Origin of the sequence: Streptomyces sp. NPDC021749, from assembly GCF_040640655.1 — a bacterium.
Lineage (GTDB): Bacteria > Actinomycetota > Actinomycetes > Streptomycetales > Streptomycetaceae > Streptomyces.
Window position 1 is genome coordinate 1 of the sequence record NZ_JBFACE010000035.1, and the last position, 55,866, is coordinate 55,866.

General features: G+C 69.1%; 49 protein-coding genes and 5 pseudogenes (1 of these 54 only partly in view). 31 read left to right on the top strand and 23 right to left on the bottom strand.

The genetic code is table 11. The annotated features are described in order from the left end of the window. Nucleotides 1-186 precede the first annotated feature (186 nt). Together AB0G35_RS28135 and AB0G35_RS28140 are read left to right on the top strand one after the other, a co-directional pair. The gene (locus AB0G35_RS28135; RefSeq protein ID WP_360955327.1) at nt 187-693 is read left to right on the top strand and encodes a hypothetical protein; all 507 of its coding nucleotides are present in this window, start codon (nt 187-189) and stop codon (nt 691-693) included. A 50-nt stretch (nt 694-743) separates the two neighbouring features. Then, nucleotides 744-897: pseudogene (locus tag AB0G35_RS28140) on the top strand (IS630 family transposase); the annotation flags it as partial. A 185-nt stretch (nt 898-1,082) separates the two neighbouring features. Here the strand turns inward: AB0G35_RS28140 and AB0G35_RS28145 are convergent. Further along, nucleotides 1,083-1,898 (bottom strand): class I SAM-dependent methyltransferase, encoded by an 816-nt coding sequence (locus AB0G35_RS28145; protein ID WP_360955462.1) that lies wholly within the window; start codon nt 1,896-1,898, stop codon nt 1,083-1,085. 140 nt (nt 1,899-2,038) lie between these two features. Between AB0G35_RS28145 and AB0G35_RS28150 the strand changes: the two are divergent. After that, nucleotides 2,039-2,137 (top strand): annotated as a pseudogene (locus tag AB0G35_RS28150) (AAA family ATPase); the annotation flags it as partial. A 143-nt stretch (nt 2,138-2,280) separates the two neighbouring features. Here AB0G35_RS28150 and AB0G35_RS28155 read toward each other — a convergent pair. Further along, nucleotides 2,281-2,871: an NAD(P)H-dependent oxidoreductase gene (locus tag AB0G35_RS28155; protein ID WP_360955330.1), complete on the bottom strand. Its 591-nt coding sequence runs from the start codon at nt 2,869-2,871 to the stop codon at nt 2,281-2,283. A gap of 879 nt (nt 2,872-3,750) precedes the next feature. Between AB0G35_RS28155 and AB0G35_RS28160 the strand changes: the two genes are divergently transcribed. Together AB0G35_RS28160 and AB0G35_RS28165 are read left to right on the top strand one after the other, a co-directional pair. Continuing rightward, nucleotides 3,751-4,221, top strand: coding sequence for a hypothetical protein (locus AB0G35_RS28160; RefSeq protein WP_360955333.1), 471 nt, complete (start codon nt 3,751-3,753; stop codon nt 4,219-4,221). A 303-nt stretch (nt 4,222-4,524) separates the two neighbouring features. Further along, the gene (locus AB0G35_RS28165; protein ID WP_360955335.1) at nt 4,525-5,265 is read left to right on the top strand and encodes an alpha/beta hydrolase; all 741 of its coding nucleotides are present in this window, start codon (nt 4,525-4,527) and stop codon (nt 5,263-5,265) included. A 349-nt stretch (nt 5,266-5,614) separates the two neighbouring features. On the opposite strand, the gene AB0G35_RS28170 is transcribed toward AB0G35_RS28165, so the two are convergent. From AB0G35_RS28170 to AB0G35_RS28190, 5 genes are all read right to left on the bottom strand, one after another. Next, on the bottom strand, nt 5,615-6,043 hold the full coding sequence (locus AB0G35_RS28170) for a DUF6086 family protein (protein WP_360955337.1): 429 nt from the start codon (nt 6,041-6,043) through the stop codon (nt 5,615-5,617). 626 nt (nt 6,044-6,669) lie between these two features. Further along, nucleotides 6,670-8,568 (bottom strand): glycosyltransferase family 39 protein, encoded by a 1,899-nt coding sequence (locus AB0G35_RS28175; protein WP_360955339.1) that lies wholly within the window; start codon nt 8,566-8,568, stop codon nt 6,670-6,672. A gap of 163 nt (nt 8,569-8,731) precedes the next feature. Continuing rightward, entirely contained in the window at nt 8,732-9,214 is a 483-nt protein-coding gene (locus AB0G35_RS28180; protein ID WP_360955341.1) for a poly-gamma-glutamate biosynthesis protein PgsC/CapC, read from the bottom strand. Beyond that, nucleotides 9,211-10,548 (bottom strand): poly-gamma-glutamate synthase PgsB, encoded by a 1,338-nt coding sequence (gene pgsB, locus AB0G35_RS28185; protein ID WP_360955343.1) that lies wholly within the window; start codon nt 10,546-10,548, stop codon nt 9,211-9,213. The genes AB0G35_RS28180 and pgsB overlap by 4 nt, the downstream gene beginning before the upstream one ends. A 13-nt stretch (nt 10,549-10,561) precedes the next feature. Further along, nucleotides 10,562-12,895, bottom strand: coding sequence for a cache and HAMP domain-containing protein (locus AB0G35_RS28190; RefSeq protein WP_360955345.1), 2,334 nt, complete (start codon nt 12,893-12,895; stop codon nt 10,562-10,564). Nucleotides 12,896-13,878: 983 nt separating this feature from the next. On the opposite strand from AB0G35_RS28190, the gene AB0G35_RS28195 reads away from it, so the two are divergent. Beyond that, the gene (locus tag AB0G35_RS28195; RefSeq protein ID WP_360955346.1) at nt 13,879-15,168 is read left to right on the top strand and encodes a hydrolase; all 1,290 of its coding nucleotides are present in this window, start codon (nt 13,879-13,881) and stop codon (nt 15,166-15,168) included. Nucleotides 15,169-15,285: 117 nt separating this feature from the next. On the opposite strand, the gene AB0G35_RS28200 is transcribed toward AB0G35_RS28195, so the two are convergent. After that, complete coding sequence (locus tag AB0G35_RS28200; RefSeq protein WP_360955348.1) at nt 15,286-15,915, bottom strand: HD domain-containing protein; 630 nt, start codon at nt 15,913-15,915, stop codon at nt 15,286-15,288. Nucleotides 15,916-16,160: 245 nt separating this feature from the next. Here AB0G35_RS28200 and AB0G35_RS28205 point away from each other — a divergent pair, with 245 nt between their 5' ends. The 3 genes from AB0G35_RS28205 to sufU are packed head-to-tail and all read left to right on the top strand — an operon-like array spanning nt 16,161 to nt 18,756. Then, the gene (locus AB0G35_RS28205) at nt 16,161-17,009 is read left to right on the top strand and encodes a hypothetical protein (RefSeq protein ID WP_360955350.1); all 849 of its coding nucleotides are present in this window, start codon (nt 16,161-16,163) and stop codon (nt 17,007-17,009) included. Further along, nucleotides 17,006-18,322, top strand: a complete 1,317-nt coding sequence (locus AB0G35_RS28210) for a cysteine desulfurase (RefSeq protein ID WP_360955352.1) — start codon at nt 17,006-17,008, stop codon at nt 18,320-18,322. The genes AB0G35_RS28205 and AB0G35_RS28210 overlap by 4 nt, the downstream gene beginning before the upstream one ends. Next, nucleotides 18,313-18,756, top strand: a complete 444-nt coding sequence (sufU, locus tag AB0G35_RS28215) for a Fe-S cluster assembly sulfur transfer protein SufU (RefSeq protein ID WP_360955354.1) — start codon at nt 18,313-18,315, stop codon at nt 18,754-18,756. The genes AB0G35_RS28210 and sufU overlap by 10 nt, the downstream gene beginning before the upstream one ends. Nucleotides 18,757-19,017: 261 nt before the next feature. Here sufU and AB0G35_RS28220 read toward each other — a convergent pair whose 3' ends face one another. Together AB0G35_RS28220 and AB0G35_RS28225 are read right to left on the bottom strand one after the other, a co-directional pair. Next, complete coding sequence (locus tag AB0G35_RS28220; protein ID WP_360955356.1) at nt 19,018-21,417, bottom strand: Orn/Lys/Arg decarboxylase N-terminal domain-containing protein; 2,400 nt, start codon at nt 21,415-21,417, stop codon at nt 19,018-19,020. Between the two features lie 81 nt (nt 21,418-21,498). Beyond that, nucleotides 21,499-22,029 carry a helix-turn-helix domain-containing protein gene (locus AB0G35_RS28225; protein WP_360955464.1) on the bottom strand — a complete coding sequence of 177 codons (531 nt, stop codon included), beginning with the start codon at nt 22,027-22,029 and terminating at the stop codon, nt 21,499-21,501. Between AB0G35_RS28225 and AB0G35_RS28230 the strand changes: the two genes are divergently transcribed. Together AB0G35_RS28230 and AB0G35_RS28235 are read left to right on the top strand one after the other, a co-directional pair. Beyond that, complete coding sequence (locus AB0G35_RS28230; protein ID WP_360955358.1) at nt 22,013-23,257, top strand: SpoIIE family protein phosphatase; 1,245 nt, start codon at nt 22,013-22,015, stop codon at nt 23,255-23,257. The two genes, AB0G35_RS28225 and AB0G35_RS28230, sit on opposite strands and share 17 nt — an antisense overlap. A gap of 373 nt (nt 23,258-23,630) precedes the next feature. Then, on the top strand, nt 23,631-24,905 hold the full coding sequence (locus AB0G35_RS28235) for a phophatidylserine decarboxylase associated domain-containing protein (protein WP_360955360.1): 1,275 nt from the start codon (nt 23,631-23,633) through the stop codon (nt 24,903-24,905). Between the two features lie 232 nt (nt 24,906-25,137). On the opposite strand, the gene AB0G35_RS28240 is transcribed toward AB0G35_RS28235, so the two are convergent. Next, on the bottom strand, nt 25,138-26,931 hold the full coding sequence (locus AB0G35_RS28240; RefSeq protein ID WP_360955362.1) for a coagulation factor 5/8 type domain-containing protein: 1,794 nt from the start codon (nt 26,929-26,931) through the stop codon (nt 25,138-25,140). Between the two features lie 177 nt (nt 26,932-27,108). After that, nucleotides 27,109-28,116: an SDR family NAD(P)-dependent oxidoreductase gene (locus tag AB0G35_RS28245; protein WP_360955364.1), complete on the bottom strand. Its 1,008-nt coding sequence runs from the start codon at nt 28,114-28,116 to the stop codon at nt 27,109-27,111. A 480-nt stretch (nt 28,117-28,596) separates the two neighbouring features. Here AB0G35_RS28245 and AB0G35_RS28250 point away from each other — a divergent pair, with 480 nt between their 5' ends. The 3 genes from AB0G35_RS28250 to AB0G35_RS28260 all read left to right on the top strand — a co-directional run bounded on the left by AB0G35_RS28250 (nt 28,597) and on the right by AB0G35_RS28260 (nt 33,300). After that, on the top strand, nt 28,597-30,501 hold the full coding sequence (locus tag AB0G35_RS28250) for a cellulase family glycosylhydrolase (RefSeq protein ID WP_360955366.1): 1,905 nt from the start codon (nt 28,597-28,599) through the stop codon (nt 30,499-30,501). 204 nt (nt 30,502-30,705) lie between these two features. Next, entirely contained in the window at nt 30,706-31,668 is a 963-nt protein-coding gene (locus AB0G35_RS28255) for a phosphotransferase (protein ID WP_360955368.1), read from the top strand. 420 nt (nt 31,669-32,088) lie between these two features. Next, a complete protein-coding gene (locus AB0G35_RS28260; RefSeq protein ID WP_360955370.1) occupies nt 32,089-33,300 on the top strand; it encodes an FAD-dependent monooxygenase in 1,212 nt (403 codons plus the stop codon). Nucleotides 33,301-33,491: 191 nt separating this feature from the next. Here the strand turns inward: AB0G35_RS28260 and AB0G35_RS28265 are convergent. Beyond that, nucleotides 33,492-33,608 (bottom strand): annotated as a pseudogene (locus tag AB0G35_RS28265) (4-hydroxy-2-oxovalerate aldolase); the annotation flags it as partial. A 17-nt stretch (nt 33,609-33,625) separates the two neighbouring features. Next, a complete protein-coding gene (locus tag AB0G35_RS28270; protein ID WP_360955372.1) occupies nt 33,626-34,171 on the bottom strand; it encodes an alpha/beta hydrolase in 546 nt (181 codons plus the stop codon). Nucleotides 34,172-34,294: 123 nt separating this feature from the next. Between AB0G35_RS28270 and AB0G35_RS28275 the strand changes: the two genes are divergently transcribed. Next, nucleotides 34,295-34,750: an Lrp/AsnC family transcriptional regulator gene (locus tag AB0G35_RS28275; RefSeq protein WP_360955374.1), complete on the top strand. Its 456-nt coding sequence runs from the start codon at nt 34,295-34,297 to the stop codon at nt 34,748-34,750. 10 nt (nt 34,751-34,760) lie between these two features. On the opposite strand, the gene AB0G35_RS28280 is transcribed toward AB0G35_RS28275, so the two are convergent. Further along, complete coding sequence (locus AB0G35_RS28280; protein ID WP_360955376.1) at nt 34,761-35,135, bottom strand: DoxX family protein; 375 nt, start codon at nt 35,133-35,135, stop codon at nt 34,761-34,763. A gap of 127 nt (nt 35,136-35,262) precedes the next feature. Between AB0G35_RS28280 and AB0G35_RS28285 the strand changes: the two genes are divergently transcribed. After that, nucleotides 35,263-35,775, top strand: a complete 513-nt coding sequence (locus AB0G35_RS28285) for a MarR family winged helix-turn-helix transcriptional regulator (RefSeq protein WP_360955378.1) — start codon at nt 35,263-35,265, stop codon at nt 35,773-35,775. Nucleotides 35,776-35,792: 17 nt separating this feature from the next. Here the strand turns inward: AB0G35_RS28285 and AB0G35_RS28290 are convergent, their stop codons facing one another. After that, nucleotides 35,793-36,389, bottom strand: coding sequence for a PadR family transcriptional regulator (locus tag AB0G35_RS28290; RefSeq protein WP_360955380.1), 597 nt, complete (start codon nt 36,387-36,389; stop codon nt 35,793-35,795). 99 nt (nt 36,390-36,488) lie between these two features. Here AB0G35_RS28290 and AB0G35_RS28295 point away from each other — a divergent pair, with 99 nt between their 5' ends. Further along, nucleotides 36,489-37,859: a carotenoid oxygenase family protein gene (locus AB0G35_RS28295; protein WP_360955382.1), complete on the top strand. Its 1,371-nt coding sequence runs from the start codon at nt 36,489-36,491 to the stop codon at nt 37,857-37,859. A gap of 259 nt (nt 37,860-38,118) precedes the next feature. Here AB0G35_RS28295 and AB0G35_RS28300 read toward each other — a convergent pair whose 3' ends face one another. Next, complete coding sequence (locus AB0G35_RS28300) at nt 38,119-38,772, bottom strand: hypothetical protein (protein ID WP_360955384.1); 654 nt, start codon at nt 38,770-38,772, stop codon at nt 38,119-38,121. Between the two features lie 89 nt (nt 38,773-38,861). Here AB0G35_RS28300 and AB0G35_RS28305 point away from each other — a divergent pair. The 4 genes and pseudogenes from AB0G35_RS28305 to AB0G35_RS28320 all read left to right on the top strand — a co-directional run. Then, nucleotides 38,862-39,494 (top strand): annotated as a pseudogene (locus AB0G35_RS28305) (serine protease); the annotation flags it as partial. Between the two features lie 196 nt (nt 39,495-39,690). Further along, nucleotides 39,691-39,870, top strand: a complete 180-nt coding sequence (locus tag AB0G35_RS28310; protein WP_360955386.1) for a CopG family transcriptional regulator — start codon at nt 39,691-39,693, stop codon at nt 39,868-39,870. Between the two features lies 1 nt (nt 39,871). After that, nucleotides 39,872-40,216, top strand: a complete 345-nt coding sequence (locus tag AB0G35_RS28315; protein WP_360955388.1) for a VOC family protein — start codon at nt 39,872-39,874, stop codon at nt 40,214-40,216. Nucleotides 40,217-40,258: 42 nt separating this feature from the next. Beyond that, a complete protein-coding gene (locus AB0G35_RS28320; protein WP_360955390.1) occupies nt 40,259-41,116 on the top strand; it encodes a class I SAM-dependent methyltransferase in 858 nt (285 codons plus the stop codon). Nucleotides 41,117-41,401: 285 nt separating this feature from the next. Here the strand turns inward: AB0G35_RS28320 and AB0G35_RS28325 are convergent, their stop codons facing one another. Next, nucleotides 41,402-41,815, bottom strand: coding sequence for a hypothetical protein (locus AB0G35_RS28325; protein ID WP_360955392.1), 414 nt, complete (start codon nt 41,813-41,815; stop codon nt 41,402-41,404). Between AB0G35_RS28325 and AB0G35_RS28330 the strand changes: the two genes are divergently transcribed. From AB0G35_RS28330 to AB0G35_RS28355, 6 genes are all read left to right on the top strand, one after another. Next, nucleotides 41,796-42,353: a hypothetical protein gene (locus tag AB0G35_RS28330; protein WP_360955394.1), complete on the top strand. Its 558-nt coding sequence runs from the start codon at nt 41,796-41,798 to the stop codon at nt 42,351-42,353. The genes AB0G35_RS28325 and AB0G35_RS28330 overlap by 20 nt on opposite strands. 50 nt (nt 42,354-42,403) lie before the next feature. Further along, nucleotides 42,404-43,459, top strand: a complete 1,056-nt coding sequence (locus AB0G35_RS28335) for a hypothetical protein (RefSeq protein WP_360955396.1) — start codon at nt 42,404-42,406, stop codon at nt 43,457-43,459. 180 nt (nt 43,460-43,639) lie between these two features. Next, on the top strand, nt 43,640-44,458 hold the full coding sequence (locus tag AB0G35_RS28340) for an aminoglycoside phosphotransferase family protein (RefSeq protein ID WP_360955398.1): 819 nt from the start codon (nt 43,640-43,642) through the stop codon (nt 44,456-44,458). A 366-nt stretch (nt 44,459-44,824) separates the two neighbouring features. Continuing rightward, nucleotides 44,825-45,001, top strand: a complete 177-nt coding sequence (locus AB0G35_RS28345) for a hypothetical protein (RefSeq protein ID WP_360955400.1) — start codon at nt 44,825-44,827, stop codon at nt 44,999-45,001. After that, nucleotides 45,001-45,312: a transcriptional regulator gene (locus AB0G35_RS28350; RefSeq protein ID WP_360955402.1), complete on the top strand. Its 312-nt coding sequence runs from the start codon at nt 45,001-45,003 to the stop codon at nt 45,310-45,312. Before AB0G35_RS28345 ends, AB0G35_RS28350 begins: the two co-directional genes overlap by 1 nt. 130 nt (nt 45,313-45,442) lie before the next feature. After that, nucleotides 45,443-46,963 (top strand): hypothetical protein, encoded by a 1,521-nt coding sequence (locus AB0G35_RS28355; protein WP_360955404.1) that lies wholly within the window; start codon nt 45,443-45,445, stop codon nt 46,961-46,963. 169 nt (nt 46,964-47,132) lie between these two features. Here the strand turns inward: AB0G35_RS28355 and AB0G35_RS28360 are convergent. Together AB0G35_RS28360 and AB0G35_RS28365 are read right to left on the bottom strand one after the other, a co-directional pair. Then, nucleotides 47,133-47,383, bottom strand: a pseudogene (locus AB0G35_RS28360) (hypothetical protein); the annotation flags it as partial. Nucleotides 47,384-47,505: 122 nt separating this feature from the next. Then, nucleotides 47,506-48,726, bottom strand: a complete 1,221-nt coding sequence (locus tag AB0G35_RS28365; RefSeq protein ID WP_360955406.1) for an MFS transporter — start codon at nt 48,724-48,726, stop codon at nt 47,506-47,508. 68 nt (nt 48,727-48,794) lie between these two features. Here AB0G35_RS28365 and AB0G35_RS28370 point away from each other — a divergent pair, with 68 nt between their 5' ends. Next, the gene (locus tag AB0G35_RS28370) at nt 48,795-49,784 is read left to right on the top strand and encodes a helix-turn-helix domain-containing protein (protein WP_360955408.1); all 990 of its coding nucleotides are present in this window, start codon (nt 48,795-48,797) and stop codon (nt 49,782-49,784) included. A 324-nt stretch (nt 49,785-50,108) separates the two neighbouring features. Here AB0G35_RS28370 and AB0G35_RS28375 read toward each other — a convergent pair whose 3' ends face one another. Then, on the bottom strand, nt 50,109-50,618 hold the full coding sequence (locus AB0G35_RS28375) for an SUKH-3 domain-containing protein (protein ID WP_360955410.1): 510 nt from the start codon (nt 50,616-50,618) through the stop codon (nt 50,109-50,111). A 563-nt stretch (nt 50,619-51,181) separates the two neighbouring features. Between AB0G35_RS28375 and AB0G35_RS28380 the strand changes: the two genes are divergently transcribed. Together AB0G35_RS28380 and AB0G35_RS28385 are read left to right on the top strand one after the other, a co-directional pair. After that, on the top strand, nt 51,182-52,183 hold the full coding sequence (locus AB0G35_RS28380; protein WP_360955412.1) for a helix-turn-helix domain-containing protein: 1,002 nt from the start codon (nt 51,182-51,184) through the stop codon (nt 52,181-52,183). Between the two features lie 161 nt (nt 52,184-52,344). Beyond that, entirely contained in the window at nt 52,345-52,617 is a 273-nt protein-coding gene (locus AB0G35_RS28385) for a hypothetical protein (protein ID WP_360955414.1), read from the top strand. 255 nt (nt 52,618-52,872) lie between these two features. Here AB0G35_RS28385 and AB0G35_RS28390 read toward each other — a convergent pair whose 3' ends face one another. Beyond that, the gene (locus AB0G35_RS28390) at nt 52,873-53,655 is read right to left on the bottom strand and encodes a LuxR C-terminal-related transcriptional regulator (RefSeq protein WP_360955416.1); all 783 of its coding nucleotides are present in this window, start codon (nt 53,653-53,655) and stop codon (nt 52,873-52,875) included. Nucleotides 53,656-53,686: 31 nt separating this feature from the next. Next, the gene (locus AB0G35_RS28395; protein ID WP_360955418.1) at nt 53,687-55,399 is read right to left on the bottom strand and encodes an amidohydrolase; all 1,713 of its coding nucleotides are present in this window, start codon (nt 55,397-55,399) and stop codon (nt 53,687-53,689) included. A 172-nt stretch (nt 55,400-55,571) separates the two neighbouring features. Between AB0G35_RS28395 and AB0G35_RS28400 the strand changes: the two genes are divergently transcribed. Beyond that, on the top strand, nt 55,572-55,866 hold the 5' portion of the coding sequence (locus AB0G35_RS28400; protein WP_360955420.1) for a GNAT family N-acetyltransferase. 242 nt of this gene lie beyond the right edge of the window; only the first 295 of its 537 coding nucleotides appear in the window; it begins with the start codon at nt 55,572-55,574; its stop codon lies off the right edge, out of view.

Sequence of the window (55,866 nt, forward strand, 5' to 3'; positions counted from 1 at the left end):
CAGTTGTACTCGCGTCACATACGACGGTCTACCGGACCAGGCCGTGCCACGAAGGCACATCACACAGATTGATCACGACTCGATACGCGCCCTAGTGCCGCGTCAGGCAACGTTCGCCCTGTCAGTGGGGATGGTTATCCTCGGACCGATCAACTGTGGCGCACAGGCGGGAGGTTGCAGGCCCTGATGACCGTGTCGTTTCGTGACTCGATGCTGGAGCTGTTGTCGGCGCCAGGTCCGGATCCGGACCACGCGGAGGCGATGATGCTCTACGGCAGGCTGGTCGGAACGTGGAAGATCAGCAACCGGTACCGGTTTGGTGACGGTTCGTGGCGCACAGCAGTGGGCGAGTGGCGCTTCGGCTGGGCCCTGGGTGGGAGGGTGGTGCAGGATGTGCTCTTCTGCCCGGAGTTCCACGACCGGTACCCCGGCACCACCATCCGCATGTACGACGTCACGACCGGGCTGTGGCAGATTACGTGGATCTCACCGAAGCTTCCTTCGCACTTCTCCCAGGTCGGTCGGCCTGACGGCGCCGGTGGGATGATCCAGGAGGGCACCGACTCCCAGGGCAGGCGGTCGCGGTGGACGTTCACGGAGGTCACGCCGACCTCATTCCGCTGGCAAGGGTTCAGCGCCGCCCCTGATGGCGAGTTCGAGTTGTTTCAGGAGATGCACGCGACACGCCCATAGTGCGGCATCCGCCGCGCAGGTGGCGCGGTCTCGGCAGGCGGCAGGCTGCCCTGGCGGCACAACGAGCACGCGTCCGTGAGATCGATGACGACGAGGGGCAGCGCCTGCTGCGGATCGTCCGCAGCAGGCACCGGGACAGTGGTGACCTGGCGGCGAGCCCGGATGGTGCTGCTGTCCGCGCAGGGCATGCCCGTGGCAAAGATCCCGCCGGGGTGACGTTCACCAGTGCGGACCGCTCAACCTGCAGCCCCACCCCGGCCGGCACAAGGACCCCGACCGCGAGCCCAAGCCCCCAGGCCCCGACGGTGGGCGACCTACACCCGCCCGCGCGGCGTCCGGCAGCCAGGGCGAACGGTGCCTGACGCGGCACTAGGGAACCGGGAGGCGCTCTACCGGCGGACCGCCGAGATCAGCCCGCCGGGCCGCTCCTCGCGCTGCGGCGGGGTGCTGATCGGACGGCCGTAGGCGGCAGCGCGCTCGCGCAGGGTGTGGCTGTCGGCCTCCCAACCGTGCCCGGCCAGCCAGCCCACCGGGTCGTCGGGCATCTCCGAGACCCACATGGACGCCGCCGATCCCTGCGCGGCGTCCGCGCCGAAGCGCTCGATCACGCCGCGCGAGCCCAACGTCAGCCCCATCCGACTGCCTGCTGCCGACTGCGCGCTGATCCGGGACAGCAGGAGCTCCACCGCGTCCTCGGGCAGATAGATCAGCAGTCCTTCGGCGATCCACACGGTCGGCACCGCCGGGTCGTGCCCTGCGGCGGCCAGCGCGGCTGGCCAGTCGTCACGCAGATCCACGGCGACGGTGATCCGCTCGCAGCGTGCGACGGCCCGCTCCTGGCGCAGCACCGAAGCCTTGAAGTCCAGTGGCGCGGCGGTGTCGACCTCGAACAGCCGGGTGCCCTCGGGCCAGTCGATCCGGAAGGCCCGGCTGTCCATGCCGGCGCCGAGCAGCACGACCTGCCGGACTCCGGACGCGGAGGCCTGCTGCAACAGGTCGTCGAGGAACTTCGTCCTGATGACGATGGAGTACGACACGGCCAGCCGGCGGCGTCGCGCGGCCTCGTCATCGGGCAGCGGCGGCGAGGAGGGCCACAGGCCGCCGGCGGTGGCGAAGGCCCGTGCCAGTGGGTCGCGGAACAGCGCGTTCTCCCGCTCGGTCTCCAGCGCCCGCACCCTGGCCACCCCCACCGCCGTGGCCCACACTCCCGACGGCTGCACCCGCTCCTGCTCACCAGTCACTGCGCCAGCGTAGAGGATCGACCCCAAGGGCCTGATGAAGGCAGCCAGTTCATGTGCGGCCAGCCGGTCATGCGCGCACTGACCGCCTACGACCACGAAACCCACGAAGCTCGAAGAGGCGGATCAAGGCAGCCGGCCCCCGGGAGAAGTCGCTGCGGACCTTCGACTGCGACGCCAACCCCGACATCGACCCGGCCACCATGACCGGCGGTTGGCCGCGGTGGCCGGGGCGGGGTTCGGCTGCGCATGCTTGTGCTGTGAGCAGATGGCCGGTGGGACCGTTGGCTCTGCGGGCTGTGATGCGCATGCGCATGCCGAGTGTTCTTCCTGGGGCGTTTCCTCGTTGCTACGCGCTGTGGTGGGCGACCTGGGGAGTGGTGCGGAGCGGGGCGAGTGCCTGTGCCCAGGCCAGCAGCTCGTCGATGAGCTGGTGTACTTGGGTTGTGTGCAGTTCCCGGGGGCGGAAGTCGGTGACATTGACGAAGTCCTCGCGCAGCGACAGCGCTATCTGGGGCCCGATGTCGGCCATGCGCAGCACGCCTGCCTGTGCGCGTAGCTTCTGCACCGCCATGACCGCGCCGAAGATGCCGTAACCGACGTAGGCGACCGGCTTGCCGCCCCACTCCTTGTGGAGGTAGTCGATGGCGTTGGTCAGGGCGGCGGGCGGGGCGGTGTTGTACTCGGGGGTGACGATGATGAAGGCGTCGTAGGAGCCGATGCGCTCGGCCCATCGCCGGGTGTGCGGATGGCGGCCCGGTGCCTTGGCCGCCGGGGTGGCTTCATCGAGCAGCGGCAGGGCGTAGTCGGACAGGTCGACGAGTTCGAAGCCCGCGGTGCTGCCTGCGTGGTCGGCTGCCAGGTTCCGTACCCAGTGGGCCACCTGGTCGCCGTTGCGGCCGGGGCGGGTGCTGCCGATGATGATGCCGATCCTGATCATGTCCGATCCTTTTTTGGTTCTGGTTCTGGTTGTGGTGTGGAGGGGCGGCGTGTGCGAGGTCGGGACGCCTTTGAGTCACGGCGAGCGAAGTGGTCCCCCCCCCGTCACCCGTGGTTGCGTTCGGTGGTGTGCCTTCGAGCCGTCGAGACGTCGAGCCGTCGAGCGTTGGCAATCGCATCCGGCTGGGACTGGCGGCCGCCGCCGCCTCACCGACACCGCATCCAAGGCGCCTTCCACCAGGCTGTCGCCGCCACCCGCGCCAGCCGGTCCGGCTCGGCCGTACTCGTGGCCGTGACCGCTCGGCCGTACTCGTGGCCGTCACCAGGTGGCCACGGCCGCGAGCTGAGACACCAGCCGCCGCCCCTGAACCCGGCTCCCCCTGCCACGCACCCGGCATGACCATCACCCCCAGACGTGAGCGTCTCTTCCTCACTACCTCAGACAAGACAGCCCGGCCACCTGTGACATGGGAAGCCGCGTCGGCATCGCACGGTGGCGTCCCAGTCGCCGGAAGGCACGTCGACGCGGCGTGGCACCCGGCCGCACGTCGAGTCGAACTAACCTCATTTGCACACCAGTTGACCGAGGTGAAGGGGCGTGTCGGCAGTGGACAGCATGAGGCGGCCGAACCGGGCCTTCTCCCTGTGCATTACGCCCGGCATCGCCGGACCGGGCCGTTGCCGACTGATGTGGTCGCGGCCCGCCTTCCTCGGCAGAGCCGCCGCGCTCCTGAAGCTACGCCGACCCACCGAACAACACGAGGCACCCACGGAAAACGAGCGCCGCAGGCGCAACCCCGCCGTCGATGGCCGCCGCACGTCCCTCGCTGTCCGCCGACCTCACCACCGAAACCGACTACCCCAGAGGATCCACCACCTGATGTCCATATGGCCTTCGATCGTTGCCGTACTCGGTACCCTCGCCGGTGCGCTGACCGCCGGACTCCTCCAGCACCGTTCGGCGCGTACCGCACGCGCCGAGGAGCGCGCCGACAGCCACCGCCGGGACCAGCTCGGCGCCGTCACCGACTTCGCGGCCGCCCTGGACGCGCACCGCTCGGCGATGTTCCATCGGGAGCGTCTGGCCCTGACCGAGGCGGGCACCGAGCACCAGCTTGAGGCCCAGACGAGGTCCCACGACACCCGGGCGGCAATCACCGCGCCCCACATCCGCCTTCAGGTCCTGGTCCCCGAGCTGGCCGGCCCCGCCCAGCAGGCCGCGGATGCCACGTACGCGCTGCGCAAGGCCATCGACCGGACCGAGCTGGATGCCCGGCGACATGCGGCCAAGGAAGCGTCCGTCGCCTTCATCGCCGCGGCCGCCACGCTGCTGAGTCCCAACAACCGCTGACTGCAGGACAGAAACGACAGCGCCAGTGCACCCCGCCGCCGCGGAGCCGCCACTCGGAAAGTGGCGACGCCACCCCAAGTGGCTCTGCGTAGTGCGCGTGGTATCCGGCCTCGGAGGCTCCGCGAAAACCCTTTGGCAGACGAGGGGCGGCCAAGGCTACATTTCCGGAGGCCGTGCGAGAGATCGAGGAGGTGGTATCCGTGAACGCACTATCGACATGGGTGCTCCCCTCCGGGGTCACGGTCGGACGATAAACAGGTCGTCCGGGAGCGCCATTTCAGTGCACTCCCGAAAGGCACGACCATGCATGTCACTTCCGAGCAGCGCCTCGACGACGGCGTCCGCGAACGCGAATTCACCCTCGGCGAGATCCCCGGCATCCTGTGGACACCCGCGTCGGCATCCGCATCCGCACCGGTGCCGCTGGTCCTTCTGGGCCCCCCTCCCCTCGGGCTGCGCAAGATGTACCCCCGGCTGGTGGCCCGGGCCCGGCACGCCGCGGCGGAGGGCTTCGCCACGGCCACCATCGAGCTCCCGGGAAGCGGCGACCGGCCCCGTTGGCCCGCCGCCGAGCAGGCCCGCGCCGATCTGCGCCGGGCGATGGAGGCCGGCGAGCCGGTCAGCGACGAGATCGTCGACGCCCTCGTCCTCCCTCTGGTCGAAAAGGCGGTCCCGGAATGGCAAACCGCCCTGGACGCCCTCCTTTCACTGCCCGACATCGGCGGCCCGGTCGGCTACTCGGGGGGCGTGGTCTCCACCGGCATCCGGCTTGCGGTGGTCGAGCCGCGCATCGTGGCCGCCGTTCTCTTCGCCGGGAGTTTCGTGCCTCGCGCCATATTCGAAGAGGCCCGGCAGGTCACTATTCCCCTGCACGTCCTGCTGCAGTGGGACGACGAAGGGAACGACCGGCAGGCGGCCCTGGACCTGTTCGACGCCTTCGGTTCCACGGAGAAAACCCTGCATGCCAACATGGGCGGGCACACCGGCGTCCCGCAGTTCGCGGGAGACGCCGCGGCCCAGTTCTTCACCCGACATCTGAAGTGAGGCCGGGCCGTCAGGCCGGCAGCAGACGGTAGCTGATGTCGGCCGGCATGCCGCTCATCGAGGACAGGTCCCGGCCCTCCACAGCTCTCCACACCGCGGGGCCCCTGCTGGACTCGGCAGGGGACCCGTGCTGCCTGAACGTGACGCCGTAGCCGGCCTCGCCCTGCCTGGAACTCCGGCGTCGTCGAAGGACACGTCAACCGGATCAAGATGCTCAAGCGCCAGATGTTCGGCCGAGCCGGTTTCGATCTCCTCCGCAAGCGTGTCCTGCTCTGCACAAGAGTGTCCTGCTCTGCACAGGGGACATCGCCTTCTGGTGGGTTCAGGCGTTTCGCGGGACAGACCAGGCTCAGGCCGCCATGAAGCGGCCCAGCTCGCGTGACTTGTACTGAAGGGCGGCTGCCCAAGCCTCCTCAGAGGAAACCGGGGCCGCTGGCACCTGAACATCCTTGAGGCCGCCCTCCACGGCGTAGCCTGCTGGCTGCCAGTTCACCTCGATGCCTGCCCTCTCCGCCAAGACCAGCACCGTGGCGACGAAGCCCTCGGACAAGGCAGCCATGACGGCGTGACTCGTTTCCCGGTGCCATGCGAGGAGGGCGTCGACGAACTCTTTGAACACGAGAGGGTCGATGTGACACTCGTCAGCCTGCATGGGGCCGATGCCGGACGGCAGACCCAGTTCGGCTTGGTAGACGCTCACTTGGCCCAGGAACAGCCGGGAAGCACCGTTGGACGGGTTCCACAGGGTCTGGTCACCCATGTCGTAGTACTGACTCAATGCAGCCCCTCCCTGCTGGTCATATCGGCCAGCATCGCGAGCACATGACATTACGGCCAGTCAGCCCTCCACGGAAAGTGAGCCAGAACCCGCTCTCACGTCGAACTCGCCGACATCACTGAGCTGTTGGCCAGCCCCGTTGGCAGTCAGCTGGCGCTGGCAGCGCAGGGAGTTCGCAAAGGAGACGTCCTTGTCGCCCCTGGCGTGAAAGAGGTGCACTGGGGCGTCGGGCCGCCAGTCACACGTGGTGTCCATCACCTCCAGTTTGCGTCGCAGATCCCCCCGTGGGGTGGCGCACCCTCTGAAGGAATTCTTAGGTGAACAGTTGCTTCGAGGTCTTGGGCAGTGCGGCCGCGCCAGGGACCTGCCGGAACCGGTCTGGGTCCAGTGGCGGGCGCCGTCTGGTGCTCGCCAAGACGTACGGTCGGCCCCGGCGCGATCAGGCCCAGCTGTCCGCTCCGCACTCCCAGTTGTCCTCTCCGTCCTCCCAACTGTCCCCTCCGCACTCCCAGCTGCCCTCTCCGCACTCCCAAGGCCCCTCCCCTTCATCCGCCGACCGGTTGCGGGCGGAGGGGGGAGCAGGGCGATGTCGGCCTTGCGGTTCTCCAGCGGCAGGCTCCAGGGCTTCAGTCGGCTGGTCGCGCGCAGTCGTAGAGGGTGAAGCTTCCGTCCGACGTTCGGCCGTAGGTGTGGGGGGAGAGGGGGGTGCAATGCGTCTTCACCCAGGCAGATGCCGGTGTGGACGGGCGGCGTGTGGTCAGGAGGGCGTAGCGCAGTTGGTGGGTGGAGACCAGTCCACTGAGCCTTCGTGCGGTCGGATAGGGGGTCAGGCCGGTGAAGCCACCCATGACGAGTACGGGTTGGGAGGTGGCGCGCAGCAGGGGCTCGGCACCGTAGGCGGCTTGGGTGGCGAGCAGGTACTTCTCCCCGGAACGGTGCGCGGAAAGGTAGTGCAGCAGCGCGGCGTCCCGCGCGGACGGGGTGCTCAGGGGATATCGCCGGAACGTGGGCCGATGGTGAGGACGGTCGCGGTAGTCGGGTCCGACCGGTCCGGCCTGCGGCGACAGCGGTGAGCCGGCGTACCGCGGGTCCAGGCAGGAGGTGGCCCAGACCGCCGGGGCGAGCAGTACGGACGCCAGGGAGGCTGCCAGGGCACTGTGCACCACCCGTGGCCTTGTGCCTGGTCCGCAGGTCCACAGGCCGACGGTCCCGCACAGTCCGAGCATCAGCACCATCGGCAGCAGCCAGGGCGCGAAATCGTTGTGCGGGCCTTCGATTGGCAGGGCCCAGAGCGCCGTGAGCCCGGTGGCGAGGGGCAGCGCCGCTCGACGTCGGCCACCGGCGCGGTATTCGGTCCAGAAGAGGGCGACTCCGCCACCGCTCAGCGCGGCGAGGGCCGGGGCCAGTATGGCGGTGTAGTAGCCGTGGTTGCCGTTGGAGTTGCTGAAGACCACGACATGCACCACCAGCCAGCCGCCCCAGAGCAGGAACCCCGTCCGCGGCCCGTCGGTGCGCGGCTGTCCGGCACGCCACCACACGCCCAGCGCCAAGGCCAGTACGGCGAGCGGCAGGAGCCAGGCGATCTGCGGGCCCACGCTCTCGTTGACCAGCATGGTCCAACCGGTGTTGTCGGTGGTGCGGCTGGCTGCGGTGCCCGCGACGGCGCCCAGCGCGTTGGGGTCGTGACCGAAGCGGCTCAGCCCGTTGTAGCCGAAGACCAGGGTGAAGGGGTTGTTGTTGGTGGTCCCGTCGATGTAGGGACGGTTCGGTGCGGGGGTGGCCCACACCAGCAGCAGCCAGGAACAGGAGACGAGCAGTGCGGTGGCGCCGGCGAGCAGCAGCCGCCGGGCCCGGTTCCACCGGGAGCCGGGCGCTGCCATCTGGTACACCGCGGCGAAGACCGGCAGGACGAGCCATGCCTGGAGCATCTTGGCCTGGAAGGCCAGTCCCACCCATGTCCCGCAGGCGATCAGCGGCAGCAGCTTCCCGCTGGTGACGGCCTTCTGCAGCGATCCCGCTGCGAGGACGAGCAGCAGGACGAGCAGGGTGTCGGGGATGGTGTGCCGGTCGAGTGCGACGGTGACCGGGGTGAGCGTGAGGACCAGCGCGGCGAGCAGCCCTGCCCAGGGGCCGGCCCAGGCACGGACGATCCTGTGCAGCACCCAGACGGCCAGTACGCCCTCCAGTACCTGCGGCATCACCAGTGCCCAGTTGTACGGTCCGAAGAGCTTGACGGAGAGGGCCTGTGGCCACAGCGCACCCGGGATCTTGTCCACGGTGACCGAGCCGCTCGGGTCGAGCCCTCCGAAGACGAAGGCGTGCCAGTTCGCCGCCATCGACCGCACGGCCGCGCTGTAGTACGGGTGGACCGCGGCGCGGTCGATGCCCCAGGCGTAGAGCACCGCGGCGGTGGCCAGGATGAGCAGGAGGGCAGCCAACTCCCGTCCTGCGACGGCGGTTTGAGGGGCCCGGGTGGTGCGCCGGCGGCGTCCGGCGGGGTCCCGGGTGAGGGCGGTGGGGGCCATGGCGGGGCCTCTCAGGGGATGTCGGGCTGGGGCGCGGGAGCGTTCGTCGGCCTCACGGGCGGCGGTCCCTGGGCAACCGGCCGGCGGTGTGGGGTGGGGACGGTGCGCATGAGGACCTCCTCCATGTGTGACGGGCCCGGCGGACGCGGGCGGTACGGCGGGCTCAGCCGACGGGCAGCGCTCCCAGCAGCAACCCGGCAACGAGCACCACATACGTGCCGAGGGTCACCGCGGTCGTGGAGATCACGGTGGCGGCCAGCGGTTGGCGGACCAGTTGGTACACGATGAGGCCGGGCACGATGAAGCCCAGGGTCTGGGCGGTGTAGAGGAGCGGGAACTCGTGCTGGAGGGCGAGCACCACCGTGGTCTGGAGCAGTACCGCGGACAGCACCACGGCGGCGAACAGCCGCTTCCCGTAAAGGATCACATGGCGTTGGAGGAGTTTGGTCGCGACGAAGGTGAGTGCGGTGATGCCGATGACCATTGCGGCCCGGACCACATCGGTGACGAGGGTCAGGGCCAGCCAGCCGGGGGTGATCATGCCGCCGGGAGAGAGGTTGGTGGTCAGATAGCAGACCAGTGAGAAGACCAGTCCGAGGGCTATCCCCAGCGCGATGGTCTGCGGAGTGACGTTGACGGGGATCACAGGGGGTTCCTTGTCGGCTGGTACAGGTCGTCGGCGGGGGCAGAGCCGGGGCTCGGGTGATGCGGGCGGGGCATGCGGCGGTTGAGCGAGGCGACCCAGCTGTAGGGCTGCGGCTCGGGCGGGGGCGCGACCGGAAGCGGCTGGTCGGTGTCGTCAGCGGGCAGCTTGCCGAGGTGCTCCAGGAACAGTTCGCCCTGGCCGTGGATGTTGCCGACGGCCACCAGCGAGGATTCCGGGGCGAGTTCGGCGAGGATGGCGCGGGTCAGCTCCGGTGCGTCGCGCCGGTCGCCGCCCAGGTCCACCACCCGCCCCGACGTCCAGCCCGGCGGGATGCCGTCGCGGGCGCTCTTGGTCGGATGCCCGATGAGCAGGACCGTCTCCGGGTCCAGATCGGGGATGATCGCTCCCATCTGCCCATTGCGTTCGATCCGGTCCGGCCGGCAGTTGATGACCACGTTCAGCGGGCGGTGGATCGCACCGAGTTGCTCCAGCTGGCGGACGTTCATCAGGGTCGACTCGGGGTCGTTGGCGGCGAAGACGTTGGCGAAGCGCAGCCGTTTGCCGTCCGGTGTGCGATAGCGCTCGACGGACAGCACGCCGGGGTCCGGCGGCGCGCTCCACATGCCGCGCAGTGCGGTGGCCCGGTCCACACCGAGCAGTTCGGCCACCGTCAGGGCGATGGCGACGTTCTCCTTGAACGTGAACCAACTGAACCCGCGCAGTTCCTCATCCGTGACCGACTCCGGGTCCACCGCAATGAGGCGGCATCTCCGTTTGTCGGCCTCCTCCTTGAGAATGTGCAGCCGCTCCTGCTCGGCGGTGACACAGACCCCTCCGACCGGCATCGACCGGGACAGTGAGCGGGCCACATCGTCCAGCGTCGGCCCCATTTCGGCGAGATGATCCTCGCGTACGTTGCACAGCACGCCGATGGTGGAACGGATCAGCTTCTCCTGGTTGATCTCCTGAAGTGCCGGCATCACCGCCATGCACTCGATCACCAGCGCGTCCGGCCGGTAAGCCGCCGCACGCCGGACGATGCCGATCTGCTCGACGACGTTGGCGATGCCCAACTTGCGGTACACCGGTTCCTCGGTGGCATCGGGGTGAATGAACCGGGCAGCGGTGCCCGTGGTCTTGGCCACGGTGATCAGACCGCCGCCGCGCAGCGCCCCCGCGCACAGCCGGGTGATCGAGCTCTTGCCGCGGATGCCGTTGACCAGCACCCGAGTGGGGATCTGCGCCAGCGCGGCGTAGTGGCGTCGCTGCTCCAGCACCCCGGCGACCAGCAGCACGGCACAGCTCAACAACAGCACAACGTAGAGGAAAAGCACGTCAGTTGGTCCTTCACTGCTGCGGCGGGCCGCCGCTCTGGAACGGTGGGGCAGGGACAGAGGCCGCATATGCGCTTCCGCCGCCGCGGTCCCGGTCCACCAGCGCCTGCCGGAGCAGTTCCAGGCTGCGCGTGACCGAGCCGCACTCATCGTGGTGGACGGGGTAGAGCACGGTGCGGCGGTCACCGCCGGCCAGTCGCTCCGCGCATCGGGCGACGGCGCGCAGCGGCCTGACCACCACGATGTGCAGCCAGCCCAGGCAGGCGACGCCCACGGACAGGGCGAGCAGACCGGCCAGCATGGTGCGCGCTTGCAGCTGATACGCCGCCAGTTTGAGCGCGGCGGCCGGCTCGGCGGAGACCACGCGCCAGCCGAGCCCGGCGACCGGCCCCTTCTGCGCCAGCGGTGCCGCGGCCGCGACCGACGGCCCCCCGCCCGGGGTCGTCCCGGCGTGCAGTACGCCTGATACCGGGCTGCCCGCGCTGCCGGGGCCCGCCTCGGTCCTGCCCACCAGACGGGTGAGGCTCCGGTGGGGAAGCGCCTGGAAGGCTTGGAAGCCGACACTCGCCGCGAGCACCCTGTGGTGCTCGTCGGTCAGCCACACACTGCCGAGCCCCTGCCGGGCGACCAGGGAGTTCAGCGCGTTCACGCCGATCTCGGCGACGACGACGGCCGGGGCGCCGTCCTTGGTGCCGCCGGCCTTCCGGGCCGCCGGGACCCGGGCGTAGGCGGCGATCGCGGGGATCGTGCCCGTCGTGTTGACCTGGGTGATTCCGTCGCCGGCCGGCGGATGGACGAGGGTGCGCAGGGGCTGCTTGCCCACCCGGAGCACGATGGCTCCGGTGCGGTCCAGCACGTACAGCGACCGGAACGTGGGGTGGTCGGCGTGTTCCCGCCGCAGCACCTCCCTCACCCGCTCACGTGGCGCACCGGTGAGGGCTGACGCCGCCGCCGCGAGGTCGGTGCAGCTCCGGCCGAGGGACCGCTGCACCCGGTCGGCGGCGGCCTCGGTGCGTGCCTGCTGGTCGGCGACGGCGGCTGCGGGCACGGCCTTGGCTGCCGGTACGCGGTTGAGCAGGAACAGCAGCGGCATCCCCCACGCAGCGATCAGGAGTGCGCAGGCGAGGACCAGGGCCCGGACACCGGGGCGCCGCCGCTCCGGCCGCACGGGCTGCGGGCCCGTCTCGCCGAGCAGTTGGCGGCGTATCGACTCCAGCGCCCGGCCGACCCTGTTGGGCTCGCCGAACGCGGCGACCGGTACCGGACGCGCCAACTCACTTCCCCGTGTGGGCAGTTCGCCGACCGCCCTGGCCAGCCGGGCAGCGGACAGATGCAGCCGCAGCAGCGCACGCTGCATGCCGTGCCACAGCACCAGGGTGACCAGCACGGCGATCAGGACCAGTGCACCCGCGGCCGCGACCGCGAACCAGGTATGGTCGGCTCCCTGCTTGGCCGGGGGCACCTCCCTGTGCGTGAGGACGGTCAGCCCCAGGCCGGAGGTGTCGCCCGTGCCGTCCGCCGCGGCGGCGACCGATGCCCACCCGGTGACCCTGCGCAGCCCGTGGTGACCGCCACCGAGCACGCTGCCCGAGACGTCGCCGGCGTGGAGGCCGGCGTCCACGGCGTCCGCTGCGGCGGCCGGCGGAGCGGGGTGGTCGGTACGGGGCGTCGGCGCTGTTCCGGTGGCGGCGGTGGCGGTGGCAAGCACCTTTCCGTCCCGGTCCACCAGTTGTCCGGTGCGCCCGGCTCCGTATACCGCCGGCGCAGCGAGCTTTTCCGAAACGACGAGGAGGAGTTCGGTTTCCTCGTCGCCCTGATCACCTCTCAGGTCACCTGCCTGGTCGTTGTTCTCGTCCTGCGTGGCGTGCGGAGCGGGGACGGTCACCCGGGCGAAGAGCAACAGCCGCGGTTGGCCACTGCCCGAAAGAACCAGTCGAGGCGGGATTTTCGCGGTACCGGGCCGCAGCAGCGCCGTCACCTCCACCCCGGTCAGCGGCACCGCTTCGCCGCCGGCCGCCAGCCGTCTGCCGGTGCGCGGGTCGAGCAGCACACCGCCACCCGCAGCGTGCCCGGCCGGCAGAAGGGACCGCAGTAGTGCCGCGGGAGGTCTGCTGCCGGCGGTGGCGCCCGACGCCGCAGCGTGGCGCACGGCCGTGGCTCTTGCGGCGATGGAGGTCCCGACCGAGTCGGCGGCGTCCTCGGCGATCTGCCGTTCCGCGTCGCGTAGGGCCTGCGGGACATCCTGTTCGTGAACGGTACCGAGACCGAGTGCGGTGAACGCGGCGACTGCCAGCAAGGCGCAGAGCAGTGCGGCGATCGGTGGGCGGACGCCTCCGAGCAGGGGCATGTCGGCGCGGCGTCGGGTGCGGTGCGGGCGGGGCGCGCGGGCAACAGCGTGCAGAACAGCGTCCTCTCGGCATGTGGGGATGGCCGTGCGGCAACTCGCCCAGTAGGAATACGTGGTGCACGGGATAATCACAAGTCTTTCGTGCTGGGCCCTTGTATACCGGCTCACAGGAACAGCACTCAACTCACCGCGGGAAAACGTAGCTTATCCCTCTCCGGTCGCGTCCCGGCCTTGCAAAATTCCCAACTGCCCCGTCCGATCCGGTGATTGCCGCCATGTTTTCGTTCTGCATTCGCCGCGTCACACACAGTTGCCCATCCGTTGAACGGCCACCCCCAAGCGCCTCCTCCCCGGGGAATCCGCGAACTCGCGGCAGGCGATTGACAAGGCTCCACGATCACGAACTGCCGCGTAACAAAAACGCTGTGTGAAAACGGGAGCAACGCCCCGGGAATTGCACATCCGATGGCCGCCCTCCGACGATGGCGTGAATCCGTCCTCCCTCCAGAAGCCTTCTGACCGGGCACGACGCCCGAGGAGTCACCGCACCGAGGCGGCGGAACGGCCGCTCACGCCGGCCCTCCGCCGGCTCGCGCCTTTGCTGCTGCGACGGGTCGGCGAGGGTGCCGAGTTGCCGGCCACCGCCCCCTTCCACCGGCCCCACCAGGGCTTTTCTCCCGGCACATGGCTCGTATCGACTTTCGGCACCGCTCACCTCAGGACATACCCCACGAGCCCGAGAGACCGTTACCTGCGTGGACGCTTCCGAGGAAAAAGCCGGCCGCAGAGGCCCGGCAAACGGACGGGTCACGGAGCCGCACCATGCATTTCCGGTCGTGTCAGCAGCGGGGTTTCACCTATCACCGTTGGCATAACTCGCCGCCCCATCAGAGAGGTTGGCACGGCCATGGCAAACTGCCCTATACGATGATCGCCAGCCGATCGCTGGCCACATGGCGATCACCACCATGGAGGGGGCTGCCATGAAACACGCACGAAGGCGCCAGAGCCGGTTGCGCACCCGGATCGTCGGCACCACAGGACTCCTGACCCTCGCCCTGGGCGCCGGGGTCGCGCCGGCCACCGCCGCGGAGAAGACCACCAGCGCGCCCAGGACCACCGCACCGGCTTTGGATACGGCGGCGCCCTCGGACACCGCAGCGACCCCGACCCCGGCTCCTGCTCCGGGTCAGCTGACTCTCCCCGCGCCGACCGGACGTCATCGCGTCGGAGTGGTCGACCTGCACTTGCGGGACGCCAAACGCGCGGATCCATGGGTGCCCGGAAGCCAGGCACGTGAGCTGATGGTCTCGGTGTGGTACCCGGCCACGGACACCGATCGCCATCCCGCCGCCCCCTGGCTGCCGCCCGCCGCCGCCGCGCACTACCTGGCCCGCTCGCAGGTGCCCCCGGGCGCGGTGACCCTGCCCGTCACTGCCGGGCACATCGGCGCACCGGTGGACCGCGGGGCCGGCAGATTGCCGGTGCTGCTGTACTCGACCGGGCTCCACTCACCCCGTGCGATGGGCACCGCTCTCGCTCAGGACCTGGCCAGTCGCGGCTACTTGGTCGTCACCATCGACCACACCCACGATGCCAGCGAGGTGGAGTTCCCCGGCGGGCGGCTTGAGGTGAACACCATGCCGCCGGGTTCCCACTCGTCCGACACGATCGCCGTCCGGGCGGCGGACACCCACTTCGTCATCAACCAGCTGGAGTCGATCGCCCGCGGCCACAATCCGGACGTGGACCACAAGCCGCTCCCCCGCGGGCTCTCCAAGGCCGTGGACATGAACCACATCGGGATGTTCGGCGCCTCCCTCGGCGGAGGAGCGGTGCCGGCGGCCATGCATGCGGACTCCAGGATCGACGCCGGCGCGAACCTGGACGGCCAGTTCTTCGGACCGTCGACCACCAAGCCGCTCAACCGCCCCTTCCTGCTGTTCAGTTCACAGAACCACAACCGCAACACGGACCGGAGCTGGGCGAAGTTCTGGGACCATCTGCACGGAGAGCGGCTCGACCTGAAACTGCTCGGCGCCGCGCACAATTCCTTCGTTGACAACCAGGTCCTCCTCCCCCAGGCAGCGGGCGCCTTCCATCTGACCCCGGAACAAGTGGCACAGATCGTCGGCACGATCGACCCCAACCGCTCCATCGCGGTCCAACGGACCTACCTCGCGGCCTTCTTCGACAAGCATCTGCGCCACCGGCACAGCGGCCTGCTCGACGGTCCCTCGCGCCATTTCCCGGAGATCGCCTTCGTACGCTGAGCGTCGTCCGGTGCGTCCAGGGGCGGAGCCCGGAGATGGCGTGGCGGGCCACGGCAAAGCGCCCGGCTGCAATGCGCCGGGCGCTGCGGTCTTGTTCGGGGGTCGTGGTGTCGGCGCTCAGGAGGCGGCGGCGGGTCCGGACGCCGGCGTGAGCAGGCCCTTGGCGACCGCCGCGTCCCTGACCTCCTCGTACAGCGCGATGAGGGTCTGGCTCACCTCAAGGCGGGGAAGCTGGAGGCGGTCGAGTGCCCCGGTGTCCGCGCCGACGTCGTGCCACCCCTGGCCCGTGAGGTAGCGCATCAGCGCGGGATTGAGCCGGTCCACGCCCCGCACCAGACGGGCCTCGGGCGTGACCCCCGCCTCATGCTCACGCCACAGCGCCAGGAACTCCGCCCCCAGCTCGTCGGGCAGCGCCCCGTACCGGCGCTGGGCGACCTCTTCCTCGATGCGGGCCTTGTCCTCCCTGTGCTGCGCGCTGTGCTGAGTGCGCCACGCCGAGGGATCGCCCGCCTCGATCTCCACGAGGTCGTGCATCAGACACATCTTGAGCATCTTCTCCAGATCCAGCGCGTGCCCGTACTCCCGCTCGAACTCACGGTGCAGGACCCAGCAGACCAGCGCCAGGTGCCACGAGTGCTCGGCCACGCTCTCCTTGCGCTCCGGGGTGGCGTGGTTGTGCCGTTCCACTTCCCGGAGCCGGGCAGAGAAGCCGATGAAGTCGAAAAGTCGGCGGAGGTCCTCGCTCATGCCGTTTACCGTCCTTGCCCCTTTGCTTACCTGCAACGTGCACATGTTCCCCTGCCGTCCGCCCGTCAAGCTCAACTACCGGCCACCGCACAACGGACAGATGTGGCAGGTCAGTTGGTCGCCCGGAAGCTCGGAGTGCGTCACTGCGGGCCGCCAAAGCTGGCCGAAAAGGATGATCACGGCCACGGCCACTCGGGAAAAAATGATCTCTGGTAAGCACCACACGAACGAGGAAGGGCTTTCCCATGGCAAAGTTCTACGGCGCGGCGGAACTTGACGGCGTCCTGGCGGGCTTCCGGTCGCGTGGCCCGGCCACTCTGCGGGAGTGTCTGGAGCCCGGCACACTGTGGCAGCCGGTCTTACAGGTCACGGTCATGGCCAACACGGACGACGGTCCCCGTGTCCTGACCGGCACTCGTCGCGCGGACACCAACCCGACGCACCCGAACGTGATCAGTACGCCCACGAGCATGCTGCCACTGAGCTTCGCACGATGTTATGCCGAGAGCATCGCGGACTCCGCCGTGGAGACCGCACCGATCCACTTCACCGAGCTGCGCGCGGACGACCTGCGCACCATGGCCCGTTTCCCTGAGACAGCCGTACGGAACCCGGTACCCGACCCGTCCTCCGAACTGTCCTACGTGGTGGGTGACCTGCTCGCCCGCAAGCTCGGCGGGGGCAGCGCCATGGAATCCGCTTCCCGGGTAAAGCCCCTGGGCACCTGCCGGTTCTCGATGATCGGAGCCGGCTTCAGCTATGTCGCGGACCGTCCCACGACCGACCCGGAGTCCCCCGAACCACTCTACGAGCCGCTGCTGATGTTCGGCGCGGTGCTGGAACTCACCGACCACACCGTCATCCCCGAGCACACCGACTCCTACAAGGACCTGTGCTGGACCGCGCCCGCCGACTACGCCGAAGGCGTCCGCACCAAGCGCATCGAAAGCTTCAACCCGAAGTTCCTGAACATCGCGGACGAGGCGGACAGCGACAGCGTCACCGTGTGCGCCCGCGGTCTGTGCCTGCAGACCACCAACAAGGTGATAGCCGGCCTGGCCTCCGCCGGCTCCGCAGAGAGCGCCGCGGTATGACCACCCTCATCGGGCCTGGTCCGGCCCCGGATTCGGTTCTGGACCCGGAGCGGATCCGCTCCGACTTCCCGATCCTGCACCGCAAGATCGGCCCGGAACGGCCGCTGGTCTATCTCGACTCCGGTGCGACGGCCCAGCGGCCTGTTCACGTCCTCGACGCCGAGCAGTCGTTCATCCGCACTTCCCATGCGGCCGCCCACCGGGGAGCGCACCAGCTCTCGGAGGAGGCCACGGTGGCCTACGAGCAGGCGCGCAGCCGGACCGCGGCCTTCGTCGGCGCCGACGAAGGGGAGGTGGTGTTCACGAAGAGCGCCACGGAAGGCATCAACCTCGTCGCTTACGCGATGAGCAACGCCGCGACCGCCGCCGCTGCCGGAGCGGAGCGCTTCCGCATCGGTCCCGGGGACACCATCGTGGTGACCGAGATGGAGCACCACGCCAACCTGGTGCCCTGGCAGGAGTTGTGCCGCCGCACGGGGGCCACACTGCGCTGGTTCGGCCTCACCGACGACGGCAGGCTCGACCTGTCGGGTCTGGACGAGCTCATCACGCCGCGCACCCGGCTGGTGGCCTTCACGCACCAGTCCAACGTGCTCGGCACGGTCAACCCGGTGCACCGCATCGCCGCCAGGGCCGCCGAGGTCGGAGCACTCACCCTGCTGGACGCCTGCCAGTCCGTACCGCACACCGCGGTCGACTTCCGCGGCTTCGGCGTGGACTTCGCGGTCTTCAGCGGACACAAGATGCTCGGCCCCACCGGCGTCGGTGTCCTCTACGGGCGGCGCGAACTGCTGGAGGCCATGCCGCCCTTCCTCACCGGCGGCTCGATGATCGAATTCGTCGAGATGGCGGAGTCCACCTACGCCCCGCCGCCCCAGCGGTTCGAACCGGGCGTCCCAGCGGCCTCCCAGGCCGTCGGCCTGGCGGCTGCCGTGGACTACCTGTCCTCGGTCGGGATGGACCGTGTCGCCGCCCACGAGCGCCTGCTGACCCGCACGGCGCTCACCGTCCTGGGCGGAATCGACGGAGTGCGCCTCCTCGGTCCCGCAACCACGGAGGACCGCGGCGGCACCGTGTCCTTCGTGGTCGACGGGGTGCATCCCCACGACGTGGGCCAGGTCCTGGACACGCGAGGCGTCGCGGTCCGGGTCGGGCACCACTGCGCCTGGCCGCTGCACCGCCGGCTGGGAGTACCGGCCAGCGTGCGGGCCAGCTTCTACCTCTACAACCGTCCGGAGGAGATCGAGGTGCTGGCGGAGGGAATCGAGGAGGCCCGGAGGATCTTCGCGACGGGGAGGACGATATGCAGCTGACCGCCGAACACCAGGCGATCATCCTCGCCCACTACCGGTCCCCGCACAACGTGGGGCTCCGGGAGCCGTACGACGCCGAGGCCCGCCACTTCAACCCGATGTGCGGGGACGACATCACCCTGCGGGTCAGGCTGACGGGAGACGACGACCGTGACGCCGCCGTCGTCGAGGACCTCTCGTACGAGGTGCAGGGCTGCTCGGTCAGCCAGGCTGCGGTGTCAATCATGACCGACCTCGCCATCGGCCGCTCGGTGCGCGAAGTGGACGAGCTGCACACGGAGTTCGCTTCGCTGCTGCGGCAGCCGCTGCCGGAATCCGACCCCTGGCCTGCCCGGCTGGCCGAAGCCGCGGCGTTCCGCGACGTCTCGAAGCACCCGGCACGCGTCAAGTGCGCGCTGCTGGGCTGGGTTGCACTGCGGAAGGCATTGTCCTAGCCAGCGCACCACGGTGCCCATGGTGACGCATGAGGTCACCATGGGCACCGCCGTCGGCCGGACGCGGCGACGACACAGGCGACCGACCGGTACGGGACCGCCCGCGCGAGCGCGCTGTCGCCTGGGCGGCCGGTCGCCCCCTCCGTGACCTGCGCATCGGTCGTGGCCCGGCTCAACGTGCTGGGGGCGATCGCTGCCAAGTGACATCCTGGCCGCTCCCCCGTCCGGCGGGGGGGGCCGGGCCTATCTGGTGCCTTGCGCTCAGTCTGTGGGCAGTTGGGGGCTGAGCGGCTGCGGCGTCGGTGTCGTGTGGTGCTCTTCGGCGGTGCGGCCGGTTTGCTGGGCGGGGATCTGGCGTACGCATTCGATGAGGTGGTCGCCGGTGTCCGGAGCGACGGTGACGCCGTGGGTCTCGCTGTGGAAGCCGGGGAACCGCCGGTCGAAGGACTCCAGGGCGGTCAGGTACCGCAGCAGCGGGCCGTCGGGGGCGCCGGTGTTTTCACCGGGCATGAGGACGGGGATGCCCGGCGGGGTGACGGTGACCATGGCGGCGGCCACCCGGTCGGCCGCGTCGGTCAGCCGTACCCGCTCGGTGCCGCCGCGGATGAGGCGCTGGTAGCAGTGCTGGGGCGGGGTAACGGGCTCGGGCAGGTCCTGAAAGGCGGTGTCGAGCAGCTCGACCAGGCGGGCGTCGCGCAGGTGGTCGTGCATCTGCTGGCACAGTTCGCGCAGGGTCTGGCCGGTGTAGCGGTGGGGGTGGGCGGCGACCAGCTCGGGCAGTACCTGCTCCAGGGGTGTGTCGTGGTCGTAGAGCGCTTTGAAGTCCATGAGCGCGTCCATCAGGGTTCCCCACTTGCCCTTGGTGATCCCCATGGAGAAGAGGATGAGCGTGGTGTAGCTGTCGGTCTTCTCCACCACGATGTCCCTGGTGGCCAGGTAGGCGGTGAGGATGCGGGCGGGGATGCCCCAGGGGGACATCTGTCCGGTGGCGTCGATGCCTGGGCAGGTGAGGGTGACCTTGATGGGATCGAGCAGGCAATAGCCCTTGGTCAGTCCGGTGAAGCCGTGCCAGTCGGCGTCGGGCTCCAGCTGCCAGCAGGACGGTTCGGTGCGTAGCAGCTCGGGCGGTGCGTCGGCGAAGGGCAGACGCTCGCCGGTGGCCGGGTCGGTCACGGTCTCGGGTTGCCAGACACCGAAGAACCAGTCGGGCCGGTCGTCGTCGTCGGCGGCGATGCGCCGGCCGACGCGTACGACCGTCTGACGGAAGCGGATGGCTTCGGTCACCGCTTCGTCGATGAGGCAGCGGCCCTGGGGGCCGTCCATCATCGCGGTGGCCACGTCGAGGGAGGCGATCATCGGATACAGCGGTGAGGTGGTGCCGTGCATCATGAACGCCTCGTTGAACCGGTCGTGCTCCACCGGCGCCCGGGGAGCGGATTTGATGTGCACCATGGCGCTCTGTGACAGGGCGGCCAGCAGCTTGTGGGTGGACTGGGTGGAGAAGACGGTGGGGCGTTCGGGGCCGGGGAACGTTTCGGGGCCCACCGCCATGCCGTAGCGGCCGGCGTAAAGGGGGTGGAAGCGGGCGTAGGCGAACCAGGCTTCGTCGAAGTGGAGCCGAGGGGTACTGGGTGCCAGGGCCTGGGCGACCTGGAGGGTGTCGTAACACAGGCCGTCGTAGGTGGAGTTGGTCAGCACCGCGTACTGGGCCTTCGGCGAGACGGCGCCCCGGGCCAGGGGGTTGCGGCTGGTCCGGGAGGCGACCGACGGCGCCTGAATCTCGGCGGGCGGCAGGGGACCTGCCAGACCGTAGCCGTTGCGGGTGGGGACCAGGTAGACCGGCCGGGCTCCGGAGAGGACCAGGCCGTGCAGCACCGACTTGTGGCAGTTGCGGTCCACCAGTGCGATCTCGTCCTGGGTGACGCTGAAGTGACCGACCATCCGGTCGCAGGTGGAGTCGCCGTGGAGTACGAAGTAGGTGCGGTCGGCACCGAAGACGCGGGCGGCGTTGCGCTCGGCGGCACCGACCGGGCCGGTGTGTTCGAAGAGGGAACCGAGTTCCCCGACGGAGATCGACAGGTCGCTGCGCAGCAGCCGTTCTCCGAAGTAGTCGTGGAAGGCCCGGCCGACGGGGGACTTGAGGAAGGCGACACCGCCGGAGTGGGCAGGGGTGTGCCAGGAGTACTCGTGCGCGTGGTCGAAGCGGCGCAGTGCCTTGAAGAACGGTGGCAGCAGGTCGTGCTGGTAGCCGCGGGCGGCGCTGGCGATGCGTCCGGCGATGAAGGGCGCGGTGTCCTCCAGCGGCCAGATGTAGCCGATCACCGTTTCGGCCACCCACAAGGGCAGGTGTTCCAGGCCTTCGCCGTCCGTGACCAGGAAGACGGGCAGATTCTGGAAGCGCCGGCCGACCTGGCGCAGTACCTCGGCACCGCCTGTTTCGCCGCCTTCTCCGGCGGCCTGGGGAAGGTCCCAGTCGATCACGGCGGCAGCCGTGCCTGCCTCGGTCCGCAGCACTGCCTGGGCGTCGTCGGCCGTGGTGGCCCAGCGCACGTCAAGGCCTCGGGCCTCCAACTCGTCGCGGATTCTGCGCAGTTGCTCGGCGGCGACGCCTTGACCCTGTGGGAACTCGTGTACCGCGAACAGAACCGTCCCGTCGCTCATAGTGGCCCCTCTGCTGTGCGCGTCTCGGCGCATGGACTGCTCGTACGCACCATGCCTGCTGTCCGAGAGACAACCGGAAGATCACCGGCAACGGCCCAGGAGCCGGACCAAACCACTCCGAGGAGGGAAACGGGAAACGCCGCACCTGCCCGCTGCGTGAACGCCTGTGGCGGCGAGCCTCGACGGGTCCGCTCCCTGTCGAGCGCTGCCGCCATCGACCTGGTCGACCGGTGTGGCGTTCTTCTGCTTCTCCTCCAGTGCCTTGACGATGACCCGCTCGACGTCCGCATCGGTGATCTTCCACGGGACACCAGGCCGTGGCTCGTCGGCCAAGCCGTCCAGGCCGTGTCCGAGGAACCGCCTTCGCCGGGGTCGGACCGTATCCGGAACAACACGCAGCCGACATGAGATTTCCCTGGTCGAACGCCCCTCGGCGCACTCCAGAACGATCCGCGACCCGGGCCGTCCCCGCGGCCCCGCGGAACCGCAGGGCGGACGAAAGTGACCGAGCGCTGGCGCAGCGAGCGGGTGGGCCGGGTGAACCGTAGCGTGAGAGAGGTGGGGCGGCCGCAGGGTGGGAAGGAGGCGGAGGGCGGTGGGTGTGCAGGGGATCGATTACGCGGCGTTGTTCGCCGGTACTCCGAGTCCGTATTTGGTGCTGGGTCCGGACCTGGTGATCGCGGAGGTGAACCAGGCGTATCTGGAGGCGACGGGGCGGACCAGGGAGGACTTGATCGGGAGGTATCTCTTCGATGCTTTCCCGGATAATCCGGCCGACCCTGACGCTGATGGGGTGCGGAATCTGGATGCCTCGCTGCACCGGGTGCTGGCCTCGAAGAAGCCGGACACGATGGCGCTACAGAAGTACGACATTCCCATCATGGGGCGGCTGGGTGCTTTCGAGGAGCGGTGGTGGTCCCCCATCAACACGCCGATCCTTGCCCCGGACGGGAGTGTGGTGTGGATCATCCATCGGGTGGAGGACGTGACGGCGTTCGTCCAGGCTCGTGCTTCCGACGGCCGGCCGCAGCCCGGGCAGCTCACCGAGCGGGAAGCCCTGGAGGCGGAGCTGTATGCCAGGGCCCGGGAGCTGCAGCGGTTGAACGACGAGCTGCGGGCCGCGCACGCTCGTGAGCGGCAGGTGGCCGTTGCACTGCAGGAGGCCATGCTTCAGGTCCCGGACCTGGCCCGGCACGAGGGTGTAGCCGTGCGCTACCTGCCCGCGGCCGGATCGCTGAACGTGTGTGGTGACTGGTACGACATGGTCGACCTGTCCGACGGACGCTTCGCGGTCGCGGTCGGCGACGTCGTGGGGCACGGTCTGAAGGCCGCCGCCGTCATGGGGATGCTCCGCAGTGCGCTGAGCGCGGCTATCCGCGCCCTGGAGCGGCCCGCTCAGGCACTGGAGGTGCTGGGCCTGTATGCCCGCTCCATCGAAGGGGCGCTGAACACCACCGTGGTCAAGGTGCTGGTCGATCCGGTGAGCTGCCTGATCATCTACAGCAACGCCGGTCACCCGCCGCCCGTCCTGGTACACACGGACGGCACCTGCGAGCTGCTGGACAAGGCCACCGACCCACCCCTGGGAGTTCGGCCCCAGCACGTCCCCCGCCCCCAGGCCACCGCCTCTTACAGTCCCGGCGACACGCTCGTGATGTATACCGACGGCCTGATCGAACGCCGGGGTGAGGACATCGACACCGGCCTGGCCCGGCTGACCGACGCCCTTGGCCAGTGCAGCGACCGGGCCCCCGAGGCCCTGGCCGACACCCTGCTCGCCCGCCTCGGCCTGGTCGGCGGCGGCAGCGACGACACCGCCCTGGTCATCGTCCGCCTCTGACCGGCGATGCTCCTCGGCCGCCGGCCGTCCCGCTCTGGGCAAGATCACTTTCAAGACGGGCCCCAGCTGCCGTACGCGCCGTGGCGGCCCTGTCCGGCAGAGCCAAGGGCTACCGCGACGCACCGTGATCACCGGCACCGCCGAACACCGCCCACAGAGGTCGGTCGGACGCTGCCACTCCGTCGGCGGATTGCCGGACCGCGTTGCCTCGCGAAACGTTGCCTGTGTGGAGCGCGGGCGGTCGGGCGGGGAAGCACCGGGCCGGCGAGCACGACGCCATCCGGCTACTGCCAGGCACGGACCCTGCGCAATCAGTGAGCCGCCGTACAGGCGAGGTTCCGTACGGCCATCCGATCGAGGGACGGAGACAACGATGAGCACACCCCTGAGCGAGGCGGCGATCGAAGCGAGCTACCAGAGTTCGTTCGGCCGGGCCGCGGGTTATCTGCCGCAGGACCGCAAGGCGGTCAACGCTTGGCAGGCGGCGTTGGTGGAGAGAGCCAGGGCGCAGTTGGCGATGGAGCACGTCAAGCCCGTCCAGGAACTGGCGGATCTGCTCGACCGGGAGAAGGATCTCCGGGAGCGCATGACGCGGACGATCGAAGCGGCCCTGAAACTGCATCCCGGTGGGGTCAGGAACATCGCCGAAATGCTGACCTGCCTTGACGAGATCACGCAGACCGCGCCCCACTACCGTCTGGATCCCAAGCAGCGCATCTACTTCCCGATGTCAGCCCTGTTCTGTTACATGATGGCCGTCAAGGAGGACGGCTGGGAACTCTTCCGTGATCAGAGGTTCAACGGCGCCCTGCGGAAGATCCTCAAAGCATGGTGCGCCTTTCTGGACAGCCCGGAGAGCCGCCACGTCCTGTACGACGGCCCCGACGGCTGGCTGAGCCAGGCGGCGTACGAGGACTTCAAGCTCTACGAGTTCGAGGTCGACCGGGACGCCCCATACGGCGGATTCACGTCCTACAACGCCTTCTTCCACCGGCCCATCAAGCCTGAGTTCCGCCCCAACGGAGCACTGCACGACCTGCGGGCGGTCGTCTCTCCGAACGACGGCTCGGTGGTCATGGTGTATCCGAACGTCCAAAAGGACGCCCACATCCTCGACATCAAGCACCAGCGGTACTCGCTTCACACGTTGCTCAGCAAATACAGCGGCATCGACACATTCGTGGGCGGTAGCGTCTTCCAGTCGTTCCTCTCGGGAGCCAACTATCACCGATGGCACGCTCCCGTCGACGGCGTGATCGAGTACAAGGAGACGGTCGAGGGGCTGATGTTCAGCGAGCTGTACTCGGAGCAGGTCGACCCGACCGCCGGTACGCTCTCCCAGGGCTACCAGGCCAACGTCAACACGAGGGGCATCGTGGTCATCAAGAGCGAGTCCCCCGCCATCGGCAAGGTCTGTGTCATTCCCGTCGGGATCACCGAGATCTCCTCGGTCACCATCACGGCCGAGGTGGGCCAGCGGGTCACCCGGGGCGAGGAGATCGGGTACTTCAGCTACGGCGGGTCGAGCATGTGCCTGGTTTTCCAGCCGAACAAGGTCGGCTTCACCGTTCCCACCGGGGTTCCGGGCGTCGTCACCGACGACGGCGCGCCCATCTTCGTCAATTCGACAATTGCGCGGGCAAAATGACCAGGTGAACGGCGGCAGTCCGGTGGCGCCCTCCCAAGGAGAGGGCGCCACGTGCGTTTCAGTCGATCTGACGCCCGCCCGCCCCCGCACGCCCGAACCGCTCGCCGTGCGGTTCCCCGTGTCCCTTCAGTTCTTCGGCTTCTTCGGCTTCTTCGGCTTCTTCGGCTCGGTGTCGGTGACGAGTGCCTGGTAGAACCACGGGCCGGGGCCTGGCATTCGTGGGCCGCGGTGGTCAGGGGTACGAGACCACCGTGGACGGCACCGTCGAGGTGCCCGAGGTGGGGGCGCCGACGTCGTTGATCACGTGCTCGTACTGGCCCTTACCGCCCAGCGAGACCACGAGCAGATCGTGGAACTTCACACCCGGCTTCTTCGGGGCCTCGAAGCCGTGGTCCTGCCGGATGGTGGGATCGACGTTGTAGTAGCAATAACTGCCGAGGCCCCACCCTTCGTGGGTGGTCACCGTGTCGGCGATCTTGTACGCGGCGAAGCCCTTGGTGTTGCCGTTCTGGACCGCGGCCTGATTGGGTGCGTCGTACGCCTTCTCATTCTGGAAGAAGACCGTACGGCCCCGCTCGCCGCGCCACTCCACGTCGTACTTGTTGAAGTGCTCGACGAACAGCCCCGTGGCCAGGACGTCGGCACCGTTGACGCGGATGCCGTAGTCGGCCCGGTTGGTCTCCCAGCCGACCCCGTCCCCGTGGTCGGCGCGCCAGACCCAGGTGTGGTCGATGAGGGTGTGGTTGCTGTTGATCACCATGCTGGTCGTCGCCTTGCCGGGGCCGGCGCCGCCGATCCGTACGAAGACGTCCTGCACCGTCGTGGGATTGGCGGCGTGGTCCGCGGAAGCCCCGTCGGGGCCGACCTCCAACAGCGTGGCCGAGTTGACCGGGCCGGCGTCGATGAGGAAACCCGCGAGGCGCACCCCGTCGACGTCGGCGACCTTCATGGCGGTCACCCCGTTGTCGGGCACGATGGTCGCGTACCCCAGGCCGAGGACCACGGTGTTCGCCCGCCGCACCTCGATCGGCCGGTCGACATGGTAAATCCCGGGCGTGAAAAGCAAGTTGAGGCCCTGGGCCAGTGCGGCGTTGAGGGTGGCCGCGTCGGTGTCGGGCTTGGCCACGTAGAACTGGCTCAGCGGAAGGGACTCGCCGCGCGGTGTGCCGTTGCCCCAGGTGGTGCCGCGGGCATTGACCCGCCTCTCGGGGAGGAACACCCGGTAGTCGCCGCCCTCAAGGTAGAGGAAGGGTTTTTCGCGCGAGAGCGGCGTGGTGTCCAGGGCCGTGTAGGGCGGATCGGGAAACGTCTGCCCGGGGGCGCCCTCGACTCCGGAGAACACCATGTTCCACACGGCGTTGCGCCAGCCTCCCACCGAGCTGTCGCGGGTGTACCACTGCTGCTGGGAGTACGGGCCGACGGTACCGTCGATCCGGCTGTCGGCGATGTACCCGCCGCTGGCCCAGCCGTAGCCGTCGGGTGCCAGGTTCAGTCCGCCTCTGACGTGCATCCGCCGGAAGGGGGCCGCCTGCGCCACGGCCCACCGGTTCGTGCCGTTGGCGGGTATGAGCGCAAGGTTCTCCGCCGAGCGCCAGAAGTTCTGCGTCGCGTTGCCGTTGAACCAGCCGGCGTCAACGGTCACGTCGCCGTTGATGGTCGTGTCGTCGGGCGACAGGCCCAGGCCCGCGATCGAGGTGTAGAAGCCGAGCTGGGCGTTCAGGCCGTGGTATGTGCCCGGTGTGAACAGGAGGGCGTACCTGGTGGTGCCGAACTGGGCGGACTCCTGCTGTTGGAAGATCTCGTCGAGCTTGCCCTGGATGTTGGGCGTGCCGGGCTCGAAGACCAGCACGTTCGGGCCGAGGTCGCCGCCGCCGGGCAGCGCAGCGTCGGCGGCCGCCGCGGAGGCGCGGGAGGACAGGACGGGCAGTCCGGCGGCGGGGAGTACGGCCGCCATCGCCGCCAGGACGCTGCGGCGCGAGGGTCTCGGGGTGCGGTGACCGGTTGCGTCTGCGGGGGGTGTGGGCATGGAAGCTCTCCTGATTCGGGTTCAGGAAGTGAACGAGTGACGTTCATGGGAGCGCTCTCTTGCTCGTTGCATGTTCACCACGTGTGAAAAGCGCGTCAAGGGGTCTGCCCGGAGTCGTGACAAGTCGCCGCTGATGTGACATCAATTGATGGATGTTTCGCGGCAGTTGCTCGCAATTCACCCGTGGTCGTAGGTCAGCCTGCCGACTGAGATGACGGACGGTTTTGTCTTCAGGAGGTGTACGGCACCAAAGGCGGCGACGCCGGTCAGATCACAGCTAGCGTCCCACAACCGCGTCGCGACGGAGGTGTCGGCGAGGTGGTCCCACACCGGTTCACGTCGGGGCTCACCGCGCAGGCCGAAGGCGCGCGGTCCCCACAGCTGGCCGCCACGCACCGCAGGGTCGAGCACCGCCCGCACCGCGGGCCATGCCCCGGCGTGCTTGCCCTGGACGAGGAGGGCCGCCGGTGCCGCGCTCAGCCGTGCGCCGGTGGTTCGCACATGGAACGGCGGCCGTGACGGGGTGAGGGAATCCAGGGCGCCGCCGGGATGGACCACCACGCTCGCCACCGTGCTGCCGGCGGCGCGAAGGCGGCGGTCGAGTTCGATGCCGCAGTACATCTGCGCCAGCTTGGAGCGTCCGTAGGTGCGCTTGGGCCGGTAGTCCTTCCGGGACTCCAGGTCGTCCAGGTCGAGCCGCTCCGATTTCGCCGCGAAGCTGCCCATGGTCACTACGCGGGCCGCCGGCGCCGCCGACAGCAGCGGCATCAACCGCTGGGTCAGGGCGAAGTGCCCGAGGTGGTTCGTGCCGAACATGAGCTCGTGACCGTCCCCGGTCTCCCTGCGCAGCGGGTCGTCGAGCGCGACACCGGCGTTGTGGACCACCGCATCGAGGCACTCCGCATTCAGGGATTCCACCGCTGTTGCGAGCGACGAGAGGTCGGCGAGGTCCAGCCGTACGGCCCGCACCCGCGCGCCGGGGACACGCGCACGGATCGAGGCCATGGCGACCTCGGCCTTCGCGGGATCCCGGCTGCCGAGCACGACGGTCCCTCCGGTGGCCGACAACTGCTCCGCAACGAAGTACCCGATGCCCGCGTTGCCGCCGGTGACCAGGAAGACGCGGTCGTCGGCACGCGGCAGCCGTCGGACATCCCAGGGAGAGGTGGAGGACGTGGACACCATGACGACGGGGCTCCCTTGCCGTTGAAGGACGCTGCGGCTGCCCCGCTGGGCAACTCGACACCCACGGTTCCAGCAGCCACCGACACCTCGCCTACGGACCACCGACAGCCCCGCCGACAGCCGGCACTCGCCCGAAGCAGTGCCGGACCGTCGCCGCACGTGCCGGCCGAGCGCGGTGGCGGGGCGCCGGACCGTGCGGCGCGGACGGCCCAGGTCTTCGTTGCATCCCTCTGTGTGGCGGCTGATCTACGGCCCTCAAGGGCTGGCGGACTTCGCGCGGCGCGGAAATGATGGACGGATGCCCCCCTCCAGGGCCGATCCGTGCTACTCGGTCCCGGAGCCGCACCACCCCGGCGCCCTCCCGAGCCGGGGCAGCATCACCGCTCCACCACGCGCCACCCGTTCCCGTATCTGCCCATCCGTCCGCGGCGTTCGGCGAGTCTGTGCCCGCGCTCCGGCCCACGAACTCGGAGGGACCCTATGAGAAGACCCCTGCTGCCGGCGATACTCGTCGGGGCGCTGTTACTCGGAGCGCTCGGCGCGCCCGGAGCAGCCGCCTCGACGGCCCCGCCCCCCGCGTCCCCGGCGGTCGGCGAGCCGAAAGCCCTCATCGATACGTGGCGTCCGCCGCTCAGCACCCGGGGCCGCTACATCGTCGACGCTGACGGCAATCGCTTCAAGCTCAAGTCGGCCAACTGGCATGGCGCCCAGGGCTCCTGGAACGGATCCGGAGACGTCACCGACCCGGCGAACCACCACGACGGCGAGAAGTCCGACCAGATGCCGCTCGGCCTGGACCGCGCTCCGATCCCGGAGATCCTCGCCGGATTCCACGAACTCGGCATCAACAGCATCCGGCTGCCGTTCTCGAACGAGATGCTGCACGACAAGCGCCCCGTTCCGGACGCATCAGTCGCCGCCAACCCGCAACTGCGCGGCAAGACCCCGCTCCAGGTCCTCGACACGGTGGTCGCCGCCACCACCGCGGAAGGCTTCGCGGTGGTGCTCAACAACCACACCAACACGTCGCGTTTCTGCTGCGGCCTGGACGGCAACGAACGCTGGAACACCAGTCAGTCCACCGCTCAGTGGGAGGACGACTGGATCTCGCTCGCCCGCCGCTACAAGGACAACAAGCGCGTCGTCGGAGCCGACCTCTACAACGAGGTCCGCCGGACCGTCACCGACGACGCCAACTGGAACTGGGGCGACGGCCACGACTGGTGGGCCGCCTCCCAACACCTCGGCGACCGCCTGCTCACGGAGGCCAATCCGGATCTGCTGGTGGTCGTCGAGGGCATCAACTGGCAAGGGATTCCGGCCGACGGACTGTTCCACTGGCGGCCGACGCTCGAACCGGTACGCACGCTGTCGCACACCCTCGTCGCCTCGAACAAGCTGGTGTACTCGGCGCATTTCTACGGCTACACCGGACCGAACCACACCGGCGCGACCGGCATGGGCGAGACCCACGACCCGCGCTACCAGGAACTCTCCCGCGAGGATCTGTTCGCGACCCTGCAGCGCCAGGCGTTCTACGTCACCGAGTCCGGACGCCACTACACCGCGCCTGTCTGGATCAGCGAGTTCGGCATCGGCAGGGATGAGACGAACCCGCAGGCTCGAGCCTGGTTCGGCCATTTCGTGGACCACCTGATCGACCAGGACACCGACTTCGCCTTCTGGCCCCTGGTCGGATGGTCCGGCCACGGAACCTGGTCGTTGATCAACTTCGACACCGCCGGACGGCGTTCCGGCATCCTGGACGGCGGTGACTGGCGCACGGCCGACTGGAAGCGTCTGGTGGCCGCGCCGCAGAAGACGGGGCAGATCGCCGTCTTCGACACCTGGGACATGCTGAACCTCGACCACGCCGACGCGGTCCAGTCGGCGCGGGTACGGAGGCAAGGGGACTGGGACCCGGGAGCCCGCAAGGGGGTCTGCCCCGACGGGCAGCGCCTCAGCGGCCTGGCACACCGCGACGGGCGTGGCCTGTGCACCGACGCCGAAGCCACCGGGCTCGCCGGGGCCGACCCGGTGTTGAGCGTCGTGCACGACGAACGCCATGTCCAACAAGGCGACTGGGCACGTGGCTACACCAAGTACCAGTGCGGGCTCGGCCAGTTCATGATCGGCTACAGTGTGCGCGGCCAGGCGGTCTCGGGCGTACTGTGCGCCCAGGCGAGCAGGGCACTCGGCACGGACGGCCGTACGGTCTGGTTCGACCGAAGCGACGACCGCCCAGCCGGGGGCCCGGGCGGCGAGTTCGCCCAGGGCATCTATAAGGGCCAGTGCCGAACCGACGAGTTCGCGGCGGGAATCGCCTTCACCCACGCATGGGCCAAGGGCGGAACACCGGACGCCCTGCTGTGCCGCAAGCTCTGACGGACACGCCGGGGGCGATCCGGGCACCTCGGACCCGCTTCCCCCGGAAGACGGAGGACCGGCTGCGCTCCGGCCACCGGGGGCCTTTCGTTGCCGGACAAGCGACGGTGTCTGCGGCAGCTGCGAGAGGAACAGAGCAGTGTTGCCCTCACCTCCGATGAAAGCCTTTTGCGCGCGCTGCCGTCCGGATGATGAGGTAGCGCGATGACCCATCACGATGAGGGGGCGGCTGTCCGGCCGTTGACGCTGGCTTGGGTGAGCCGGCACCTGGAGGTCGGCGAACGGATCGTCAGGACCGAGGCGCTGCACGGCGGCATCACTGCCGAAATGCGGAGGCTGACCATCGGCACGCGGGACGGAGGAACCCGTCACCTGGTGCTGCGGAGTTTCGTCGACCCGTTCTACGTGAGGCACGCCGAGGACTGGCTGACCAGGGAGGCCGGCGCCCTGACCCTGCTCGCGGGGACCGGTGTGCCGGCTCCTGGACTGGTCGCGGTGGATCCGACCGCCGCGCAGTGCGCGTATCCGTCGCTCCTGATGACGCATCTGGAGGGCCGGACGGTCTTCGACGATGAGGGATTGGAAACACGCGTTCCGCTGCTGGCCCGTCAACTCGTAGCAATCCATGCGCTGCGACCCGTCGAGCGGCCCAGGGGGTATGTGGCGTTGACGACCGCCGACACCGTCGTGACTCCAAAGGGCGCCGACGCGGCGGTGTGGGCCGCGGCGATCGACGTGATCCGCGCACCCGCGCCGCCCTATGAAGGTCGATTCCTGCACCGGGACTTCCAACCCGGCAACGTGCTGTTCGACGTGCCGCCCCCAGGGTCGGCAGCTGCCCGGATCACCGGCGTCATTGACTGGGCAGCGACCTCCTGGGGCCCGGCGGATCTCGATGTGGCGCACTGCTCGACCACTCTCGCGCTGCTGCACGGACCGGCGTGGGGTCTGCGGTTCGCTGAGGCGTATGAGGAGGCCGGCGGGGTGCTGGCCGCGACCGCGAGCGAGCGGCTGTACTGGCAGGTGCGGGACGGGCTGGCATGCTCGGAAGAAGTGCAGCAGGTGGCGCAGGCATGGCGGAAGGCAGGGAGAACGGAGCTGACGACGCGGGCCGTGGAGGAGCGGCTGGATGCCTATGTCACGGCCCTGATGGACGCGCTGGCCTGAGCCGAAGCAGCCCGGGGCGCGGGCCGGCGGTGTGCGCCAGGTCCGGCTGAGCCGTTTGCACACCCGCACCGGGGCACCCCCGAGTACGGCCGACAGCTCTGCGACGTGTCCCCATCGAAGGGCACTATCACTCGCCCTCGATGTCGGTGGCCGGCAGATTGCACAACCGCCCCCATCACGGCGGTAGCGGCCATCGGCGGCACCGGCCGGTCGGGGCGGCGTCCGGCCACCAGTGCCTCCCTCAGCCGGGCCCACGGAACATTCGTCCAATCCACCGGCAGCTACCGCCGGAGACAGTGGGCTCATGACTGTTTTGCTTCGCCCGTGCACGAGGATCCGCCGCGGCCCCCCACCCCCCTGCTGGCCCTCACCGCGCCGCTCCACGCCGTACGGGTGGTCTGAATGAAGAGGAGGAGTGCCATGCGGATTCTCGTCTCCGGCGCCAGCATCGCCGGTCCCGTTCTGGCCTACTGGCTCACCAGGCACGGGTTCTCCGTCACCGTCGTCGAGCGCGCGCCGGGGCTGCGCAAGACCGGCGGCCATGCAGTCGACCTGTTCCGGCCCGCGGTGAACATCTCGGAGAAAATGGGCGTGCTCCCCCGTATCGAGGAGCGGGCCACCGGCACGCAGCGGATGACGGTCTACCGGGAGGGCTCACGGCGTCCCGTCCGGGCGGACCTCTCCAAGATCTTCAGCGGCGCCTCCGACCGCCATGTGGAGATCATGCGCGACGACCTGAGCGAGATCTACCACGACGCCGCACGCGACGACGTCGAGTACGTCTTCGGCGACTCGATCACCGCGATCTCACCCGACGGCGAGGTGCGGTTCGAAAACGCCGCGCCGCGCCGCTTCGACCTCGTCGTCGGCGCAGACGGGCTGCACTCCAACGTGCGCCGTCTCGTCTTCGGTGACGAGTCCCGCTTCAGCTCCCCTACCGGGGCCTACCTCGGGGTGCTGTCCCTGCCGAACGTCTCCGGCCTCGACGCCGAACTCCTCATCCATGTCGGCGTCGGCCGCACTGCCGGGATGTACGGCGCGCGGCACCTCGGCGACGCGAGGGCGTTGTTCCTGTTCCGGAGCGAGCGCGAGCTCGACCACCACCACCGCGACGTGCCCCGGCAGAAGGAACTGCTGTGCGGTGCGTTCGCCGGCATGCACGCCCATGTGGACCGCTGGCTGGACGAGCTCGACCGCACCCCGGCGTTCTACTTCGACTCGATCACCCAGCTCCGCATGGAGACCTGGTCGCGAGGGCGAGTGACGCTCGTCGGCGACGCCGGCTACTGCCCCGGCCCGGCCGTCGGTGGCAGCACCAGTCTGGCCGTCGTCGGTGCGTACGTCCTCGCCGGAGAGCTGGCACGGGCGGGCGGCGACCACGAGCGCGCCTTCCCCGCCTACGAGCGCGTGATGGCGCAGCACGTGCGCGGCGGTCGCGAGGTCGCGCTGAGCGCGGCGAAGACCCTGATCCCCACGTCCCGCCTCGGCGTGTGGGGACTGGCCCAGGGCGCCCGTCTGATCTCCGCCCTGCCCGCGGGCCCCAGTCGCGCCCTCGTGCGCCTCACCACCAAGAGCGCACGCCTCTACAACTCCGTGACCGTCGACGACTACCCGCCATCACCCGCCGCATGAGGAGTGCGGGGCGGCTTCGCCGGCGATCCCGGAGGCGGTCTCGGGAGGGAGTGCGGAGTGCTCGCGGCCCTGCTGCCGATCCCGCTTGCGACCGGTCAGGAAGCAGCCCAACGAACGCCTCGTGGGCCCTGCGCAGCCGTGCTCCCAGCCCATCAGCACGGCGACCGCGACGAACGCCTCCGGCGGGCGGACTCCATCAGCCTGGCCTGCCGGGCCAGTTCGGTGGGTTCGGCCATGTGGGACATCATCAGGAAGCCGGCCACGTCCATGCCCAGGTCGCGGGCGGCGGCGAGGTGCGGGGCGGAGATGATGCAGTGGTTGATCACTACTGGGTCAGCGAGTCCAGGAGTTCACGGCCGTGCCGCCACGAGCCCAGGCCGCTGGCGGAGTTGATGTGTCCGTACGCGTCCGCCAGGTGCCATCGCGCCTCCCACCGCGCCGCGAAGCCGGCGGCCGCCTCGGGGGTGCAGTACGGGTCGTTGGCGCTGCCCACCACCAGCGCCGGGCACGGCAACGGTTGTGCCGACACCTCCATGAACGTCGCGGCCGCCTGGCGTGGGAACGCCGGCCCGTGCGGGTCGGGCGGCGCGACCAGGAATGCGCCGCCTGTCGGGCTCGAGGGATTTCTGTTCAGCCATGCGGACGCGGCCCAGCAGCCCAGGCTGTGGGCCACCAACACAACGTGGCTGTCCCGCTGAAAAGCGTCGTCGTACGCCTCCTGGACAGCGTCGATCCAGTCATCCAGATCGGGGGCGGACCACGAGGCAGGGGAGATCCTTACCGCCGAGTTGCCCCACTGCCGCTCCCACAAGGTCTGCCAGTGCTGCCCGTCCGAACCGTCGATACCCGGGATGACGACGTATGCGACCACTGCCCACCACCATTTCACTCGTCGCTCCCTGCGATCCTGGGGGCGCCTGGCGCAGATTCTGTTGGATGCATCAGGGCAGCGACGGTGACGCAAGTGGTCTCAAAGAAAGTGGTGCGGACAACAATGGAATCACTCGACCGGATAGACCGAGACATCCTCGCCCTGCTCCAGACCGACGGTCGGCTGACCGGCGCGGAGGTAGGGCGCCGCGTCGGACTCTCGCAGCCCGCGGCCAGCGCGCGCATCCAACGGCTGGAGAAGAACGGCGTCATCACCGGCTACCGAGCCGTGGTCGACCCGGCAGCCCTCGGCCTGAACATTCGCGCGGTCATCCGGCTCCGCACCACGCACGCCCAGCTCTCACGCGCCCTGGACTTCGCCTCCCGGACCCCCGAGATCACCTCCACCCTCAGAGTCACCGGGGAAGACTGCCTCATCTTCGACGTCCACTGCCCGCAGGCAGGACGAGTCGAAGAAGTTGTCGACGCACTTGCCCGTTACGGCCCTGTCACCACATCCCTCGTGCTCCGGGCCTACCCCCAGAAGCCGCTGACCGACGCCACGTCAACAACGTCATGACCCGCAACATCTAGAGGGAGTACGGGCCGAACCGGCCCCATGCCACGACAGCCGCGAGCGCGAGGAGCACCAGATTCACGGCGACCATCTGCGTCTCGCTGCGGCGGGCATGCACGGCCACCGCGCCGAGCATGACCAACGCCAGACCAAGGGCCGCCAATGGCGCCAGCACCGGTGCGATGCCGAGCGCGGGCGGCAGGACGAGGCCGATCGCGGCCAGCACCTCCAGGGCTCCGATCAGCTTCACCGTCCCCGCGCCCACGCCCTCGGTCCACCCCATCCCCGAGGCGGCCAGCTTCTCCTTCGGCTGGGACAGCTTCATCGCCCCGGCCGCCAGGAACCCCACAGCAAGCACGCCCGCGAGCACCCACAACACAACGTTCATCACGCTCATCGCCTTTCAATGACTTAAATCGTTAAGTGAAGACCAGTGCAGGCTAGGACTCATTCACTTCAAGATGCAAGTCATGCGACAAGTCGATCACTTCACGCGTGAAGCTATACTCGCGAGCATGGAGACCCCGCAGGAACCCCGCTGGCTGGACAACGAGGAAGATCAGGCATGGATCGCGCTCAGCAGCGTGCTGATGCGGCTCCCCGCGGCACTGGACGCGCAGCTGCAACGCGATGCCGGCCTGAGTCACTTCGAGTACCAGGTGCTGGCCGGGCTGTCCATGGACCCGGAGCGGACCTTGCGGATGAGTGAGCTCGCCGCGTTCGCAGAGGGTTCCCTTCCCCGGCTGTCCCAGGTCGTCGGACGACTGGAGAAGCGCGGCTGGGTACGCCGTCACCCCGACCCCGCCGACGGCCGCTACACCGTGGCCACCCTCACCGACGACGGCTTCGACAAGGTGGTCGCCACCGCCCCTGGACACGTGGAGGCCGTACGCAGCTGCGTCTTCGACGCACTCACCAAGACGCAGGTCCGCCAGCTGAGCACGATCGGCCGCCGCATCGTCGGCGCCATCGACCCCCAGCACCCGCTCGTCACCGGCACGCTGGACCGACTACGCCCCAAGAAGTAGCCGCACCTTCGGAGGCTTCAGGCCCCGGCTTCCGGCTCATCCCGTGAGGGGGCGAGCAAGTCCGCGGGCGATTCTCCGATCTCACGCCAGAAATCGATGATCATCTGCTCGAATCTGAGGCCGAGTTCGAGGGCAGCGCGTTGGGGTGTGCCTGGCGGCAAGCGGTCGGAATCCGCCTGGCGTCGATACCCGGCCAGTCGCATGCGGTGAGCGGCGGTCTGCTCTTCGGCGAGCCTGGCGATCGCCTGTACGGCGGAGTCGCGGTGAGTGCTGCCGGCGTCCTGGCCGAGGGGCTGGAAGAACAGCCGGAGGAGACCCTCGTCGTGGATCTCGGTGGCCGCGTCCGTCGGAGTCTCCAGCCAACGGCGCAGCTCGTTCCGTCCCGCCTCGGTGATCGCCAAGGTACGCCGGCGCCGTCCCGTCTCTTCCCGGCGCTCCACGATCAGTCCGCGGCGTGCCAGGCGCCCGGCCTCGGCGTACAGCTGGGAGCGCGGGAACGCCCAGAAGTTGCCGATGCTCTGCTGGATGTGCTGATCGAGCTGGTAGGGGGTCGCCTCCGTGCGCTCTTGGAGCAGCCCGAGAACGACGTAGGCGCTGATGGGCAGGGGTGTCATGCCGACCTCCCGGTTCGGACGGTCTGAATCTCAATATTCCATGCTGGACCGTCCAGATCGTACGGTCGCCGGAGTGCAAGCGACCGAAAGGAGCACGTCATGGCGGAGCCGGCAGGAGGAAATTTCTACCTCAGCGGCAACTACGCCCCGGTTGCCGAGGAGGTGAGCACCTCGCAACTGACCGTCACCGGTGCCCTGCCGAGGGAGTTGAACGGCCGCTACCTTCGCATAGGCCCCAATCCGAGGGGACAGATCGACCCCGCCACCTACCACTGGTTCTCCGGCGCGGGCATGGTGCACGGCATTCGACTGCGCGAGGGGAGGGCGGAGTGGTATCGCAGCCGCTTCGTGGAGAGTGAAGGCCACACACCGAACACCAACGTCCTGGCGCACAGCGGACGCATCCTCGCTCTGGTGGAGGCCGGCCAATCGCCCGTGGAGATCGCCCCTGACCTGGCACGCATGGCGGTCTGGGACTGCAACGGCGCGCTCGGCCGCGGATTCACCGCGCACCCCAAGACCGACCCGGTGACCGGTGACCTGCACGCCATCACCTACAACCCGAAACACGCCGCCGTGCGCTACGTCATCCTCGACGGCGCCGGCAAGGTCAAGCACACCAGCGACATCGACCTCGACGACAGGCCGATGATCCACGACATGGCACTGACCGAGACGCGCGTCGTCGTACTCGACCTCCCCGTCACCCTGGCCGCAGGCCTGCGCCGAGCGCAGGCCGGGGAGCCGGTTTCCAACCTGCTCTCCGTATGGGACGACCAACACCCGGCCCGGGTCGGGATCCTGCCGGTCGGAGGCACCGCCGAGCAGATCCAGTGGATCGAGGTGCCACGGTGCTTCGTCTTCCACGTGCTCAATGCCTACGACAACCCCGACGGCTCCCTCACCCTCGACGTCATCCGCTACGACGAGGTGTTCCTCCGCGACCTGCACGGCCCCGGGGGCAGTGTGCCGACCCTCGTACGCTGGACGATCAATCCGGCCACGGGCGGCGTCAACGAACAGGAGCTCGGCGACTACAGCGTGGAGTTCCCCCGCATCAACGCCACACTGGTCGGCCGCCCCCATCGCTACGGCTGGTTCGCCGGGGTCGGCGCCCACGGCCTGCAGATCACCGACGACGTGGAGCGCAGCCGCACGAACGAGGGCCTGGAAACAGGGCCGTTGGTCAAGGTCGACACCGTGACCGGCAGCAGCCAGCTCCACCACTACGGGCCGGGGCGGGTCACCATGGAACCCGCATTCGTACCGCGCGACAACGCCGAAGGCGAAGACGACGGCTGGATCCTCTCCGTCGTCCACGATGCGAACACCGACCGGGCCGAACTCGTCGTCCTCGACGCGGGCGACATCACCGCCGGCCCCCTCGCACGTGTCCACCTGCCTCAGCGCATTCCGTTCGGCTTCCACGGCAACTGGATTCCCGACACGGACCTCGTCCACGGCCCGTGACGTCCCTCTGCCGAACGGTCGTCCCCGGCCTGGCCTGCACGGGGTTGACCACACCGCGCAATGGGTCGGCCCGACGTCCGGGGCGCCCTCACCGATGACCTCGGCCGGGCCGGCCCAACCTCCAACGGCGCTCCCACATCCAGGCACTCTCCCCCGGCGTGCCCCACCCACGCAGTCCCGCCCGCCCCGCGCCCACGGCGCCCCCGGCACTCTCCGACGAGTAGCCGCGGGGCGCTGCTTGTGGCCGTTTCTCTACTGGTCAGCCCTTGATGGAGAAGAAGAGTGTGTCCTGGCTGTACCAGTCGAGGTTCTGCGTGCCGTACTCCCACGATTCGTGCTCGACATCCAGCTTCTCGATGAGGAGTTGGACGTCATAGCGGAAACCGTCGTCCATCCTGTCCAGGACCGCGCGGTAAGCGTCCGCGGCGGGCTTGGCCTTGGCCAGTGGGAACATGCCGATGTGCGGGCCGTCCACGGGATACGGGATGTGGAAGGGGATCTCGTCCGGCGGCCCGGAGAAGAGGTAGTCGTGCATCAGGAGGTCAGCGCTCACGCCCAACCGGCGCAATTCGTCGTCCAGCAGTCCGAAGAAGGTGGAGGGCTTCGAGTACACACCCAGTTCGTCAGGGTCGGAGCCGTTGCGGTCGATGATGAGCTGGAGGGCACTGTAGTAGGCGGCGGCCGCGTACTCGGCGTTCGAGTTGGCGTGGCCGGCTATGAGGTGGTCGAGCGCGTCCGGGACGGACAGGCCCCAGTCGATGCCCTCCTGGTCGAGGTCGAGTTGCCTGGCCTGCGCGAGCTCGTGCATGACGCCGAGGTTGCGCTCCTGGTCAGCTGTGAGGTTCCCGGCGGCCCCGAGAAAGGCCACCACGTCGGCCTTGTCGGCACTGTTGAACGAGATGATGCGGCTCATGATCGCCATACTGCCAGCCGGCACTGACATCGGGGCCGGTCTGCGATCGTGCGAGTGGGGCGAGGGGCCGACCGTCGAGGTCCGGGCTGTACGACGGCACCTGCGGGGCGTCGCTGATCGATCCGCAGTGGGTACTGACGGCGGCCCACCGCGTGCAGGGCGACGGCCTTGAGCTGGACGGCATCGTCCGGATCGGCAGCAGGCACCGGAAGTCCGGGGGCACCGTCCGGGCCATCGAGCGGACCGTGGTGCACCCCGGCTATGGGAACGGCGACGGGAGGGCCGCCAACAAGGAGGACATCGCGCTGGTCCGCCTCGATCGCCCGGTCGCCGAGAAGCCCATCCGGATCGCGCAGCGGGCCGGGCGGCCGGGCACCCCGACCCGGATCCTGGGTTTCGGCACCACCGTCGACACCGATCTGAAGTTCGCGGTGCGGTTGCAGGAGCTCGCCACGCGCAGGGGTGCGGACGCCGAGTGCGCCCCCGGCTACGCGGACCGGACCCGGTTGTGCACGACCAGCCGCGTGCCCAAGGCGATGGCGTGCTTCGGGGACTCCGGCGGACCGCAGCTCCAGAAGGGCAGGAACGGGCAGTGGGAGCTGATCGGAGCCACCTCGGGTCCCGGCACCCCGGGGGTCGCCTGCTCTGACGGGCCGGGGCTGTACACCAACGTGCCTGCCTATGCGGACTGGATCCGGAAGACCCTCAAGCGCAACGCCTGATGTTGGCCAAGGCACCCCCGTGTGCGCGATGGGGCAACAGCGGGTCTGTTGCCCCGAGGCGGGTGGGGCGGGATGCCGCACGCCATAGGGAGCATGCGCAGCTCCCTGGCGGCCGTCTGCCTCCCGGCCGGTTCCACACGTCGCAAATTCACGCGGACACTAGGGATCTAGCTTGCTAGGATGCTAGCATCGGCTCGTGAGCGATGAGGAAGTCAAGCAGTTCAACGTGTACCTGCCGATCGGACTGATCAAGCAGGTCAAGTTCCGCGCCATCGAGTCAGGCATGTCGTTGTCGGCATTGGTGGCTGACGCACTGCGCGCCTACCTCGACGACACCCATGAACACAGACAGCAATCGACCGACAAGGAGACCTGACATGGCGACCGAAGGAATCGAGGCCGTGTTCCTGACGACCCACAACTGGGGCAAGGCGGCGAAGTTCTTCCAGGCGCTGGGCTACGAGTTGGAGTTCTCGACCGACCACAACTCCGGCCGGCTCCGCAACGGCGACGGGCCGTACGTCTTCATCGCCGAGGTCCCCGCGGACCAAGCGCCTCAGACACAGATGGTGCTGAAGGTGGCGGACGCAGACACGTTCCGCCCCGATCCCGCCGTCGAGGTGGTCACGCCGTTCGAGGACACCCATTACGGGACCAAGGAGATGACCGTCCGCGACCCCGACGGGCGTCTGTGGAGCCTCCAAGCTCCCACCAAGAACTGACCGCAACGAAAACGAAGGGGGAAGAAGGGGGAACCGAACACCATGACAGACGCACAGACCGAGGCACCGGACAACACTGCAGTGCGGACCGCCCTGTGGCGGGCGATGCACGTCCAGGTCGACCAGCCACCGCACGTACTCGAAGACGAGATCGGCCTGCAACTGGCGGCCCCGGACGCCGGCTGGCGCCACCGCCCCGACATGGACCCGCACACCACCAGAGGATTCCGGGCGGCCATGGTGGCCCGCGCCCGTTTCATCGAGGACCTGATCACCGAGCAGGCCGACCGCGGTGTCACCCAGTACATCGTCCTCGGAGCCGGCCTGGACACCTTCGCCCAGCGCAGGCCGGAGATCGCCTCCCGCATACGGGTCTTCGAGGTCGACCAGCCCGGAACCCAGGCATGGAAGCGCCACCGCCTCGTCGAACTCGGCTACGGCATCCCCGACTGGCTGCACCTGGTGCCGGTCGACTTCGAAGCGAGTGAAGACTGGCTGAAGAAGCTGGTCGCTGCCGGCTTCGATTCCACCCGGCCGGCCGTCATCGCCTCCACCGGCGTCACCATGTACCTCACCAAAGAGGCCACCGCGGCCACCCTGCGCCAGATCACGGGGCTCGCACCGGGATCGACGCTGGCCATGTCCTTCCTGCTGCCGGCCGAACTGCTCGACGACACCGATCGCTCCGGCCTCCGGACGAGTGAGGAAGGCGCACGAGCCTCGGGAACGCCTTTCATCAGCTTCTACACCCCGTCCGAGATGCTGGCCCTGGCCCGCGAAGCCGGCTTCGGAAACGCCCGACACGTCTCGGGAGGTTCGCTCGCCGAGCGCTACTTCTCCGATCGCACCGACGGCCTCCGCCCGTCGAGGGGAGAAGACCTACTGCTGGCCACCACCTGACGTCCCGTCAACGGCGAACACGTCCAGGCGTTCGGGATCCGGTGGGCGGACCAGGGTGGCGAGGTCCGTGCCGGGAGCGAAGCCGGAACCGGGGTGAGGGCACCGACATGGCCTGCCAGTCGGTGCCTTCGGCTGCCCACCACGTCGCAGTCAGCTCGTGTGCCGTGCCGAAGACGCACATGTCCAGGACGTCGGATCTGCGTGAGACGGCTTCCTTGCGGGAAGCGGCGTTCGCGGGGGGGGGGGGGCGGTCAACTGCTTGGCCACGGCCCCTTCCGTCCCCTGCTATGCCTGTCCGCTGAAATGACGGTGAAGCCGCTCCTGGACTTCCTGAAGCGCCTGGGTGTGCTGTTTGAGCCTGGACAGGCGCGCCCGTGCCGTGGCCGCGTAGCCGTCCTCCCCCTCCGTCTCCGCATCACCCAACGCCGCGGCAAAGAGATACCCACCCAGAGCGTCCACGGCCGACTCCGGATCGGAGTCCTCACCGCTGCTGCGCAGCAGGCAGCGGTCCAAAGGTACGTCGCTGTGACGACGGCTTGAGACGGCACCACCCGAGAGACGACAACACCCGATGGCACAGGAGAAACCGTCGAGTGGCGGCTCTCCGGATCCGGCGTCATCCTTTTGCTGAGAGATCCCTGGAGTCGTCGCCTCCGGCATCGCCACCTCTGGAGCCGTCATGGCCGTGCACTTCGACATCAACCTGATCGTCGTCTCCGAGGACATCTTCACTCCGGCCGAGTTGAAGCAGGTCAACGACTCCGTGGACATCATGAAGAAGATCTTCGCCACCCACGGCCCGGTGATCGGTACGGTCCACCGCTTCAAGATCGAGCACAGGGTCGCCGGCGTGGACGCGATCATCTTCCACTCGGCCGACGCCATGGCGCTGGCCGACCGGTTTGCCGTAAGCAGCAACGACGCTCTCGACGTGTTCGTGGTGAAGCGCATGTTCCACGCCACGGACGTCGGATACTCCCCCACACCCGGGGCATGCGGGAAGAACAAGGCCAGGGGTCGGCTGAGAGCACCGGTGGTGTCCCTGAACGGCAGCACGGCGGACAGCGGCAACACCTTCGCCCACGAGGTCGGGCACTTCCTGGGCCTGCCGCACTGCGAGACGGACGAATCACTGTGCGGACCCGCGAACTTCATGCGGGCGCAATCGGGTACCAACACGGGGATCACGCCTGCCCAGGCGGTCAAGATGATCACACACTGCCAGGTCACCCTGTAGGTCAGACCCCCTGTCACACCCCAGAGGGTTGCGAGAGAGGCGCGGAGACCATGACCGACCGCATCGACCAACTGCTCGCGTCCAAGGACGGGGCGGACCCCTCGCTCCTGGCCGCGCTCGACGCCGACGACCTGGCCGACGCCCTCGGCCGTGCGCTCGCCGCGGACGACGAAAACCGGGTCCGCGCTCTGGGCGTCCTCTCCCTGATCGACCCGAGCCCGCTGGGGGCGCTGGCCCAGGCGGTCGGCCAGATACTGGCGGAGCCTGCGCCCGACCCCTTCACGGTCGCCGCAGCGCTCAACCGTGCCGCGGTGATGGGCCAGGACGCCGTTCCCTTGGCCCAGGCCGCGGCCGTCTCCGAGGAACCGGTCATCGCGCTGGCCGCCTGGCGCACCCTGCAGCAGGTGGCCCGCTCCGATTCCCTGGCCGTCCTCGCCCAGATGGCGCCCCCGGCCGGGGATCCGGTCGGCGACCAGGCCGCCTTCGCGCTGTCGGTGATCGCCTACCGGGCGGGACTGGCGGGCTTCGAACTCACCCCGGCGGACGACTCACGCATCGTGGCCATCCCGGCCGACGAGGACAAGGTGTTCTTCATCAACGCCTCTTCGCCCACGGAGGAGGACTTCGCCCTGCTGAGCCGGATCCCCGCCGGTGAGCTGTACCTGGTACGGCCCGAACGCGAGGGGATGCTCGCCATCGAGTGCGGCGACGAACGGATGCTGCTCTGCATCGACTCCGACATCCAGATGGGCATGCCCGATACGTTCCTGCAGGCACCGTCGCTCGCCGGGGTGGTCACCACGCTCGCGCCGCTCGGCACGGACTACTCGGTGCGCTACTTGGTCCTCACCTGGCCCGACGGCCTCGGCGGATTCCACGTGATGCTCTGCCAGCCCAATGGGGTCGAGGCCTATTACGGCCACGCCGCCAGCGACGAAATCGCCGAGGGGACGGCCACCTTCGGCCTCTTCGCCATCGACCGGCCCGGTGCCTGCCCCGTCTCCCTCACGCCGAGCGTGACCGCGAGCGGAGTCACCCTGGGCGGCGACTGCCTGTCGATGACCGAGATCGTCGCCGACCGGCTGGAGCCCGAACCCACTGACTGAGCCTGAACCTCCCGACGGTCGTAGACACGCCCCGAGGCAGGCCCTCGAACGCGCCGGCCGCGTTGACTTCGTCGCCTCGTTCGCGAAGTGCTCGGGCAAGAAGTCGTGAACGTCCCCCGGTTCCCTTCCGGATCAGGGCTGCTGTGCCCAGGGGTGTGTCTGCTGGCAAGCTCGCGTCCCATGACTTCCGTTCCTTGGAGTACTCATGCGGTCGAGCTGCGGTCCGACACTGTGGTCAAGAGGTTCCGGCGTGAGAGTCGTGGAGAGTGCGAGCGGGAGTGGCGTGCGCTGACGTTGCTCGCCGCGTATGCACCGGGCTTGGCCCCGGTGCCTCAAAGCGCGGACTTTGCGGTGGAGGAACCGGTGGTGGTGATGTCTCGCGTGCCTGGGGAGCCGCTGCGAGGAGAGCCGCTCGGCGATCAGCAGCTCAAGGCTCTGGCCGCCGCAGTCAACGAGCTGTATGCGGCTGTGCCGGCGGATGTCCTGACCGAGGTCCCCGCCCGCCCTGGCCGGCAGCATCAACTCATCGCCCAGATCGGCGCCTGGGTACCGCAGGTTCGCTCACGAGTCAGCGGGGAGGTGGGCGAAGCCATGGACCGGGGCCTCGACTGGCTGGCCCGTTCGGGCATGGACCGAGTCCTCCGGCCGGACGTCCCGATGGTTTTCGGCCCGGGGGACGGCAACCTCGCCAACTATCTGTGGGACGGCTCTCGCGTGCGGGTCGTCGACTTCGAGGATTCGGGTCTCAGCGACCGCCCGTTCGAGCTGGCGGAGATCACGGAACACGTGGCCAGCTGGATCGGCCCACCCCTCGACGTGGAGGCGTTCCTGGGTCTGTTCGACCTCAATGCCGCCGAACGTGCGCGGCTGCGGGAATGCCGCAGATTGCTGGCGCTCGTCTGGTTGTTCCTCTTGTCCCTTGACGACCCTCGGCATCCCCGCAACCCGCCGGGAACGGCCGAACGACAAGCCGCTCGGCTGTCCAGACTCCTTGCATGAGGTCAGGCGTCGGTGAGACTGCGCGCCCTGCGTCGGCCGCCAGCGCCCCCGAGGGCGATGGTTCGTGGCATGCGGAGAGCATGGCGTAGGCCAGGGTCCGGTTGATGCTCGCCGCGGGCAAGCTTCCGCGGGCTGCCTGAGCGCCGTCAGCGGCCGGATCCCCGCAGCCCCCACCTTCTTTCCCGCAGGGAAAGAAGGCGGTACTTTCTCCAGGAGCAAGTACCTCGGACGACCAGCACAACCAGGGGGACCCATGACCTCGTACGACGCGCGGACCGCACTCGACGCGATACACCAGCACCAGGAGCAGACCGTGACGCGTATGTGCGGCCGTGGATCTGCCGGTGCGGAGTGGGCGTTCTCCCTATGGGTGGGGGCGTTGTCACCGTGGTCCTCGTGGCGGCGGTGATCGGCGCCCGGCTGCTCAAGCTCCCGGAGCCCGGGGTGGTCGCCGGGGCCGTCGCGGCCGTGGCGACCCTGGTGGCGGGGTATGTGACCCGCCCGATCATCAAGGCCCTCACGCGCCGGGACGGCCACGTCTGATGGACCCGGACTTCGACGACTTCCTGCACGTACCGGCCCGGCTCTCGGTCGTCGCGCTGCTGGCTCCGGCCGACTGGGTGGAGTTCGGCTTCGTACGGGACAACGTGGAAACCAGCGACTCGGCCCTCTCCAAGCAGGTCGCCTCGCTGGCGGAGGCCGGGTACGTCGAGGTGCGCAAGACTCGGAACCGTACGGGGCGGCACACCCACGTCCGGCTCACCGCGCACGGCCGGTGGGCGTTCCAGCGGCACGCCGCGGCCCTGGAGAGGATTGTGGCGGCGGCGCGCGAACCGCAGGAGCGCGGCACGTGAGGCGGATGGCAAAGGGCTCGTAACCCGAACCGCGTTACGCGCAATCACGGCCAATCAGCCGAAAGGCGACGCCTTCATCGCCGTGCGCCGTGGCAGGAACCTGCTGGTCGGCCGACGCGTCGTGACCGGTGTGACGAACAACGAAACGAGCCCGGCCGCCCGCCCTGAAGGCACCGGGAGCGGCAACGCAGGCAGCGACACCGTCGTCGAAGACATCGAGGAACTCGCCGCGGCCTGGCACGAGCTGTACCACGAGTACGAGGACGACCACGACCGGCTCGTCCTGGACTGCGCGGCGAAGCTGGGCGCCGACCCCGGCGGGCCGCTGGCCTATGTGTGGATATTCGGGCTGGTGTTGGCCGTGCGATATCTGTCCTGGTTGCCCGGCGACGGGGTCAAGGAGGCCGCGCTCCAAGCACTGAGGGCCACGGAGCCGGCCCTGTCGGCGCAGGAGTGCGCGCATGACTCCCATCCGTACGAGACCCACGACGATGAAGAGGACGAGGAGTTGCCCGGGTGGCTGGTGGACCTCGTCGACGAGACGCAGGAGTGGTACGAGGACCGCCCGCGCGACGAGTGGCGCTGCCCGCGCAACGCCGCCGGGTTCGCGCGGATCGCACTGGACCTCCTTGACCCCGGCTCGGTCTCGGACGTCCCGCCGCGCCTCCCGCCTGAGGCCCACGCAACCATCGACACGCTCTCTGCGCTCCTTGAGGGCTATCCGAAAACCGATGTGTACGAGGAGATCGAAGAACAGGCCTGGGCCCTGCGCTCCGCCGAGGACCCCGATGACCGGGCCGGGCGGATCATGGTGGTCAGGGCAGTGGGCTGGTACGCCACATCCGGCATGGTGCGCCGCAAAGGCGTCCTCGACGAACTGATCGAGGCGCTGGAGGGGGCGCTGAGCCACTACCCCGCCGATCCCTGTGAGCACGCCTGGGACGCGCACCCCCTCCTGCCCACTTTCGCACCGGAGGCTGCCAGGCTCGGCATCGAACTGAGCTATCCCGGTGGCCGCCTCCGCTACGAACGCCGCCGCACCGAGCAGCAGGACAACGGCGCACCTCTGGAGCTGCTGCTGTGCCCCTCCTACATCGCCGGGCTCGGGCAGGAGTCCCTGACGGAGCTGCGCACCGGCCGCGACCGTCTCTTCGGGCCGCGCGACGTCTCACACGTGGACGCGGAATACCTGGACGCGGACGGCCGGCTGCAGATCGAGAAGATCGCGGATCGGGTCGAGTACACCTCCCGCAACGAGCAGTACGCCGACGACCTGGGCCTGTGGGCAGCTCGGCGGTTCGAGCACACCGACGACACACGCGAGCGTGCCGTGCTGCTGCTCGCGGCGTACCAGGCGATGCAGAACGCCTATCCGGCACCGGCGCGGGCCGTAGCCGAGGACGTCCTGGGCGTGCTGCGCACCGTCGCCGCCACCCCGCGCCCGGCACGGTGCCCCCACGACGACGACCACCCACAACTGCGCTACACCGGCTTCCGGCACGCCATGGCCCACTTCTACGCTCCTGAGGACTTTCCCACTCCAGAACGACCGGAGCAGGCGCGCAGCGAGGCTGCATGGACGTGTCCGCGGTTCCTCGCCGAGGTCGCCGAGGCGGGGGTGCGGGACCTGGAGGTCCTGGTCACGGACTAGTTGTGTTGTCCGGGCAGGTTGGTGGAACACGAGGGCCTCTTGGGCATCGGCGCAGACTTCGCAATCCGCGCCGAAACCAGAAGGCCCTCGCGTCGTGCAAGGACCCTCCAAGGCAGGTCGCCCGTCATCAACGTGCCAAGACAGCACACGGCACACCAGGTTCCGTCCGCCGCATCCAGGCGCGCGACGTCCGGATCTCCTCCTCGACCTGGTCCGTGAACCAGCGCATCACCTCGAACGGGACGTCCAGGTGTCGCCCGTGGAGGTTGAAACACACCGTCGGCTCCCGTGCCGGTTCCTCGTCAGGGACGATCGCGGTCACGAGATTCCGCTCGGCCACAGTGCCCAGTACCAGGCGTCATCAGGTACGGAGTACATCGCGGTGATCGCGTCATCACCGTTCGGGGGCAAGAGAGACATGGCCGCCTGCTGTCACGCCCGTGTGGCGGCGAACCGGCCCCCTACGCCAGCTGTGGCTCACACGGCCGGAGCCAGGGCCGGATCGAGGCGACGGCTCCGGGCACGGGGGTGCCAGCGGGACGCTAGTCCGTGCCGGCGGGTGCCGGCAGCGCATCCGGGCGCATACCGGGGACGGCTGGCTGTCGTTCCTCGTGCCTTCCCAGCACCGCGAGGGGCAAGGTCACGGTGACCGATCCGGCCGCCAGCAGCGTCATCGCCGTGGCCGGGGACGTCAGTTGGGCCAGCGTGCCCGCGAGGGCAGCGCCGACGCCCTGCAGGGCGGCCATGCCGGTGGCGTGCAGGCCGAGGGCTTGGCCCGCGAGGTCATCGGGGGTGAGGGACAGCAGGCGTTCCTGCAGGACCAGGCTCGCGGCGAAGCCGACGGAGGCGATGGTGACGGCCACGGCCGACAGCCCCACTCCCGGCCGTAGGACGAAGAACAGGTAGGGAACCGCCAGCAGCAGGCGGAGCGGAGTCGCGAGACGGGGACGCATCGCGGGCGGTACCAGGCGGCCCACTGCCATGTCGCCCACGAACATGCCCAGCGCCCCGCATGCGTACAGCGTGCCGGCCGCCCCGGGGGCGTAGGAGACGTAGAGCGACTCGCCGCCGACCACCAGTCCGTTGGGGATCCACAGGCCCAGGAACGTCAGGCGGCGGGGGCGCGACGACCACAGGAGGGCGTTGATGCGCCAGGTCGCCGAGACGGACGGGCGGCCGGAGGAGCGCGGCGGGCGGGCCGTGAGGCCCAGGTGGGTGACGAGGGCCGACATCAGGTACAGCGCCGCGGCGAGGAGCAGGCAGGTCCGTGGGGACAGGAGCGCCAGCAGTGCGCCGCCGGTCGCGAAACCGGCCATCTGCATCAGGCCCCAGAGCATGTTGTACACCGAACGGCCCAGGACGTAGCCGTCCTTGGGCAGGATCTCGTTCAGCAGTCCCCCGCGCACTCCCCCGCCCATTGACGCGACCAGGCCCTGCAGGAGCACGACGACGAAGACCGACCAGACCGGAAGGCCGGGCAGCGCCAGGACCGCCGTGCCGGCCGCGAAGGTGAGGGCGAGGCCGGACAGGATCGCGCGCGGGGGCAGGCGGTCGGCACCCGAGAGCAGGAATGCGGCCCCCAGCAACTGCGCCAGCTGCGGGCCGAACATGCTCACCGCCGAAAGGAACGGGGAGCCGGTGGCCCGGAAGACCAGCGTGCCGAGGGCCAGGCCGCCGATTGTCTGGGCTGCGGCGAACATGGCGAAGGAGAGGAGGAACGGGGTGACCTCCGGGATGCGGAACAGGGTTCGGTAGCTGCGCATGCACCGCAGTCTCGGAGCGGCCCGGGGACCGTGGTTATTGTTTCGCCGACACGCGAAAGGTCGTACGCATGGGCTTATGGCAGATCGACACCGACATCCTTGCCCGCAGCCGGTTCGTGCTCTCGCCGTTCGCGGAGACGTTCGCGAGCCTGAAACTGCTGCACGCGGGGGCCGGCGCCCATCCGGGGGAGGCTGCCTGGCTGCGCGCGCACCTGCCCGGCTACCGCGCGCGCCTCGCGGCCGACCCGGTGACCGCGCTGCTCGTGCGGTCGGCACTCGGTACCTCCTGGATCGCCGACTTCTTCTGTCGCACCTCGTGCGTCGGGGAGAGCTTCGAGGTGACCGTGGCCCGGGTGCGGGCGACCGGGGCCGAGGAGGCGCGGGCCGACCTCCGGGTGTCCCTCCGCGGCCCGCTCCCCGCCGCCCTGGAGCGGGACGACCTGCCCGAGCGGGCGACCGCGATCCTGACGTACGTCTGGGAGGAGACCGTACGGCCGTACTGGGAGCGTCGGCGGCGCGTACTGGAGGCCGACGTGGTCGCGCGGACCGCACGGGTGAGCCAGGGCGGCTGGGCGGCCGTGCTGAACTCCCTGCGGCCGGGGACGCGGTGGCTCGGGGAAAGCCGCTTCCAGGTCAACTTGAACGCGTATCCGCCGCGGGAGATCGCCGCCGGGGCCGAGCTGCTGTTCATGCCGGTCACGCCGCGGAGCGGGTGGGTGTCGTGGGAGGGATGGGAGCGGTACGCCGTCGTCTACCCGTGCCTCGGGGTGCTCGCCGAGGACCACCACCGGCGGGCCGCCCCGGCCGGGCTCGGCGCGCTCATCGGAACCACGCGGGCCGGATTACTGGCGCTGCTCGGGACTCCCATGAGTACGACCCAGCTGGTCGCCGTGACCGGGCAGGGGCTGGGGTCGGTGGGCCGGCATCTGCGGGTGCTGCTGGACGCGGGGCTGGTGGAGCGGCGGCGGGCCGGGCGGTCGGTGCTGTATGTGCGGACGGCGGCCGGTGAGGTGCTCGTGGAGGCGTCTGGGGCCGGTACTGGTGGTCGAGGGGCCTGAAGAACCAGGGAGCTGTTGCTGAGCGTGCACCACGTGTGGTGCACGCTCAGCGGACTTCCAGGCCCCCGGGACCCCTGGATCCCCGGACCCCCGGATTCCCGGCCCCCTGGACTCCCGGACCGAGTCACTGCACTGCGGATAACTCTTCGTGGTGCACGTTCAGGAGCCAGGAATCTGAGAGAAGCGACTGGCAAGCCACTGCGCGGCGGCCGAAGGTGGACTCGGTCGTGGTAGGGCAGGTGCAGCCGCGGCATGCTGGAGGAGTTCTCCTGATGCGGACTGTTCCCGCCCACGCGGACGGCCGATCCCGCTCCGTCTTCCCCATCACAAACGCACGTGACGGGCGCCGAACCCGCCACCACCTTGGGCACGTTCGACTTGCTGAAGGCGGCCGGTGCGCAGGCTGGATATCACTTCGTGGATTCCCATGCCTGCGTAGTAGGTTCCCGAGTGGTGAAGGTAAAACATGCGCTCGTCCGGGGCCATCACCACAAGCCCATTCTCCACTTTGTCCCAGCCGACCGGGAAAACGGATTGTTGTAGATCATCCATGAGCTCGGAGATCTCTTCGGCCTTGTCGCTGCAGAATCTTGCGCAGGTGATGAACCGGTCCATGCGGTCTGCATCGTAGGGGAACTCTACGGTCAGGAACCCGTAAGAACGCAGGAATGCGTTCGCTTCTGGGAACAGTTCGAGTCGGCAATCGTGTGCCGCCAGGTCCGAAATCACGAACGCCGTCAACTCCGGCACCCTGTCGGACATATCGCGAGCTGGATGCCATCCCGCGGCAACCAAGAGTTGATCGATTTCTTCAAAAGACGGCCCAGCCGACATGGTCGAGTCCTTTCATCCTGCAGCCCCCTTTATCTTTCGGACCTCACGGCCAGCTTCGCACATGCGCCACGCGTGGTCGCCCAGCCGCCCTGGATCACGTTAGGGGACCTGAGCTCCGTGTGTACGGCCTCTCGCGGCCCGCGTGCGGCCCGCGTGCGTCCCGCGCCGGCCGATACCGGAGCAGGTCAACGACTGAAAAGGTACGTACGACCCAGGGTGAGGCCCGACGGTAGTTGACGCACGGCCTCCGCTACCGCCTTGGGCTGAAGTGGGCGTGGGCATCGAACGCCTCGCAGAGCTGGTGACCGAGGGAGGCTGTGGGTTTTGGTGAGGCTATCGGGGCTTTCCATACAGTAACTGGCCATAGTTGGACCTGTTTTCTGTAGTTCGACGCATCTTGATCTTGAGACATCGTTGCCCGCCGGGACGAGTACGAGGAGTACCCGAGGAGTACGAGGAGTACGAGGAGCATTACGGCAGATGTGACCGAACTGTTGCTGGACTGCGCACGCCTTCCCGTGCCACGTTCGACGCTCTGAGGAACCGGCTACAGGGGGCTGGCTATGCTGGTGAGAGAGCTCAGCACGGACGTCGTTGAAGCGCCGGAGAGATTCGAGCTGTTTACCGAATTCACCGAGCGCTCGCACATGCCCAACCGGCTGCGCAGCAACGCTCAGGACGACTTCCGCGCCAAGATACGAGTCCTGGATTTAGGGGAGTTACAGGTCTCCACGATGTCCTTCCCGCATCTGGAGATCGCGCGGACCGCGAAGGTGATCCGGCAGTCCGATCCCGAGGCGTACCAGATCAACTATTTCCTCCGTGCGGAGGGAGTTCTCTCCCTGGCGGAGGGGGACATGGCGCTGCGTGCCGGTGACCTGGTGCTGATGGACAGCAGCCGTCCCTACCGCGGAGATGTGCACGCGGTTCCGGGCAGTTGGTCGCATGTGACCGTGCAGTTTCCGCGTGGGCTGATGCCGCTGCCGGACAAGACCGTGCAGCACCTGCTCGGTATCCGGATCGACGGGCGTCGCGGCATGGGCGGGGTGTTCGTCCGCTGGCTGGCCGACCTCAACGCGCGCGCCAGCGAATTCACTTCCGCCGATATCCCCACACTCTCTTCGGTCACCCTGGACCTCCTGGCGTCCGTACTCGCCCGCTGCCTGGATTCCGAGGATGCGCTGAGCCCGGAGGCCCGCCGGAGCGCCCTGCGGGCCCGGATCAACGCGTTCGTCGAGCAGCATCTCGCCGACCCGGCCATGACCCCCCAGACGATCGCGGACGCCCACCACGTCTCCCTGCGCTATCTCCAGCAGATGTTTGCCGACGACGACACTTCGCCGGCCGCCTGGATACGCCACCGCCGTCTGGAACGCTGCCGCCTCGACCTGATCAACCCGCACCTCCACGCCCATCCGGTCCAGGTCATCGCTGCCCGATGGGGTTTCGCCAACCCGGCACACTTCAGCCGCCTTTTCCGGGCCGCCTACGGCATACCACCGCGGGATTACAGGAACCTGCTGCCCGAGGCGTGCGCGAATCGTCAACAACCCTGCGCGGAATGACAAGGCCGGGAACGCTCGCTCTCTGCATCCTGTACATCGATCGCGACAGCGGCCGTGCTCTTGTGTCCGCGCCGATCGAATGCGTCCACGGGCTTCGAAGCATGTCCGGCACGTGCCCACGGACATGCGAAGGTCCATCCGTCGAGAGAGAAGGATGAATCATGCGTATGCGCAAGGTCCTCGCTGGCGCGGCCGTTGGGGCAGCGCTGGCGCTGGGCGGCTTGTCCGCTCCCGCGCAGGCCGCTCCCGCGTCCGTCGACAGCAGCACGACGGCAGCCGCACCGACCACCGGCCTCAGCATCATCCGCGTCGGCTGGTACACCACCTTGGCCAGGTGCGAGGCCGACGGAGAGAACTCCGCCTACAGCTACTGGTACTGCGATTGGAGCTCCAGCCGTCGCGCCTGGGGGCTGTACGTGGACAACGACTCGTAAGCGCGCGGTGATCGGGGCCGCCTGGCCGGGCTGTCATGAAGGGCGGACCACGTGCCAGGGCGGTCGGCGGTGCCGCCTGCCGGGTCCGCGGCCCGCCCACCCCCAGAGGGCCGGGGATTCCCAGGCAGTCTGGGGGTGGCCTTCCGCGGAAGTCATGGAGCCGTGGAGCCGCTGGCTGTGGGGTGATCTTCCACCGTTCACCCGTTGTCAGGGGCCCGCCCGCGGTCCGGGTGTTGTGCGCCGGGGGGGCTGGCGTCAGCGGGAGGGTTCGATTCCCCAGGCGACGGCTCGGGCGGCGGCCGCCGCGCGGTTGGGGAGGTCCAGCTTGGCGAGGATGTGCTCGATGTGGGTCCCTACGGTGCGCGGCGTGATACACAACCGCGCGGCGATCTCTCTGTTGGTGCGGCCGGTGGTCAGTTCGGCCAGTACCTGGACCTCCCGTGGCGAGAGCCCACCGCGCCGCCGCGCGTCCGCGGCGGGGTCGGCCGCGGTGGCCTCCTCGGCGGGCGGCAGGCCTCCTCGGGCGACGGCCGCGGCGAGGGCCTCGGTGAGGAGGGTGACCACGGCGCGCGCCGGATCGGGCGCGCGCCGCGGTCGGCGGGTGCTGACGTTCAGCATGCCGACGTACCGGCCGTCGGCGTGGAACAGGCACTGGGCCACGCCGCCCTCGATGCCGAGGGGACGCAGCACTTCCTGGAAGCCCGGGGAGGTGGCCAGGAGCTGCCGGGGGACGTCACTGAGCCAGAGACCACCTCGGGCCGGGCTGCGGAGCACGGGGAAGACCGGGTCGTGGTGGAGATGGGTCTCGATGTAGGCCGTGGCGTCGTCCGGGTAGCTCCCGGCCAGGGTGGTGTGGCGCTGATGCACCGGATCCCACCGGGTCAGGGAGGCGTGGTCGTACGCCATCACCTCCGACAGCGCCGTGAGGACCGTGTCGAAGCCACTCGCGCCACTCGCGCCGCTCGTGGCGTTCTTGGCGGCCTCACGGACGTGGACGGCCGCGTCCAGGATGTCCGCCGTGCTCCGTTGTGCTGCCATCCTCCAAGGATGATCATTTCTCCGGAACAGGTCAATCGCGAAGGGCGTCGTGCACGACCTGCCCGTCCACGACGGTGAGGACGACGGGCATCTGCGGGATGTCGTGGGGGTCGGCGCCGAGCAGGTCACCGTCGAGCACGCACAGGTCGGCGACCTTGCCCGGCTCCAGGGAGCCCTTCCAGTCGTCGGCGAAGTCCTGCCACGCCGCGTCGATCGTGTACGTGCGGATCGCCTCGGCCAGGCCGATGCGCTGCTCGGGTCCGCTGACCCGGCCGGCGGCCTTCGATTCGCGCAGCACCATGGTGGCGACGCCCTGGCGCCAGTCCGGGTGCGTGACGGGGGCGTCGGACCCGCTCGCGACCCGCACACCGGCGTCGATGGCATCGCGGTAGGGCCATGCGTAAGCGGCCCGTTCGGCGCCGACGAACTCCTCCTCCATGTCGGCGACGGTCCATTTGATGGTGGGGTTCATGTTGACGCCGAAGCCGTGCGCGGCCAGCACCTTCATGCTGTGCGCGGTGAGGAAGTCACCGTGGATGACGTAGTGGCGGGCGTCGGGCCGCGGGTGCTCTGCCGCGGCCGCGGCGAAGGCGTCCGCGACGGAGTCGCAGGCCCGGTCGCCGGTGACGTGGACGCCCACCTGATGTCCGGCGGCGTGGGCATGCCGGATCATGGCGTCGATCTCGGCGATCCGCTCGGCGTCGGTCTCGCCGCCGACACACAGGGAACCACAGCCGCCGCCGACGTACGGCTCATGCATCCAGGCCGTCTTGTTGGGGACGATGCCGTCGGCGAAGATCTTGACTCCGTGGATGGCGAGGCGGCGCGGATCGGCGTCACCGGACGCACCGGAGTCGTCGAGGGCGGTGAGGGTGCGGGCGAACTCCTCGGCGGTGCTCGCCATTCCGGTGGGCAGGACCAAGACGCCGACGCGGGCGGTCAGTTCGCCGTCGGCCAGCAGCTGGCGGTAGACGTCGAGGGTCTGCGCGCCGAGCGCGCCCCGCATGATGCCGTCGCCGCCGGGGCCGAGCCCGGGCTCGGTGTAGCTGGTCACGCCGAGCCGGGCGAGCGTGGCCAGGGTCGACCGGATCGCGTCGGTCCGTTCCTGCCGGCTGAGCGGCGGCAGCGCGTTCTGGACGAGGGCCTGGGCCCCCTCGTGGAGCAGCCCGGTCGGCTCCCCGGCGTCGTCCACGACGATGGCACCGCCGGGCGGCGCGACGGTGTGCCGGTCGATCCCGATGAGCTCAAGCGCCTTGGAGTTGACCCAGGTGGCGTGCCCGGAGAAGGAGTACAGGACGACGGGGTGGTCCGGGCTCACGGCGTCGAGGTCGCGCCGGGAGGGCTGCCGCGAAGGATCGGTGACGCACTCGTCGAGGAATCCGGGGTCCCAGCCGTGCCCCGTGATCCACTGCCCGCCCGGAACCCGACCGACGGCTTCCCGTACCGCCTCGGCCACGTCCGCGAGGGAGGACACGGCGGGATGGCCGACGTCGAGGGAGAGCGGCGGCGTCGCCATGCCGAAGGCACATCCGTGCAGGTGGGAATCGTTGATGCCGGGAAGCAGCGTCGCTCCCCGCAGGTCGACGACGCGGGTGTCGGGCCCGACGAGCGGCGCGACGTCGTCCCGCCCGCCGACGGCGCTGATGACCCCGGCGGTCACCGCCAGGGCCGAGGCGACGGAGAACTCCGCATCGACCGTGACCACCTGCCCGCCGAGAAACACCAGATCCGCATACGTGTCCACAGAAGGGTCCTTTCGAAAACCGGGCGCACCTCGGCCGCCCGCACACGATCTCCCGAGGACTATGAACCACTCCCCCACCCCCGCACATCGGTCATTCCACCGATACGCGCGCCCGCAGTGGCGGGGTCTTCGAGCGCGGCGTGCCGATCGTGCGCTCTGCAAGGATTGCCGCATGACAAGCCACCGCAGCACCGACGCAGCGCCCTGCCGGCAATGGAGCGAACCCCATCGGCTGGACCTGGCCGATCCGGGTACGTTGCGGCAGTTGTGGCAACTTCAGCGCGCTGCCTACGCCGTGGAGGCCGAGCTCATCGGTTTCGACGGCATCCCGCCGCTGCACGAAACGCTCCAGGAGTTGCGTAGCTGCACGGAGTCCTTCCTCGGAGTCACGGACGAGACCGGCTTGGTAGGAGCCGTGTCCTGGGCCCGACTGCACGACGGCACCCTGGACATCTGCCGACTCGTGG

What these genes read in the sequence shown, in the direction of transcription:
- AB0G35_RS28175 (WP_360955339.1), bottom strand. Translation starts at nt 8,568, where the DNA reads ATGGCCCCCACCGCCCTCACCCGGGACCCCGCCGGACGCCGCCGGCGC.
- AB0G35_RS28200 (WP_360955348.1), bottom strand. Translation starts at nt 15,915, where the DNA reads ATGAGCGAGGACCTCCGCCGACTTTTCGACTTCATCGGCTTCTCTGCC.
- AB0G35_RS28165 (WP_360955335.1), top strand. Translation starts at nt 4,525, where the DNA reads ATGCATGTCACTTCCGAGCAGCGCCTCGACGACGGCGTCCGCGAACGC.
- AB0G35_RS28320 (WP_360955390.1), top strand. Translation starts at nt 40,259, where the DNA reads ATGACAGACGCACAGACCGAGGCACCGGACAACACTGCAGTGCGGACC.
- AB0G35_RS28275 (WP_360955374.1), top strand. Translation starts at nt 34,295, where the DNA reads ATGGAATCACTCGACCGGATAGACCGAGACATCCTCGCCCTGCTCCAG.
- AB0G35_RS28285 (WP_360955378.1), top strand. Translation starts at nt 35,263, where the DNA reads ATGGAGACCCCGCAGGAACCCCGCTGGCTGGACAACGAGGAAGATCAG.
- AB0G35_RS28245 (WP_360955364.1), bottom strand. Translation starts at nt 28,116, where the DNA reads ATGGTGTCCACGTCCTCCACCTCTCCCTGGGATGTCCGACGGCTGCCG.
- AB0G35_RS28315 (WP_360955388.1), top strand. Translation starts at nt 39,872, where the DNA reads ATGGCGACCGAAGGAATCGAGGCCGTGTTCCTGACGACCCACAACTGG.
- AB0G35_RS28365 (WP_360955406.1), bottom strand. Translation starts at nt 48,726, where the DNA reads ATGCGCAGCTACCGAACCCTGTTCCGCATCCCGGAGGTCACCCCGTTC.
- AB0G35_RS28135 (WP_360955327.1), top strand. Translation starts at nt 187, where the DNA reads ATGACCGTGTCGTTTCGTGACTCGATGCTGGAGCTGTTGTCGGCGCCA.
- AB0G35_RS28240 (WP_360955362.1), bottom strand. Translation starts at nt 26,931, where the DNA reads ATGCCCACACCCCCCGCAGACGCAACCGGTCACCGCACCCCGAGACCC.
- AB0G35_RS28350 (WP_360955402.1), top strand. Translation starts at nt 45,001, where the DNA reads ATGGACCCGGACTTCGACGACTTCCTGCACGTACCGGCCCGGCTCTCG.
- AB0G35_RS28205 (WP_360955350.1), top strand. Translation starts at nt 16,161, where the DNA reads ATGGCAAAGTTCTACGGCGCGGCGGAACTTGACGGCGTCCTGGCGGGC.
- AB0G35_RS28255 (WP_360955368.1), top strand. Translation starts at nt 30,706, where the DNA reads ATGACCCATCACGATGAGGGGGCGGCTGTCCGGCCGTTGACGCTGGCT.
- AB0G35_RS28380 (WP_360955412.1), top strand. Translation starts at nt 51,182, where the DNA reads ATGCTGGTGAGAGAGCTCAGCACGGACGTCGTTGAAGCGCCGGAGAGA.
- AB0G35_RS28340 (WP_360955398.1), top strand. Translation starts at nt 43,640, where the DNA reads ATGACTTCCGTTCCTTGGAGTACTCATGCGGTCGAGCTGCGGTCCGAC.
- AB0G35_RS28295 (WP_360955382.1), top strand. Translation starts at nt 36,489, where the DNA reads ATGGCGGAGCCGGCAGGAGGAAATTTCTACCTCAGCGGCAACTACGCC.
- AB0G35_RS28220 (WP_360955356.1), bottom strand. Translation starts at nt 21,417, where the DNA reads ATGAGCGACGGGACGGTTCTGTTCGCGGTACACGAGTTCCCACAGGGT.
- AB0G35_RS28375 (WP_360955410.1), bottom strand. Translation starts at nt 50,618, where the DNA reads ATGTCGGCTGGGCCGTCTTTTGAAGAAATCGATCAACTCTTGGTTGCC.
- AB0G35_RS28155 (WP_360955330.1), bottom strand. Translation starts at nt 2,871, where the DNA reads ATGATCAGGATCGGCATCATCATCGGCAGCACCCGCCCCGGCCGCAAC.
- AB0G35_RS28385 (WP_360955414.1), top strand. Translation starts at nt 52,345, where the DNA reads ATGCGTATGCGCAAGGTCCTCGCTGGCGCGGCCGTTGGGGCAGCGCTG.
- AB0G35_RS28335 (WP_360955396.1), top strand. Translation starts at nt 42,404, where the DNA reads ATGACCGACCGCATCGACCAACTGCTCGCGTCCAAGGACGGGGCGGAC.
- AB0G35_RS28190 (WP_360955345.1), bottom strand. Translation starts at nt 12,895, where the DNA reads ATGCCCCTGCTCGGAGGCGTCCGCCCACCGATCGCCGCACTGCTCTGC.
- AB0G35_RS28250 (WP_360955366.1), top strand. Translation starts at nt 28,597, where the DNA reads ATGAGAAGACCCCTGCTGCCGGCGATACTCGTCGGGGCGCTGTTACTC.
- AB0G35_RS28195 (WP_360955346.1), top strand. Translation starts at nt 13,879, where the DNA reads ATGAAACACGCACGAAGGCGCCAGAGCCGGTTGCGCACCCGGATCGTC.
- sufU (WP_360955354.1), top strand. Translation starts at nt 18,313, where the DNA reads ATGCAGCTGACCGCCGAACACCAGGCGATCATCCTCGCCCACTACCGG.
- AB0G35_RS28345 (WP_360955400.1), top strand. Translation starts at nt 44,825, where the DNA reads ATGGGTGGGGGCGTTGTCACCGTGGTCCTCGTGGCGGCGGTGATCGGC.
- AB0G35_RS28390 (WP_360955416.1), bottom strand. Translation starts at nt 53,655, where the DNA reads ATGGCAGCACAACGGAGCACGGCGGACATCCTGGACGCGGCCGTCCAC.
- AB0G35_RS28290 (WP_360955380.1), bottom strand. Translation starts at nt 36,389, where the DNA reads ATGACACCCCTGCCCATCAGCGCCTACGTCGTTCTCGGGCTGCTCCAA.
- AB0G35_RS28370 (WP_360955408.1), top strand. Translation starts at nt 48,795, where the DNA reads ATGGGCTTATGGCAGATCGACACCGACATCCTTGCCCGCAGCCGGTTC.
- AB0G35_RS28280 (WP_360955376.1), bottom strand. Translation starts at nt 35,135, where the DNA reads ATGAACGTTGTGTTGTGGGTGCTCGCGGGCGTGCTTGCTGTGGGGTTC.
- AB0G35_RS28260 (WP_360955370.1), top strand. Translation starts at nt 32,089, where the DNA reads ATGCGGATTCTCGTCTCCGGCGCCAGCATCGCCGGTCCCGTTCTGGCC.
- AB0G35_RS28160 (WP_360955333.1), top strand. Translation starts at nt 3,751, where the DNA reads ATGTCCATATGGCCTTCGATCGTTGCCGTACTCGGTACCCTCGCCGGT.
- AB0G35_RS28300 (WP_360955384.1), bottom strand. Translation starts at nt 38,772, where the DNA reads ATGAGCCGCATCATCTCGTTCAACAGTGCCGACAAGGCCGACGTGGTG.
- AB0G35_RS28325 (WP_360955392.1), bottom strand. Translation starts at nt 41,815, where the DNA reads ATGTCGAAGTGCACGGCCATGACGGCTCCAGAGGTGGCGATGCCGGAG.
- AB0G35_RS28330 (WP_360955394.1), top strand. Translation starts at nt 41,796, where the DNA reads ATGGCCGTGCACTTCGACATCAACCTGATCGTCGTCTCCGAGGACATC.
- AB0G35_RS28210 (WP_360955352.1), top strand. Translation starts at nt 17,006, where the DNA reads ATGACCACCCTCATCGGGCCTGGTCCGGCCCCGGATTCGGTTCTGGAC.
- AB0G35_RS28235 (WP_360955360.1), top strand. Translation starts at nt 23,631, where the DNA reads ATGAGCACACCCCTGAGCGAGGCGGCGATCGAAGCGAGCTACCAGAGT.